This is a genomic window from Janthinobacterium sp. Ant5-2-1 (genome assembly GCF_001445815.1).
GTDB classification, from domain to species: domain Bacteria; phylum Pseudomonadota; class Gammaproteobacteria; order Burkholderiales; family Burkholderiaceae_D; genus Janthinobacterium; species Janthinobacterium lividum_E.
This window is the reverse complement of the sequence record NZ_LNCE01000075.1, coordinates 1-41,072: the sequence shown is the minus strand read 5'-3', so window position 1 is coordinate 41,072 and position 41,072 is coordinate 1. Positions and strand designations below refer to the sequence as shown.

Sequence of the window (41,072 nt, the reverse complement as noted above, 5' to 3'; positions counted from 1 at the left end):
CCACCCGCCGCTTTGGCGCCGTTGCCACCACGCGCGACGCCACCAGCGTGGAAGTGCTGGCGCCGGAAAACCCGACCCAGCGCGTGGCCTTCATGGCCAAGCTGGAAGCGCTCTCCGTCGATGTGGGCGTCGATACGCCGAAAGTGGTGTTCAATTCGCGCACCGGCACCGTGGTCATCGCCGAAGGCTTGCGCGTGAAGGCCGCCGCCGTCACGCACGGCTCGCTGAAAGTGGTCATTTCGGAAAGCTCGGCAGTGAGCCAGCCGGCGCCATTCGGACGCGGCCAGACCACCGTCACGCCGCAATCGAAGGTGTCCGTCGACCAGGGCAACGGCAATATGTTCAAATGGCCGGCCGGCGCCAAGCTGCAATCGATTATCGACGTCGTCAACAGCCTGGGCGCCTCGCCCGATGACATCATGGCAATTCTGCAAGCCCTCGACCAGGCCGGGGCCATCGAAGGCGAACTGGTGGTGATCTGATGCTTAATATCAACGACAGCAGCAGCGCCCTGCCTTCGGCGCTCGACAACCGCTCCCCGGCGGCAGCCGCGCCGGCCGATCCCCGCTATGCGGCCAAGGCCACCGAGGCGGCCGTCAAGTTCGAAGCCTTCTTCATCTCGCACATGCTGCGCCAGATGCGTTCGGGCACGCGCGAGATGGCGGGCGAAGACAGCGTCTTCAAGGACCCCGTCAACAGCGACATGCTGGAAATGGCCGACAACCTGGTGGCCGACAAGATGGCCGGCCAGCGCGCCTTCGGCATCGCCGACGCCATCCTGCGCCAGCTGCTGCCGGCGGCCGGCGCCCCCGTGGCGGCCAAAAGCGCTGTCAAGACCGACAATATTGCAGCGCCGCTTAATAAATCCGTCTGAAGCGTCGCCTGTACCAGGTAACAACGATTCAATGCCTGCCCACCCGCACGCGCCACACTCTTCACGAAAGAAACTTGCCCAATGAGCATCATCAGCAATGCATTGTCAGGCAGCATCGCCGCCCAGGCCGCACTCAATGCGGCCAGCCAGAACATCGCCAACCTGCAAACGGCGGGATACACGCGCCAGGGCGTGCTGTTGTCCTCGCTTGGCGCCGGCGTGGGTGTGCGCTCGGCCGGCAATGGCGTGGAAGTGTCCGCCCTGCTGCGTTTTGCCGATGCCTATAAAAGCCAGCAAATGTGGCGCGCCGCGTCCGACCAGGGCGCCCGTTCGCAGACCCAGCCTTACCTGACCCAGCTCGAGCGCGTGATGGGCGACGATGTCTCCAGCATCAGCAACGGCATCGACGGCTTTTTCGCCGCCCTGAATGCCTCGGCCGTCGACCCGACGTCGACGCCGCTGCGCCAGCAGATCGTCACCTCCGCCGACGCCATGGCGCAGCGCTTCAACAGCATCAGCACCGTCATGAGCAACCAGCTGCTGTCGCTGCAGCAGCAACGCTCAGCGATCGTGCCGCAAGCCAATACCACCCTGGCCAATATCGCCGCGCTGAACCAGCGCATCAGCACCTCCACGGCGTCGGGCACGAATGTGTCGTCGCTGATGGATGCGCGCGACCAGCTGATCGATGGCCTGGCCTCGCAAATGGGCATCGAGGTGCTCGACCAGCCGGACGGCTCGCGCAATGTCTCGCTGAAGTCGGGCCAGCCGCTGGTCATCGGCAGCATGGCCGGCACCCTGAGCAGCAACATGACGAACACCGGTGAACAAATCCTGAGCCTCGATTTCGCCAAGTCGTCGTACGTCCTCGATCCGGTGGCCATCGGCGGCCAGATGGGCGGCCTGGGCGAGTTCGAGCAAAATACCCTGAAACCGCTGCAGCAGTCGCTGCAAGACATGGCCACCCAGCTCACCAGCAAGATCAACGCGCAGCTGGCACTGGGTAAAACCATGACCGGCACGGCCGGCGGCCCTCTGCTGGCCTACGCGAATGGCAAGCTGAGCATTACCCCCGGCTTCAACGCCAAGGACCTGGCCCTGTCGCTGACGGGTGCGGCCGGCGACAGCGGCAACTTGCAGAAATTGATCGAGATCAAGAATCAACCGATCACCGTCAGCTGGGTGGGTTCTGTCCTGATGAGCGACGCGGACACGCAGCTGGTCGGCAAGCTGGGCATCTACAGCCAGCAAAACCAGTCCTTGCTGAAAACGGCCAACACGGTGCGCTCGCAAGCGATCGACGACTGGAAATCGACCAGCGGCGTGAACAAGGACGAAGAAGCGATGAGCCTGGTCGAGTTCCAGAATATGTATCAAGCAAACATGAAAGTCATTTCCGTGGCAAATACCTTGTTTGACGCCACTTTGCAAATGATGGGTTAAGGAGAAGATCATGCGTGTCGCCAGTAGCCAGTACCAATCGCTGATCAATATTTCGCTTCAGCAAAATCAGGAACGCATCAACTTCCTGACCCAGCAAATGTCGTCGGGCTTGCGCATCCAGCTGCCATCGGACGATCCGATCGGCAACGTGCGCATTTCGCGCCTGACGCGCGAGCAAGCCATGGTCAGCCAGTACAAGGACAATATCGCCACGGTGAAAGTGCGCCTGTTGAAAAACGAAAACTACCTGTCGAGCATGGTCACCGACATGGGCCAGGCGCGCGACCTGCTGGTATGGGCCGCCGACGGCAGCAACACGCCCGGCGACCTGAATGCGATGACGCAATCGCTGACGGCCATGCGCGACAGCGTGCTGTACACGGCGAACCTGAAGGACCAGGAAGGCCGCTACATGTTTTCCGGCACGGCCACCGACCAGCCCGCCATCAAATACGACCCGGCGGCAGCCATGGGCTCGCGCTACAGCTACGTCGGCAATACCGATACGCAGACCGTGGTGGTGGGCAATGGCGTGACGCAGGCGGCCAACGTCGACGTGAAGAACCTGGACGTGTGGCTCAACAAGATCGACCAGGTTATCAGCACCCTCAGCGCGCCGGGCGTCAACCCCAACGATCCGGCCGTGCGCGCCATCGTCAGCGACGGCCTCGGCGGCACAGATGACGGCATGGATTTGCTCTCCGGCAAGATCGCCATCTTCGGCGGCGCGCAAAACATCCTCACGACGCTCTCCGGCAACCTGGCCAATGTGTCGCTGTCGAACGACATGGCCCTGTCCGATTTGAAAAAGACCGACATGGGCGCGGCAGCCATTGAACTGACCGGCTACCAGACGGCCCTGCAGGCAACCTATAAAGCCTACGCCAAGGTTGGCACCATTTCCCTGTTTGATCTTCTCTGACCATCATGCAAATCGTTCAGACCTCCTCCTCTTCCGGCGTCAATGCCAAAGGCGCGGGCACCGCCCGCGTCGTCGATGACGCGTCCGCCGCCATCAACGGCAGCGCCAGCGCGCGCAGCGAGGCGCCAGCGGCGAAGAGGTCGACGGCGAGCCTGCAGCGTGGCCTGAGCAACTGGGATCACCAGTTGCAGGGGGAGATTTCCAACGCACAACAAACACTCGACTATCTGGAACGCAGCAGCAGCCAGCTGCAAGCGCTGAAAAGCGAACTGGCGGCCAAGCTGGCCGCGCGCCAGGGCCGCGAAGGGCAAGTCGAGGCCAGAGTACGCCAGTTCAGCAATACCTGGCGCCAGCGCGCCAGCGCCTCGGGCGGCACGCTCGACGCACAGCTCGCCTATACCAGCCCGCAGGCGGCACAGCAGAACTTCAGCATCCGCGGCCTGACCATGGCCAGCCTGCAGGAAGGCCCGCAGGAAGTGCTGGCCTTTTCCGTCGGCAGCGCGAACCAGGCTTTGCGCTCGGTCAATATCGAACCTGGCCTGAGCGCGAATGAAATCGTCTCGCGCTTCGACCGCGCCCTGATGCCATCGGGCATCGGCGTCAAACTGGGCGAGAATGGCGAGCTGGTGTTCAGCACGCCGGAAGCGGCCTGGGCCAACGTGCGCGACAGCCTGTCCGTACGCGGCAGCGGCATCCGCTACCCGACCGGCCAGATGAGCCGCGTGCGCACGGATGCGGAACCGGCCGCCATCGCCCCGGAAGAATGGAGTACCGGCGACGTGGAAGCCCTGCGCGCCACCTTGCAGCAAGTGGTGCAGGCGCTGGCGCAATTGCAGGCGGCGCGCAGTTCCGTCAGCCTGGCCCTGGCGCAAGCGACGGGACGGGTCGCCCGCGCGCAACCGGTGCAAGTGAACGTCAGCATGGATGCCCTGGCGGAAAACTTCACGCAAAAGGCCAGCGAGCCCGGCTATGAATCGCTGCTGGCGATCAGCTCGGCATTGGTCGGCATCAGCCGCGAGCGCGTCGTCGCCCTGCTGGGCCTGGAATAATCGCTTCCCGCGCGTGCGCCGCCCTGGCGCACGCGGTAATAAAAAGGGCGCGCGCCCTGGCTCAGGACGGTGAAAATCCGTAAGATGCTGCTGTCGCTTGCCTGTTCACCACTACGCCGGCGCCTCCCGTCATCCACTTCCGGAGCTCCCTTGATAAAAACCGCCGCCCGGCTGATCAGCTATGCCCTGCTAGGCAAATCCGGCAAGCAGCCCCTCGATATCGCCAAGGTGCGCAAGGTATTGATTTTGCGCAACGACAAGATCGGCGACATGATCGTCACCTCGGCCCTGCTGCGCGAACTGAAAAAAAACTATCCGCACTGGCAGATCGACGTGGCCGCCAGCAGCGCCAACCGCGACGTCATCGCCGATAACCCGCATGTGAACGAGATCCTCATCTGGGACAAGCAGCCGCTGCTGCGCGACTTGCGCACCACCATCGCCGACCTGCGCCGACGCCGCTACGACGTCATCGTCAACCCCTACAACCGCTTTTCGATTCCCTTGCTGCTGCGTATCAAATGGCTGGGGGCGCGCTACCTGACGGGCTTTGCCATTCCCAAGTACGGCACCTCGACGGCGAAGCTGGGCATGTTCGACCATACGGTGCCGTGCGACCGCAGCCGCCACATCCTGCACAGCTTTTTCGCCGCCTTCGGGCAATTTGGCCTGCGCGACATCGACATGCGCTATGAACTGTTTGGCGTGGACGCGCACGCGGCACGGGTCGACGCCGCCTGCGACACCCTGCTGCGTACCCATGAAGGCTTGTTCTGCCTCAATTTCCAGGGCAGCAATGCGCAACGCACGGTCAGCGTGGCCGACGCCCAGCGCTGCTGCGCCGCCCTGGCGGCACGCTATCCGCGCCATGCGCTGCTGGTGATCGCCGCGCCGGGCACCGAAGCCCGCGCCGCCGAGATCGTGCAGGGCTCCGGTCATGCCAACGTGATGAGCGCGCCGCCCACCGGCCACATCCTGGAATTGGCGGCCCTGATACGCCGTTGCGAACTGGTCCTGTCGCCCGACACGTCGGTGATTCACATCGCCTCGGCGTATGACAAGAAAATCATCGGCTACTACATCCGCACCGACAACTACCGCTGGTTTTATCCGGCCAGCCGCCACTACCGCGTCATCCTGGCGCCCGGCCTGACCCTGGCCACCGTCAGCGATGCGGAAACCCTGGACGCCGTGGAACAGTTGATGGACGGCGCCGGCCAGGCGCAGGAGACGCTTCAGGCCGCGGGCTGAGACGCCAGCAGGCGGTCCATCTGCCCCGCCGGCAGCGCGCGCGAAAAGAAATACCCTTGCGCATAGTCGCAGCCGGCGGCGCGCAGCAGGTCGCGCTGCGACGCCGTCTCCACGCCTTCGGCCACGACTTTCAGGCCGAGGCGCTGCGCCAGCGCAATGATCGCTTCGCACAAGCCCTGCCCCGCGCCATCGCCTCCCAGTTCGCCGACCAGCGAACGGTCGAGCTTGAGAAAGTCGATATCGGCCTTCTGGATGCACGCGAGCGACACCTGGCCGCTGCCGAAATCGTCGAGCGCCAGCGCCAGGCCCATGGCGCGGAACTGGCGCAGGCGTTCGACCACCTGGCGCGCCTCGTCGAGCAGCACGGCTTCCGTTGTTTCGATGATAATCGCGCCTGGCGCCAGCCCCTGGCGCGCCAGATGCCCGCCCCAGTCCTGGTACAGCGCGGCATCGCAGCGAAATTCCACGGCCGACTTGTTGATGCTGATCTGGAAGGCGGCGCCATGCTCGTCCTGCCACTGCCGCGCCTGCCGCACGACCTGGCGAAACACCCACTCGCCGATATCGATGATCAGGCCGTTCGCCTCGGCAAAGCCGATGAAATCGGCGGGCGCCAGCAAGCCGCGCAGCGGATGGCGCCAGCGCAACAGCGCCTCGGCCCGCTCGATGCTGCCGTCGCACAGGCGGATGATGGGCTGGTAATGCACTTCGAACTGGTCCTGCGCCAGCGCCAGGCGCATTTCGCGCACCGTGCTGCGGCGCAATTCGGCCGCCTGCTGCAAGGCCGGCGTGAAATAGCTGTAGCTGTTGCGCCCCGCACTCTTGGCCGCATACATGGCCTGGTCGGCATGGCGCAGCAAGGTGTCCGGCGACTCGGCGTCGGCCGGATACAGCGCCACGCCCACGCTGGCCGATACTTGCGCCGTGTCGCCGTCAAGCACGAAGGGCAGGGCCAGCGCGGCCGTCAGTTCCTGCAGCACGCGCTCGATGCCGCCCAGCTGCCCTACACCGGCGAGGATGACGGTAAATTCGTCGCCGCCCAGGCGCGCGACCGTATCGGTGCTGCGCACGCGCTCGCTGATGCGCCGCGCCGCCTGGCGCAGCAGCATGTCGCCCTTCTCGTGGCCGAGGCGGTCATTCACCTGCTTGAAATGGTCGAGGTCGATAAACAGCAGCGCCAGGCAAGCACCCTCGCGTTTGGCGTGGGCCGCCTCGTGCTGCAAGCGGTCGAGAAACATGTGGCGGTTCGGCAAGCCCGTCAATTGGTCGAAATTGGCTTGCCGCCAGATGCGCTCGGATGCCGCGCGCTGCGCCGTGATGTCGCTGACCAGCGCCAGCGCGCCCAGGTAGGTGCCGCCGGAGTCGAAGATGGGATTGGTGGCCAGGGTGGCCCACAAGGTGCTGCCGTCGCGCCGCAGGAACTTGAATTCGTGGCGCTCGACGATGCCGTCCTGGCGCCGCGCAATGTTGCGCTCGAGGATGGCGCGCCCCTCCTCATCCATGAAGGCCGCCAGCGGCTGGCCCAGCATATCCTCGATCTGGCAATCGAGCATGTGCGCCATCTTCGGATTGACAAAGCTGGTCAGCGCCTGCGCATCGATTTCCCAGATGCCCTCCTCGGCGCTGTGCACGATGCGCCGGAAGCGCTCTTCGCTGCGTTCGAGCGCGGCCAGCTTGCCCTCGGCCTGTTCCAGCACCAGCCGCAGCGCCTGGCCGTTCGGGTCGGCGCTGCCCAGCAGGCTGACGGGCAAGCCCGCCTCGCGCGCGCCGGGACGCGGCGGGGGCAGTTGCACCTGCAGCTGGATGCGCTCGGGCTCGCTGCTATTGAGCACGCGCTCCACGAACTGTTCGTAATCGCGGCGGAACGCCTCGTGGACATAGGAACGGAACAGCACGTGGCCGGGACGCCCCCGCGCCAGGCCGAACAGCTCGGCCGCCACCAGGTTGACCTGCAGGATCACGCCATCGAGGCCCAGCACGAAATAGGCGACGGGCGCCAGCAGGTATAAATCGTTGAAATAGGCTTGTTCGCGTTCAGCCTTCATCCGTTCAGGACTGAAGACGCCATCGTCAAGCAGGGGCGCGACATGCCGCGCCGCGCCGTCGTGGCCGGGCGGGAAGGAATCCGGAGCAGGTACCGCTTGCGGTGGTGTGTCCATGGCTGTCCTTTGCAGCGCCGCCCTGGCAAACAGGTGGGTGCAATAGCGAGACTAGCACGCACCACGCGCAGTGTCGAGCCATGCCTGTCACAGATAACGTTTCTGCAACAGGGGCGCTCAGCGGCCCATGCCCATACGGCGCCGGCGCAAGCCGAAATCATGGCCCACCACCAGCAAGGTGCTGGCCACCAGGCTCGACAACCCCACGATCAGCTGGATCAATTTATCGTCAGGCAAGACCCACAAGGACGAGTCCGGCGCCTCGCAGCCCGTGGCCGCGCTGATCAGCGGAGAGACCCAGGCCGCGTCCGGCGTCACGTCGAGCACGACGGCGCCGTCGGCGCTCGTCTGCATATAGATATTGCCCCCTTCGGCCAGGGTGAAGCAGATGCCCACGCCCGTTTCCGTGGCACGGATATTGTCCTGCATGCTGCGGTTATGTTCCTCGATCCACACTTCCACGTCATACGGCGTTTCCAGGTGTTCCCATGGACGGGGGCGGAAACGGGGACGTTCATCCCCGCTGGCGGGGGTGTCGGGAACGTCGGGGATGTTGCTGTCTGCTGCGCCTTGCATGCTCGTTGACCTTTTCTGCGGTGATGCGGCGGGACCGGTTGCCCGCCAGCCGCCATTATCCACCGTTCGCGGCGCGCATGGTATTACCCTGCTCAATCCATCAGAAAAACTGACGGCTGTTGACTTTAAAGATCAACATACCTGACTTAAAATGGCCGCCATCTCTTCTTTACAGGCTTTACATGCAAGGCATCAAACGCAAAATCGTCTACGTCACCGCCTTTGAAATCATCGGCATGGCCATTTCCACAGCCTGGCTGACCCTGCTTTCGGGCGAGTCGCCCACCAGCACGGGGCCGCTGGCGATCATGATCACCACCATCGCCGTGATCTGGAATTTGCTCTACAACACGGCATTCGAATACTGGGAAATCCGCCAGGTGTCGCGCACGCGCACCGTGTGGCGCCGCATCCTGCATGCGATCGGCTTCCAGATCACCCTGGTCATTTACCTGATCCCGCTGATCGCCTGGTGGCTTGACATCAGCCTGTGGCAAGCGTTCGTGCTCGATTTCGCGCTGATGCTGATCATCCCGTGCTACAGCTTCATCTTCAACTACTTCTTCGATGGCCTGTTCGGCGTGCCCCTGTCGGCGCAGCAGCCGAAGGAAGAGCCAGCGAATGTTCAGGCCGCTTCGCTGAGCAACTGAAGAAAGGACCGCGCCGCCATCCCCAGCGGCCGGTCCTTCATCCACACCAGGTGGATCGGCACGACGAGGCCATTGCCCGTATTCTTGAACGCCACGCAGCGCACCCGCCCCGCCGCCAGCGAATCCTGGATGGCCGAGGCGGCAAAGTTGCCCCAGCCCAGTCCCGCCTCCACCATCGCCAGCGCCATCGGCAAACTGTCCGTGCGCCAATAGGACAGCCCCACCACAGGGCGCGCATCAGCCAGGTCGAGTTCGCGGCTGGCCACGATGATCTGGCGCAAATTCACCAATTCCTCGATATACAGGGGCCGGCCCGCCGCGTCGGGCGGATGCTGGGTGGAGATAATCGCCAGCAAGGCATCGCTGCCCACCAGCTGGAACTGTTCCTCGTGATTGATGCGCCCGCCAGCGAAGGCCATGCAGGCGCTGATGCGGCCACGGTGCAGCATGTCGAGCACGTCGTCCTGCGGCGCCGTCAGCACTTCGATGTCGAGCAGCGGATGGCGCTGCGACAGCGCGCGCACGGCGGCCAGAAAAGGCGTATGGTCGAGCTCGGCTGCGATGCCCAGCGAAATGCGGCTTTCCAGTCCCTGCGACAATTCCTGCACGTGCAGGTGCAATTGCTTCAACTGCTCGGCGATCAGGCGCGCGTGGGGAAGCAGTGCCATGGCGGCCGGCGTGGGCACGGCTTCGCGCGCGCCCCGGTCGAACAGGGCGATGCCCAGTTCCGCCTCGATGTTGGCCATCGCCATGCTGACAGCCGATGGCGCCCGGCGCAAGGCGCGCGCAGCGGCCGAGAACGAGCCGCCATCGACGACGGCCAGGAACAGTTCGATGTTATGGCTGGAGAGTTTCATGGAGAATATGGAAAGTGCGGCACTTTTGCGCGCCAGGGCGGTCAAAAGGGAACATCATGGGAGGAAGCGCATGCGCCATCGACTACCCTACCGCCGCAGCGGTTATGTCTCGGACTTTACCCGCTTTATCGACGGCTATCTGCAAACGCACCCGGAAGTACGGGAAAACCAGCGCCGCGGCTGGCGCATCTGGTGGGAGCGCCCGGCCAAGCTGCATGAACTGGAACTGATCCACGCCGACAGCGTGCCGGAGCCGCCCTACCACTACGACTAAAAACGCCTGACCAAACCTACTGCGCGGTGCGCCTTGCGGCCTGCGATGCTCGCCGTACCTTCGTACGGCTGCGCGTCTCGGCCACAAATCACTACCGCTCGCGACGGTTTTGTCAGGTGTTTAATCTTTCGTTTAACCTTTCCAGACGCGCTGGAGGCCCGTATCCGCATGAATCCAGCCGCCGCGCGGGCCGTTGCGGTAATAGAAGCCCACGCCGCCCTGCTTGAAGCTGCGCACGAGCGAACCGAGCACTTCCGCGTTCAGATTCGCCACGCGGATGTCGGCGGCGCGGCCCGAGATGTGCAGCGACTGGCGCGCGGCCGGCACGCCCGCTTCGCGCAGGCGGCTGTTCGACTCGGCCGTGCGGTAGCCCGACAAAATTTCCAGCGGCTGCTCGATGCCGTAGCGGGCCACGAACGCTTGCGTGCCCCACAGAGTTTCCAGCAGTTTCGGGTCGATAGGCGCCGTCTTCTTACCGTTCACGTCGCGCAGCAAGTGGCACAGTTCCTGGTAGGCCGAATCGATGACTTCGCCATCTTTCCAGTACAGCAATTTCGCCTTTTCATTGCTGGCCGGGCGCACCACTTCCAGGGTGCGGGGCTTGAGCCAGAATTCCAGGTCCAGCGCCTGCGCGTCGAAGATGTCGGGAGGCGGCTCCATCTCGGTGATGGCCTGGCGCGACTGCGACGTGATCGAGCGGTCGACGCTGGCCAGTTGCGTCGGCTGGGGCGGTACGCCCGTACGCGGCGCGCGCGGCTTGGCGCTGGCCGAAGCCGCGGCGGGAGCGGCCGTGCGCGAGGCGCAGCCGATGAGTGGGGTGGCTACCAGGCCCAGCGCGGCCAGGCCCATACCATGATGTAGAAAATTTCTGCGCGATGCCATAGTCAGTCCAATTTAACGATGGGAATACTATAGCGTATTGTGCTGCGAAGAAAAACCCTCAATGCCTATCGTGTCGCCCTCATTTCAGCATCCGGCGTCCTATGCGGCGGCCGCGCTGGCCGCCACGTCTCGGTTTGCCTGCGCCAGCGCCGTCAAGGGCTTGTCCAATAAATATCCCTGGGCCACGATGGGCAAGCCCGTGATGGCGGCGACGCGCTGCAGCGCGGCCAGCGCCGCCGGCGTGTCGAGGCGCTTGAAGATGACGCGAATTTTCGCCGCATGGCACACGGTGACGAAGCTGGCGACGGCCTGCTCGTCGCTGAGGTTGCCCGCGTCAAGCTTGAACGCATGCGGGTGCAAGCGCTCCAGCATGCCCGTTGCCTCCTGCACGCTGGCCACGTTGATGGCCAGGCGGAAACCGTTGCGGCGGTAATTGTCGGCCACGTAATTGAGCAGCCAGCCCTGGTTCGGCGTGACCGTCGGCAATTGCAGCACGATGCGCTCGATGGGCAAGCCCAGCGCGTCGAGGATGCGCTGGAAGGCGTGGCCGTGATTGCTGCTGACGGCGCTCAGCAGCCGATCATGCACGTTCAGGTACAGGTCCGACTGCTCCGCTTCGCTCTGGCGGAAGAAATTGATGGCGTGCAGCATGCGGCACAGCCGGTCCAGCTCCACGGATTCGTCGTCGCTGGCCGCGTGATCGAGCAAACGCCACAGCGACAAGCCCTCGTCCGCCTTCGACACGCTGCGCGCCAGTCCTTCGAACGCCACCAGCTTGCCGCTTTCCAGTTCGCGCAGCGGCTGGAAGGCGCTCGTCATGGTGCAATTGAAAAAGCGTCCCAGCGCCCTGCCCTCCCCGTCGAGCCAGACGCTGGTGCCGGCCTGGGTTTGGTGCGACAGGCGGGCCAGGTAATTTTTCAGGACGGGAAATGGCATACGTGCTCCTTCATCGGGCTGCGCCAGCTGCCCTCATGGGGAAGACGGCGCCAAAGTGTGCAGAGTAAGGCAGCGCCAACCAAAGGAGAACGAATGGTTTCACCATTTGATATGCGCCCAGCACATAAGGGATGCGACGGCCAGCGCATAACCATAGTCGGAAACATTCGTTCCAGCCACCTGCCCCGGCCTTTACTGTGGTCATGTACCGATACCATCAGGAAGGGCCGCCATGTGCCAGTTACTCGCAATGAACAGCAGCAAGCCCGCGGCGCTGGGATTTTCCTTTGCCGGCTTTGCCGAACGGGGCGGGCGCACGGACGAGCACCGCGACGGCTGGGGCATCGCTTATCATTCCAGTAGCGGCTGCACCTTGCTGACGGATCATCTGGCGGCCATCGATTCGCCGCTGGCGGCCCAGGTGCAGCAGCATCCCGTGAAGGCAAAAAACATCGTCGCGCACATCCGCAAGGCGACGCAGGGCCGCATCGCCCCGGAAAACACCCATCCGTTCGCCCGCGAACTGTGGGGCAAGACCTGGTCGTTTGCCCACAATGGCGACTTGAAAACGTGGCGCGCACCGGCCAATGCGCACTACCGCGCCAGTGGCGACACGGACAGCGAACAGGCGTTTTGCCACCTGCTGGCCCGCTTGCGCACGCAGTTTCCCCTCGGTGAACCCGCGCGCGCCGACTTGCGCGCCGCCATCGCCGAGGTCGCCAAGGACATCGCCGCCCACGGCACCTTCAATTTCATCCTGTCGGACGGCGAGCTGCTGTTTGCCCACTGTTCCACGCATCTGCACTATGTGATACGCGAATACCCGTTTTCCGTGGCGCAGCTGATCGACTGCGAGCGCAGCATCGACTTTCGCCAGCACAACCATCTGGACGACCGCATCGCCGTCATCGCCACGCATCCGCTGACGCAAAACGAAAACTGGCTGGCGTTCGCACCCGGCGAACTGAAATTGTTTGCCGGCGGCACCTTGCTACCGGCAAACGATGCTACGCAGCAAGGCGTGTATATCCAGATCAGTTACTGAAGGGATGATGCAAAGGGAGGCAATGGCCCGCCGCCGGATGGGCGGGCTGAGGTGTTGACGGGGCGTCAGGCCGAATTGCAGTTGCAAAAGCGTTTGCGCTTGGGGTCGCCACTGGCAATGCCGGCGGCGTCAATCTGCTTCCAGCAAAAAATCGTTTCCACACCGTATGGCGAACGCACATTGCCCGCCTCGATATAGCCCTGCTTGACGAAAAAGGCCTGGCTGCTGGCCGTGCTGTGCAGCTGCAGGGCCTTGATGCCCCACTCGCGCGCCTGCGCTTCCAGCCGCTCCACCAGCGCCTTGCCGGCGCCGCGGCCTTGCGCCTCGGGCAGAAGGTAGCACAGGGCCAGCTTGCCGGCGCGCGTCAGCAAGCCGACGCCGACCACGGCGCCCGCCTCGACTGCGACCAGCGAAAAATTGGTGGGCGACGCGAACCAGCACGCCACCATCTGCGGTGTTTTATTGCCCAGCCAGGCTTCCAGGATGGCCGGATCGTCCCGATGATCGAGGCTGCAGCATTCGACGATGGAGCGTCGTAATACGTTGCACGCCTCGAAAGCGTCGGTCGATGTTGCAATACGAATTTCAAGACTCATGTACGCTCACAAAATATTCCAGTTGCCGATGCAGACGGTTTTACCCCTGTATCGTGCGATTCGACTATACACCAAGCGGCGCATTCGGGTTTTTTGCCGCGCGCCACAGGCCGGTTTTGCCTATGGCGCCATGCTTGCAGACTAAGTGCTGATGCGCATCTTGCCCACGAATGTTTCCAGAAATCGATATCTGTTTTTTAGCGCAAACGGGAATCGAATCTAAGCATATTACGAAAAATTCGTTTCTTTTCCGGCCGGAATTTTAGACTATGTCTATCTATTCTCACAACAAGAGTTCAACATGACCCATTCCAACGCCGTAACGACTGCCGCAGCAACGCTCACCCAACGCTCGCGCCGCTGGTTCCTGGCCAGCGCCCTGGCCGCTTCCGCTGCCGCCATGAGCCTGCCGATGGCCGCCAGTGCCGCCGAACCCGTGGTCTTGCTGAACGCTTCGTACGACGTGATGCGCGAATTGTTCAAGGATGTGAATCCCGCATTTATTGCTGATTGGAAAGCCAAAACGGGCGAAACGATTACCATCAAGCAATCGCACGGCGGCTCGAGCAAGCAGGCGCGCTCCGTGGCCGATGGCCTGGAAGCGTCCGTCGTCACCATGAACCAGGCCAATGACATCGACATCCTCGTCGACCGTGGCCTCGTGGTGGCCGACTGGGCCAAGAAATTCCCGAACAATGCGGCGCCGTTCTATTCGACCATGGTGTACCTGGTACGCAAAGGCAACCCGAAACACATCAAGGACTGGGACGACTTGGCCAAGCCCGGCATCAAGGTCATCGTGCCGAACCCGAAAACCTCGGGCAACGGCCGCTACACCTACCTGGCGGCCTGGGGCTATGCCGTGAAAAAAGGCGGCAGCGAAGCGCAGGCGCGCGACCTCGTTACCAAGCTGTTCAAGAACGTACCCGTGCTGGACGGCGGCGGCCGCGGCGCCACCACCACCTTCACGCAACGTGAAATCGGCGACGTGCTGGTGACGTTTGAAAATGAAGTGCAACTGGTGCGCGCTGAATTCGGCGACAACTTTGAAGTCGTGTATCCAAGCATCTCCATCCTGGCCGAGTCGCCGGTGGCCGTCGTCGACAAGGTCGTCGACCGCCGCGGCATCCGCAAGGAAGCCACGGCCTACCTGCAATACCTGTACTCGGAACCGGGCCAGGAACTGGTCGCCAAGCACTACCTGCGCCCCCGTTCGGCCGCAGTCGCCAAGAAATACGCGGCCAGCTTCAAGCCGATCACGCTGTTTACCATCGATGACGTGTTTGGCGGCTGGAAACAAGCGCAAAAGAAACACTTTGACGACGGCGGCGAGTTCGACAAGATTTATCAGAAATAATCTTCGCCGTATCCATAAAAAAACCGGGACATGTCCCGGTTTTTTTATGGCGGTGCGCCTGCCTGCCACTCGAACGCGCTGAACAGGCTGGCAATCTCGCTGCTGCGGTGCGTGCCTGTCTTGGCCAATATGGCCTGGATCTGGCTGCGCACGGTACTGATGCGCACACCCTGGCGCTGGGCGTACGCGGCTGGCTCCATGCCGTCGGCCAGGGCCAGCGCCAGCGACCACTCCGCGCCCGTCAAGCCGCATGGCCGCTCGGCCGCGCCGGGCCAATGCCGCCGCCCGCTCCTGAACAGCGGCCGCAAGGACAGCATGGCCAGACTGGCGCCATCGCCATCTGCCGGGCCGATACGCACGGGCAGCGGCAGGATGCCAATTTCCAGCGCCGGCCGGCCGTCTGCATCGCTCGCATACAAGGGCGCTGGACGGTGGCACGCCATTCCGAGGCAAGCTTGCCGCACGCGCGGCGCCAGTTGCTGTTGCAGCTGGCTCACACACACAGCGACCTTACCGCCGTGCAAGGTGATCACGGCGGCGAGCGGCGACGTGGCGGCCAGCAAGCGCTGCGCCGCCAGGTTCATGAAAACCAGGTGCAGGCAGGCATCGACCAGCAAGATGGCGCGCGGCAAGGCATCGAGCGCCTCCCAGGCCAGCGCGCCATGCGCCTGGGCTTGCTGCGCCGTATCGCGCAGGCGAAACACATTTGGCAGATGCTCGAGCACGCGCTGCAGCTGGCTGTGCGTGTTCGCGTCATACGGGCCCTGGCCGGCGGCGCGGTGCGCGGACAGGATGGTGAGCGCGCCGTTGTCGCGCACGACGCCGCTGCACGAATAGCGCACGCCCGCGCGCAAATAGAAATCCTGAAAATATTCGCTGCGCGCCACCGTCTGCTCGCTGAAATAATCCTGCATCAGATGCATGCGCCCGGGCGGCCCGCGCGTGAGGACCGCATAGCCGGGATCGAGCGCATGGTAGTAGCGCCGGTAGCCATCCTCCCAGGCACTTTGGTCCAGCCCGGTCACATAGCCGCGCGAGGGTACCGCGCCCGTTTCCGCCTTCAGGAAACAGCAAGCGACTTCGCCACCGGCCAGCCGGGCGAACGCGCGCATGGCCACGCTCCACTGCAACGGTTCCAATGCCGCCCGGTAAAAGGCGGCGATGACCGGATCGGCGCCGTCTGTATTCACGCCCCCTCCCAATAGCGCAACATCCTTCATATGAAGGATGTGCACGCGCACCAAGGCAGGCACCATGTTGTCAATGGCGGCGGCCTGCAGCGGCGTCGCCAGCCGATCAATGCAAGCATCAACGTTCAAGGAGCCACATCATGCCTACCATGCCTACCATGCCTACCATACCTACCAGCGTTTCCGACAGGACCGCGCCGGCTCGCCTCACCCCTACCTCCTGGCGCCTGGCCGTGAGCAGCGCCGTAATGCTGTCGCTCTCGGCGTGCGCTAATTTCAACACCATTGATCGTACTACGGCACTACCCAAGCAGGCCACTGCGATACATCTGGATGCGCCGCAACGCCTGGCATATGCCGATGCCAAAGGTGTCATTTGTGCCGAGCCCACCCCTGACGCATTGCAAGCCTATATTTCATCGCTGGGCGCATCCGTCAGCTCCGCCAACAACGCAGCTTCGGTATCGAATGCGTTGCAGGCCAATTCGCAAAGTGTCGGCCTGCATTCGCAATCGATCACCTTGATGCGCGAGCATCTGTTCCGTATCTGTGCGTTTGCACAAAACAATTGGCTGTCCGACGGCGATGTCATGATGCTGATGGCACGCTCGCAAGATCTCACACTGGGTGTATTGGCCATCGAACAATTAACCGGTGCGATGATTCCGCGCAAGACAAGCAATATGCCAATGACAGATACGGAGGCCAGCAAACAATTGCAAAGCAAACTCGAACAGGCAAAACTTGACCTCAGCGACAAAAAGGCAACACTCACGCACTTGAGCGACACCGCAGCTGAACCAGGCAAAAGTACCGGCGATCAGCATGACAAGGGGGCGCTCCAGGAAGATCAGACAAAGGACGGCAAGAACAGTTCCGCGCCGGCTGATGTCGTTGCCGCGCGAGCGGCTGTGGTATCCGCCCAGGACAAGGTAGCGTCATTGGAGCGGCAAGTCGAAGCGAGCAAGGTGGGGGCCAGGTTTGTGACCGTGGCAGACGAGAACGGCAATCAACTTTCTCCAGAAGCAGCCGAGCATATCTCCAGGGCCACGCAACATATCGTCGACCAGATCTTGCAGAAAAATCATTTGACTGACATGTGCATCAATATGCTCAACCGTTTCAGTCGCAACAAGGATGTACCCGAAAAATATGAAGACATGATGGGGCGATGCGACCTGGTCCTCAAGAACGCGATAGCGCAGCTACCAGCTGCCTTCTGATGCACGCCTTTCCGCATATCGATATGCGCATCGATTCGTGGTCAAAAGCGCGCGCGGGCCGTACTCTGGCCTTGTCGCGCCACATGGCGTATTACGGGCACAAAGGAAATATCATGGCTATCTCGGAAGTGAATGTACGCAACCAGTTTCGCGGCAAGATCAAGGAAATCATCTTTGGCCCCGTGGTCTCGGAAGTGGACGTGGAAACGCCGCACGGCATCGTCACGTCGGTGATCACCTCGCGCTCGATCAAGGACCTGGACCTGAAAGTAGGCAGCGAAGTCATCGCGCTGGTCAAGTCGACGGAAGTGTCTATCGCCAAGATCCAGTAAGCGCGCGTTTTTCCATGCACGCTAATCGCGAAACAGATACGTAAACGTGCGGCTGACGGGCAGCTTTTCCGTGCTGCCGCGCACCAGCACCTGCATGCGCTCGGCGTCGATGCGTTCGGCCGCCTCGATGGCTTTGACGTTGACCATGGTGCCGCGGTGGATTTGCCAGAACTGTTCCGGATCGAGGCCGCCCAGCAAATCCTTCAATGGCGTACGCACCAGCGCTTCCGAACCGGCCAGCACCACGCGCGTGTATTTGGTGTCGGCCTGGAAGAACAGCACGTCGTCGATGTCGATCAAACGGATCTGCTTGCCCACGCTGGCCTTGATCCATTTCAACTTGTCGCGCGATGCGGCCGGCAAGGCAGCGCGCAGCGACTGCAGTAAATTGGCCATGTCGGCCGGCTGGGCGCCGAGCTTGTCGCGCAGGCGGGCCAGCGCCCGCTGCAGGCGCTCGGCCTGCACGGGTTTGAGCAGGTAGTCGACGGCGCCCGCGTCGAACGCATCGACGGCGTACTGGTCGTAGGCCGTGACGAACACCACATGGGCGCGCTTGCCGATCCGCTCGGCCACTTCCAGACCCGACAAGCCCGGCATGCGGATATCGAGGAAGACCACGTCCGGCTCATGCTCGAGGAAACCGTCCCAGGCATCGTTGCCGTTTTCCGCCACCAGCACGACGTGCGCCTCGGGCCAGGCTTGCGCCAGCAGCATGAGCAGGCGCTCGCGCATCAGGGGTTCGTCTTCGGCGATCAGGATAGTGGGGTTCATTCGGCGGGTGCTTTCAGGCTCGTTTCAATTTTAATGGGTAGCAATATTTCAGCGATCACGCCGCCCTCTTCGCCGTCGCGCAGGCTCAGGCTGGCGGACGGATCGGACAGCAACAGCCGGCTACGCACGTTTTCCAGGCCCAGTCCGCCTCCCAGTGCGCTGCCCGCGCCGCTTTCCGGCAAACCCATGCCCGTGTCCTGCACGCGCAGGCGCAGCATGCCGCCCACCCCCAGCGCCGACAGGCGGATCTCGCCGCCGCGCAGCGCTGGTTCAATACCATGCTTGATGGCGTTTTCCGCCAAGGTAAGCAAGATCATGCTGGGTATCGTCGCGTGCGCAAACTCGGCCGGCAAGTCCAGCGCATAGCGCAGGCGCGAGCCCATGCGCGCCTGCATCACGCGCAAATACGCGGCCACCATGTCGAATTCGCTTTGCAAGGGCACTTGCTCGCTGCGCATCTCCGCCAGGCTGGCGCGCAGGAAGGCGATCAGGTCGGCCGTCAATGCGGCGGCCCGGCTGGCGCCTTGCGCTCCCTGCTCGGCCAGCTGCTGCACGGCGCCCAGGGTATTGAACAGGAAATGCGGCTCGATCTGCGCGCGCAGCAGGCGCAGCTGCGATTCGCTCAGTTCGCGCGCCAGGCGGTCGCGCTCGGCATCCTGCTGCAGCTGCAGGGTCAGCGCTTCGTACTGGCGGTTGCGCCAGGTGGTGACGATTGCCAGCGGCACCATGTAAAACAGGCAAGCGACGAGCAAGGCCGTGCCGCCCACGCGCAGCAAACGCTCGAAGGCCATGTCCATGGAACCGGTATCGCTCAAGCCGGCCAGCAGCACGCCAACCGCCACCCCGGCCACGCAGGTCGACACGATCAGCAAGAGTTTCTTGAGCCTGTTGCGCACGGAACTGCGGTAATTGAACCACACGCCCACCAGGCCCCACGCCAGTGCAAAACCCAGGCCGTTGCTGAAGATGAGGGCCTTGAGCAATTCGAACCTGGCCGGCAGCAGCAGGTGCAGTGCGACACCGATGACGCTGAACAACAGCATCAGCTTGCCCGCGGCGATGTAAAAACCGGCGCCACGGTACTTGAGCAGGAAATCGTGCAGCTGCTGGCGCTCGATCGGCGTCAGCTTGACCAGCTTCATGGCGACGTAGCGACGCACCCGTCCTTGGACCTGCTCCGCCATCTCCGGGTGTTTCAACACCAGCAGCGATTCCTCATCGACGCTGCGGTACCAATCCGTATATTTTTTTAACACGATGCGTTCTCCGTGGTCTGTGATTCAGGCATGAACGCAGTCTACGGCGCCCCTGTTGCGGGGCATAGCGCGGGGCGACGAAGCACGAAGCGGCAGGGATCAACGACGAAGCGCGCGGCGTCCGCCAGGCCTTCGCTGCCAACATTGCTCAAATCATACGAAGTTTCCAAGATGAAATCAATAAATGCGCAACAATTTTCACTACGGCAAGAATAGCCGTTTTTATTTGCCAAATTGGCCGCAACGCCGCCTGTTGCGGGCCTGTACCGTAGACATCGCTTGATCTTTAATGGTATTGTTTAAGCTTGGCAAATATTGCCTCCGAGATACACGTCGCGTCCCCGCGCGGCCCCGTCCCGGATTTGCGCGCAGCGCCCACGATGGCGCCCCAAAACTGCTTTCCCACATACAATCCCATGCTCAAAAAAATGTTCGCCGCGGTGCTGATGACGCTTTCGACAGCGGCCATCGCCGTGCCCTTCGGTTCCCAGTCGATACTGGTGGTCGAAGACGGTACAGGCAAAGTCTTGCTTGAAAAAAATTCCAACGTCGTGGTGCCCATCGCCTCGCTGACCAAACTCATGACAGCCATGGTCGTGCTCGACTCCAAGGCGAACATGCAGGAAGAAATCAGCATCGACCGCGAGGATGTCGACACCTTGAAGCACAGCACCTCGCGCGTGCCCGTGGGCGCCACCCTGAGCCGCCACGACGTGCTGCAATTGGCGCTGATGTCGTCCGACAACCGCGCCGCCGCCTCGCTGGCGCGCACCTTCCCCGGCGGCCCGACGGCGTTTGCCGTGGCCGTCAACGCCAAGATCAAGGCCCTGGGCATGCGCCAGACCGTGATCGAAGAGCCGACGGGCTTGTCGCCGAACAACCAGTCGACGGCGGCCGACCTCGTCAAGATGGCCGTGGCCGCCTCGCGCTACCCGGAAATCAGCCGCATCACGACGGATTCGAAGGACATCATTCAGATCAAGGGCCGCGACGTGGAATACCACAACACGAACCGCCTGGTGGGCGCCAAGGGTTGGGACATCGGCCTGTCGAAGACGGGCTACACGAATGAAGCGGGCCGCTGCCTGATCATGCGCATCAAGTCGGCCGGCAAGTTCGCCACCATGATTTTGCTCAACGCGCGCGCCAATTCCGTGCGCGCCATGGACGCCGTCAACATCCGCCGCATGCTGGCGGCCGAGAACGGCATCGAAGAGCCGAAGGTGATGCGCGCCTCGGTCAGCCGGCACAAGAAGGCGCCGGCGAAGCCAAGTAAGCGCCGCCGCGCCCGCTGAGCGCAACTGACCCCGGAACTATTTCGCTTGCCGGTTGGTCATGATGACGCCGGCAATCGTCACCGCCCCGCCCACCAGCATCGAGGCGAGCACCGGCTCGCCCAGCAGCGCCGCCGCCAGCACGATGCCGAACACGGGCACGAGGTTGTTGAACACGGCCGTGCGCGACGGGCCCAGCGCTTTGACGCCCTCGTAATACCAGACAAAGCCGATCACCGTGCCGAACACGCCCAGGTAGCCGATGGCGGCCCACACTTGCCAGCCGAAACTGCGCCATGGCACGGTGGGAAATTCCACTGCCGCCCCCACCAGCAAAAAGGCCAGGCCCCACATCGCCGCATACGTGGTGGCGGCAATCGGGCTCAAGCCCTTCAGCGCGACTCTGCCGATCAGGGTGTAGGCGGCCCAGCTGGAAATGCCGCAAAACATGAAGATCTCGCCGGCGCCGATGCCGCCGCCGTTACCATGCAGCACGCCGGCGAGGTCGCCGCGCGTGATGACGATGGCCGTGCCGCAGAACGCCAGCATGATCCCCAGCCACTTGAAGGAGCCGAGCCGTTCACGAAACAGCATGGCCGAGGCCAGCGCCGTGACGATGGGGTTCAAGGCCACGAACAGGGCCGTGCGCCCGGCCGGCATGCGCGACAGGGCCGCCAGGAAGCACAGGTTGTACAGAAAGATGCCCGTCAGGCCCAGCGCGGCCGTCGTCATCAGCTGCTTGCGGTCCAGGCGCGGCAAGCCCCCTTCCAGTTTCCACGCGAGCACGACGAGCAGCAGCACGGCCACGCCGAAGCGTCCGCTGGCGGCCGTCATGGGCGGCATCTGCTGCGCCAGCACGCGTCCCGCGATAAAGGTACCGCCCCAGAACAGGGCGACGAAAATGAGTTTGAGATAGACGAGCGGCGATTGCACGGAAGGCAAGGCGGCTGAAGGGATGGCGGTAGTGCGCATGGAAAGTCCTATGATGTCGCTTGTGCAGCGGACGCTGCAGATATATATTAATACTAATATCAACTCATGAAATAATGAGTAAATACTCATACATCAAAGAAACCACACCATGACCTTCACGCAACTGGAAATTTTTACCCTGGTGGCCGAACTGCACGGCTTTTCTGCCGCCGCCGCGCAGCTGGGCATCAGCCAGTCGGCCGTCTCGCACGCCTTGAAGGCGCTGGAAAAGGAGATGGGCGTGGACCTGATCGCGCGCCACCAGGCCTCGGCCGAGCTGACCGACGTGGGCCGCCAACTGCTGGTGCGCGCGCGCGAAATCCTCGGCTTGTCCGAAGCCATGCGCCAGGAAGCGGCCGACGTGCTGGGCCAGCGCCAGGGCAGCCTGCGCATCGGCTCGTTCGGTCCCACATCATCGTTGAACCTGCTACCCGCCATCACGGCGCAATTCCGCCTGCGCTATCCGGGCATCGACCTGCGCATCGACGAAGGCGCCGACCATGAGGTGGTGCAGTGGATACGCGAACGCAGGGTCGACGTGGGCTTCGTCGTGCTGCCCGACGAGCGTTTCGATACGGCGCCGCTGGTGGAAGACCAGATGATGGCGCTGGTGCCGCGCAGCCATGCGCTGGCCAGCGAAACATCCATCACCCTGGCGCAGCTGTGCGAGGGGCCGTTCATCATGTCCGAGGCGGGCTGCGCCTGCCTGATCGAGCCGCTGTTCGCCAACGCGGGGCTGCAGCCGCAGGTGCCCTACCGCATCAGCCAGGTGATCACCATCCTCGACATGGTCAGCCGCGGCGACGGCCTGTCCATCGTCGCCGAACTGGCCCTGCCGCAGCGCCTGCGCGAACAGTATCCTGAGCTGGTCGCCCTGCCCCTGAATCCGCCAGTCAGCCGCAAGGTGGGCCTGGCCGTGCGCGATCGGCGCCAGAACACGCCGGCCACCAACGCTTTTTTCGAGGTGGCGAAACAGATGGCACCGACCCTGGCGCCACGCCGCGCCTGGAAACCGGCTTAAAACGTCTCCCACTCCTCGCTGCGCTCCGCCTTGACGGCGGGCGTCCTTGCCGCACTGCTGGCAAGGCGCGGCGCGGCAGGTGCGCGCACCACCTGTTTGACAGAGGCCGGTGCCTGCCCCTCATCGAGCTTGAACACGCCCACCACCTGCGCCAGGGTATTGGCCTGGTCTTGCAGGCTTTCGGCAGCGGCCGCCGCCTCTTCCACCAGGGCCGCGTTCTGCTGCGTCACCTGGTCCATCTGCGCAATCGCCTGGTTCACCTGTTCGATGCCCGAGCTTTGCTCGACGCTGGCGGCCGTGATCTCGCCCATGATGTCGGTGACGCGGCGCACGCTGTCGACGATTTCCTGCATCGTCGCGCCGGCCTCGTCGACGAGGCGCGCGCCCGAATCGACCTTGCTCACCGAATCGTCGATCAGCAGCTTGATTTCCTTGGCCGCGCCCGCGGAACGCTGCGCCAGACTGCGCACCTCTGTTGCCACCACGGCAAAGCCCCGTCCCTGCTCACCCGCGCGCGCCGCTTCCACGGCCGCGTTGAGCGCAAGGATATTCGTCTGGAAGGCGATGCCGTCGATGACGCTGATGATGTCGACGATCTTCTTCGACGAATCGTTGATCGAGGCCATGGTATCGACCACCTGCGCCACTACTTGCCCGCCCTTGCTGGCCACGCCGGACGCCGATTGCGCCATCTGGTTGGCCTGGCGCGCATTGTCGGCATTTTGCTTGACGGTGCTGGTCAGCTCCTCCATCGAGGCGGCCGTCTCTTCCAGCGAACTGGCTTGCTGCTCCGTGCGCGACGACAGGTCCTGGTTGCCGGCGGCGATTTCCGATGACGATACCTTGACCGACTCGCTGGCCGTGCGAATTTTCACGAGAACGGCGGCGATCTTGTCGATGAAGCGATTGAAGGCGCCGGCGATCTGCGCCAGTTCATCCACGCCGGAAGCGTCGAGGCGGCGCGTCAAATCGCCCTCGCCCGAGGCGATGTCGTCGAGCGCGTCACGCACCAGTTCCAGGCGCTTGAGCATCTTGAACACCAGCAGCGACAGCAACAACGCGGCCAGCCCCGTCAGCAGCGCGGCCGTGACGGTGGCCGTCGTCAGCATCGTCTGCAAGGCTTGCATGGCTTCCTGCTGGTCGAGCACCACGGCCAGCAGCCAGTCGGTGCCCGCCACGCGCGTGACGTACAGCATGCCGTCGCGGTCGTTCAGGCGCACGGCGTCGCTGGTGCGCGTGCTTTCCAGGCGGTTGACCTGCGCGGCCGACAGCGCCGCATCGAGTTTCGCCACCGGCTGCAGGCTCAGGTCCTTGTTCGCATGGGCGATGATGGTGCCGCTCTGGTCGACGAGGAAGGCAAAACTGTGCGGCGTCGGCTTGATCGCCACCACGTTGGCAATCACCGTATCGAGCAGCACATCCGCGCCCGCCACGCCGACCAATGCCTCTTTCGGCCCGACGGGCGCCGTGAACGACACCACGAGTTTGTGGCTGGCAGCATCCACGTACGGCGGCGTGAGCATCGGCACGCCCGCCTTGACGGTATCCGTGTACCAGGCGCGCGCCGTGGGATCGAAATCGGCCGGACGGCCAGGATGGGTAAATACGGAACGCTTGTCCGCGTAACCGATGAACACTTCCGCGAAATCGCCAGCCTTTTCCGCGATCTGGAAGGCGCGCAGCGGATCGGGCGTCTCAGCCGACATGACGACGGACGCCATGACCTTTTTCTTGCCATCGACCCACTGCGCCAGCACGGCCGACTGGCTTTGCAGCAGCTGCTGCATCTGCTGGTCCGACGACGCCAGCATGCTGCCGCGCGTGGTGACGTAATTGGCGGCCGACAAGGCCAGCATGGACAGGACGACGATGGCCACGCAAATGAGCACCAGCCGCGTGCGAAGGGAAGACAACATGATGGACTCCTCGTTTCGATTTTATTGGCGTGAAACAGTGCTGTTGCACCGCTTTCTCTACGAAAGCATTTTCACACAAAAATCGGAACAAATTTCATCAATATTCGGAATACAACACATATATTTCCGCATGGAAACCTATCGAGCCCCATCAGCCGATCAGCCCTCTCAAGCCGCTGGCCCGCTGCGTGCGGCGCAGAATTGCGTCGAACAGCACGGCCTGCGTGGGCGAGACGAGGGTAAAGAAGTCGCGCGCGCGCGTGATGCCCGTGTAGACCAGTTCGCGCGCCAGCATGGCACCGCCCTCCTGCGGCAGCACCAGCACCGTGTGCCGGAATTCCGAACCCTGCGATTTATGCACGGTCATGGCGAACGCCGTCTCCACGTGGCGCAAGCGCGTGGCCAGCACGCTGCGCACGTTCTCCCCTTCCAGGAAGTACACGCGCAGGGATCCCGGCCGCGCAGGGTCGCGCAAGGTCAGTCCGATGTCGCCATTGAACACGCCCGTGCCGTAATCGTTGCGCGTGACCATCACAGGACGGCCCACATACCATTCGCTGCGGCGTATCAAGCCTTCCTTTTCCAGCCGCAGTTCGATGGCCGTGTTCAGGCCAGCCACGCCCCACTCGCCTTCGCGCACGGCGCACAGGATGCGGAACGATTCAAAACTGTGCAGCACGGCGCGTACCCAGTCGTCATGCTGCGCGTACGCGGCCTCGCCGGCATTCACCAGTTGCAGATACGGCTGATACCCGCCCGGCGCGTCGGCGCGCCCGCGCAAGGCCAGGCGCAGCACCTCGTCCGGCTGCGCGCTCACGCTCCACGCCAGCTGGCCGCCGCTGTCGCCTGCGAAGCAGGCTTTGGCCAGATCGGGCCTGCCGGCATTCACGGCCAAGGCCAGTTCGCCGATCGGGCCGCTGAAGCGGTGGCTGTGGCGCAGCATTACCGTCTGCTGCGCCAACGCGCCTGCCGCCCCCGCAAAGGCGGGCGGAATGGCCACGCCGCTGGCCGCCTGCGCATACGCGATGGTGGCGTCCGTGTAGCCGCCCGCCTGCGCGTCGTGGCACAAATCGCCCAGCACGGCGCCCGCTTCCACGGACGCCAATTGATCCTTGTCGCCGAGCAGGATCAAGATCGCCGTGGGCGGCAAGGCGTCGAGCACGGACGCCATCATTTCCAGGTGCACCATCGACGCTTCATCGACGATCAGCACGTCGACGTCGAGCGGATTGCCCGCGTGGTGGGCAAAGGCGCGCGTATCGGGTCGCGCGCCCAGCAAACTATGCAGGGTGCGCGCCGCGCCCATGCGCCGCGCCAGTTCCAGCAGGGGCAACGCATCGCCCGCCTTGGCCGCCAAACCTTCCAAGGCCTTGTCAATCGACTGTTTTAAACGCGCGGCCGCCTTGCCCGTGGGCGCGGCCAGCGCGATGCGCAGCTGCTCCGGCTGCGGCGACACGGCAAACAGCAAGGTCAGCAAACTGGCCACCGTGTAGGTCTTGCCAGTCCCCGGGCCGCCAGTGATGATGGCCACCTTGCCGCGCAAGGCGATGGCGCATGCCACTTTTTGCCAGTCCGGGCCACCGTCCGTGGCCGGCTGGTCGAACAGGATGTCGAGCCATAGCCGCACCTGCGCCAGCGGCGGATTCGTCAAATCCTGCGCGCGCGCGGCGATTTTTTCGCCCACCAGGGTCTCGTCGCGCCAGTAGCGGCGCAGGTACAGGCGGTCGCCATCGAGCACCAGCGGCTGTTTCACGTCGGGGGCACCAACCTGCCACACCTGCGGCGCGCCGGCCAGCAGCGCGCGCCACCCCTCGACGCTGTCAGGCAACGGACCGGAAACGGCCAGCACGCCATGCCACAGCTCTTCGCTCCAGCCCAACAGCTGCGACGGTTCGCTGGCCAGCTCAAACAGCATCAGACAGCTGTGCCCCCGCCCTTCCAGCTCGGACAGCACCACGCACGCCACGGCCACGGCGGACGCATGCGGCGTCTGTTCGTCCAGGCTGGCGATAAAGCGGGCAAAGGCGGCGCTCAGGCGGCGCAGGTGCCCTGCCTCGGCGACGCCGTCGACATGGCTGAACAAGGCATCCATCTGCAGGGTATCCAACTGCACGTTATGCTGCATGGTGTTCCGTTTCTTCTAACAGTTGATCGAGGCCGTCCAGCAGTTCCAGCTGCGGCGCCAGCCAGTAGCAGCCATGCGTGTCCGCATTCGCGATGCCGCGCAGGAACAGGAAAATGGCGCCGCCCAGATGTTCGGCCGGATCATACGCATCACCGAGCCGGCTTTTCAGCAGCCGATGCAGGGCCAGCATGTAGATGGCGCCCTGGATATCGTAACGGTGCTGCGCCATGCCGGCCGCCAGCGCCTGCGTGTGGTAGGCCGCGTCGTTGGCGCCCAGCGCATTCGACTTGTAGTCGAGCACCCAGTAGCGGCCATCCCGTTCGATGACCAGGTCGGCAAAGCCTTTCAGCATGCCGTGCAGCTGGCGCCGCGGCAGCACGGGACGGGGTGCGCCGTCGAGCAGCAAGCGCGTGCACACCTGGTCGAGCGCCGCCGTGGACAAATGCTCGCTGGGGAACCAGAACTCCATCTCGGACAGGGTGCTGTCCAGCTGCGACAGCGAGGCATCGAGCAGCGGCAGCGGCGTAATGGCGATTTCCCGCAGCCAGGCGATGGCGTCGTCCTGGCGGTGGCCCCAGCCGGCCCGCTCGCAGCGCGCGGCCAGGCGCGTATTGAAATTATCGTCGTGGACGCAGTCAAACCCTTCGCCACCCATCCACTCGAGCTGCTCGTGCAGGAAATTGCCGGGCACGGAACCGCGCGGGAAACGGTGCCACGGCGCGTCGCCCATGTGCGTCGGCGTGGCCACGGCGAAAGCCGTGCCATCTTCCAGCAAGGTTTCTTCCAGCGCCCGCTGCGGCACATGCGCGGCCGCCACGGCGCCGATCTGGCGCGTCAGCGAAGTAAAGCTGCCCACCGACCAGTCGCGTTCGAACTCGCCCGCGAATACGGGCGCGGGACGCAACTCGGGCCGCCGCTCCACCCGGTCCAGCACCGTGCAGGCGTCGGGCTGCCCCAAGGTGCTGACATAGATGGCGTCGCAGCTGCCCGCCACCTGCTGCCAGCGCAGCAGCAGCTGGTCGAACGGCAGCTTGTCGCCGCCCGTCAGCAGGTAGCCAAGCGCCGATTCGTGCAAGGTGTTCTCGCCCGCCTTGCGCGCGGCCTGGGCGGCCACGCCGAGCCACAGAAAGTGGCGCGCCCGCGTCAGCGCCACGTACAGCAGGCGCAAGTCTTCCTCGATGCGCGCCTCTTCCACCGCCGCCATCGCCTCGTCGGACAAGGACAGGTCGAGACGGCGTTCGCCATCGTCGCCCGCATACTCGAAGAAGCTGCGGTTGCGTTTATCCACCTTGCGCGCCGTGACGGCGAACGGCAGATACACGAGCGGATATTCGAGTCCCTTGGACTTGTGCACGGTGATGACCTTCACCAGCTCCGCATCGCTTTCCAGGCGCAGCACGCGCTCGTCGCCGTTTTCGCCTTCGCCTGCGATCTGCTCGGCCAGCCAGCGTATCAGCGCCTGCTCGCCATCGAGCTGGCGGCTGGCCGATTGCAGCAGCTCGGCCAGGTGCAGCAGATTCGTCAAACGCCGCTCGCCTCCCGTCTGCTGCAGCAGCATGGCGGGCAATTGCAATTCGTGGATGAAACGGCGCAGCATGGCCAGCACGCCCTGGCGCTGCCAGATCAGGTGCAGGGCCTTCAGTTGCTCGACCCGGCGCTCCCATTCCAGTTCATCACTCGACAGGCGCGCCAGTTCGCCCAGCGACAGGCCGATGGTGCGCGTGGCAAAAGCGGCGCGCGCCAGCCCCCCGTCGAGGGGATTGGCCAGCGCCGCCAGCCAGCGCAGCACGTCTTGCGCTTCCTCGCTGTCGATGACGGAATCCTTGTCGGACAGGTAGACGCTGGCGACCCGGCGGCGCGCCAGCGCGCGGCGGATGGCCGCCGCTTCCTTGCGGTCGCGCACGAGGATGGCGATATCGGCCGGCTGCAAGCGCGCAAACCCGTCGGGACCGGTAAAACCGGCTTGCGCATCGCCCAGCATGGCGACGATATGTTCGGCGCAATGCTGCGCGAAATACTCGCGGTAGCTGTCCCCGCGCAGCCCTTCATCGCTGGCGCAGGCGGCCAGCAGGGCCGGCAATGGGCCGCCGGCGTTCACCAGGTGCTCGGCGCGGCCCTTGGCGTCGACGGCCTCGAACGGCAGCGGATTCTCGCCGTTTTGCCGGTAGCGGAAGGCCCCAAGCGGCACCTCGTCGCGCTCCGCGTGCAGGAACAGCTGGTTGACGGCCGCCACCAGGGGCGCCGTCGAGCGGTAGTTGGTGCCCAGCTGATAGTGGCGCCCGGTGGTGGCGCGCCGCGCCGCCAGGTAGCTCTGGATGTCGGCGCCGCGAAAGCCGTAGATCGACTGTTTCGGGTCGCCGATCAGGAACAGGCCCAGCGCCGGGTCGTTGTCGGCGATGCGGTACAGCAGGTTGAAAATCTGGTACTGGGCCGGCGCCGTATCCTGGAATTCATCGACCATGGCCAGCGGATACTGGTCGATGATGCGCTGGCGCAGGGCCGCGCCATTCTCGCCGGCCAGCGCGTCGTGCAGGCGCTGCAGCATGTCGGCAAAGCCGAACTGGCGCGACTGGCGCTTCAACTGGTCCATGCGCCGCGCGATGGCCGCCGCCGCATGCAGATGCAGCTTGTGCGCCAGCGGCGTGATACCCGCCAGGGCGATCCCCAGCGCCTCCGTATGCTCGAAGCACTCGGGCACCTGGGCCGTGAAACTCTTGGCAAACGCATCCTCGATGCCGAACGGCGTCAAGCGCTCCCACGCCTTGGCCGTGACGGCCGGCAGCAGCAACAGCGGATCCTGCGCCCAGCGGCGCAAGCCGTCGAACCACTTCGCCAGGTTTTCCGGCTTCATCTTGACGCCGTTAAAACACTTGGGATTGGCGGCGCGGTGGTCGTTGATCCACACTGCCATCTGGTCGACGCGCTCGACCCAGCCCGCCTTCAGGGTGGCCAGCTGCGCGGCCAGCGCCCGCTGTTCGCGCGCGATCAGCGTGGATAACGGTTCCTCGTCCGCCATGCGCATGATGTCCGCGCGGCGCGCCAGCTCGCGCGCGCCTTTCTTCAACGCGCCGACGTCGGGCCAGCAGGCCAGCAGCACGTCAAGCGCCTGCGGCGGCAAGGGATAGACTTGCTGGCGCCAGTAATCGTGGGCCGCATCCTCGAACAAGGCTTGCTCGTCGCTGACCAGTTCCTCGTCGAACAGGCTGCCGCTGTCGAACGCATGCTCGCGCAGCATGCGCTGGCACCAGGCGTCGATGGTGAAAATGGCCGCTTCATCCATCGTCTCGGCGGCCAGCATCAGCCGGTGCGCGGCCTTTTGCCGTTCGCTCTCGTCGGGATAGGATTCGAGCAAGGCGTCGAGGAATGGATCGCTGCCCCCGGACTCATGGCGGAAATAGGCGGCCGCCTCGATCAGGCGCTCGCGCACGCGGTTCGACAATTCGCGCGTGGCGGCGCGGGTAAATGTCATCACGAGGATGTCGGCCGGCAGCAGCGGACGCGTAAAGCGGCTGTCGTCGTCGCCATGCCCCAGCACGAGCCGCACGTACAGCGCGGCGATGGTCCAGGTTTTACCCGTACCGGCCGACGCTTCGATCAGGCGCGAGCCATGCAGCGGGAACGCCAGCGGGTTGAGCAAATGGCTCGTCATTGTTCTTCTCCCGCGCCATCATCGGGCGCGCTGATCGGGTCGATCGTGATGTGTTCCTGCAGCCAGTCGGCCAGCGGACCATACAGCTCGCGCGTGCAGTCTTCCCACGCTTCCTCCGCAGCCAAAGCAGAAAACTCGGGCCACAGGCGGGCCAAACACAGTTCCGCGCGCTCGCCAGTCATGTCGAAGCCACCGTCATACACGGTGCGCGGGTCGCCCTGCTGCACCAGCGCCAGGCCCGTCTTGCAGGCCGTGGGCAGCGGATGGTTCATGCCTTCGCGCCACAGCGCCAGCAAGGTGGCAAGCGCGTCGCGCGACGTGGCCGGATCGAGCGGCGCCATGCTGACGATGGCGTCGCGCGCCACCAGGTAGCCGGTGACGGGGAAACCGAGGGCGGCGGCGGCCAGCTGGCGCAGCCACATCAGCATCAGCTTGTCGCCGCGCGCCAGGCCACCCTTGTCCGTCACCTTCGAGGATATCTGCATCAGCCAGGCCGTGTCCTGCCCGTTGCTGCACAATTTGTCGAGCCAGTCGTCGATCTGCACTTCGCCAAACGGCAAGTTGATGGCGCGCTTGTCGGCCGCGTACGGGAACGAGGCGCGCAGCGACAACCACGCGCTGCGCACGGGCACGAGCGCCTCGACCAGCTGCGCCTGCACTTGCCGGCCGATCAGGCCGATGGGCAGCACGCCTTCGCGCGCCAGCTTTTCCGCACGTGCTTCCAGGCTGGCGCGCACGTCGTCCAAGGCTTCCACCGCGCCGCCATCGTCCAGCATGGTGTCTTCCAGCAGATAGCGCTCGAGCGCATTCAGGCCGAACGGCTCTTCATCCTCGCCCAGCATGGCCGCGTCGGCGAAATGCACGCTCAGGCGGCGGCGGAAAAAGTATTTGACGGGCTGGCGCAAGAAGCTGGCCAGCTCGCCCAGTTTCAAGCGCGTACCGGGATCGAGTTCGTAGGGCCCCAGCGCCAGTTCCTCGGCCTGTGCATCCGCATCCGCATGCGCGACGCGCCATTCGCGCGCATAGGTCAGCAAGCCATCGGCCTCGAAATAGCGGCGGCTGAATGGCTGCAGCGCGTGCTCGGTCGTCAGGGAGACCAGGTGGCGGTCCAGCGACCAGCCGGCCGCCAGGTAGTCGCGCAGCTGCGACACGAGCACGGACGGCGGCTGCTCGGAATTGTCGCGCACATTGCGCCCTACCCAGCTTACGTACAATTTGTCGCGCGCGGCCAGCAAGGCTTCGAGCATCAGGTAGCGGTCATCGTCGCGGCGCGAGCGGTCGCCCGGGCGCGCCATGCCGGGCAGCGCCAGCAAGTCGAAATCTGCCTTCTGCGCGCGGCGCGGGAAATCGCCATCGTTCATGCCCAGCAGGCATACGACGCGGAACGGCACGGCGCGCATCGGCATCAGGGTGCAGAACGTGACGCCGCCGGAGACGAATTGATGGTTCAGAGTCGGTTCGTCCAGCGCGCCCAGCCACGCCACGCGCAGCACGGACAACGGCACCGACTCGACAAAGCCAGCATGCTCGCAGGTTTCCAGCCAGCCCTGCAAGGCGCCTTCCAGCTGCGCCAGGGTCAGGCGATCGCCCTCGTCGTCGGCATCAAAGAAGGCGGCCAGCAGCGCGCGCGCCTGCACGCCCCACTCGGCAGGCGTACGCGTGCCGGCCAGCACGGTGCGCCAGTGCAGCAGCGCCTCGACCAGCTGCGCCAGCGAGCCCGCCAGCGCCGCATCGAGGCCGCCCACTTCCGCATACGGCTCGATGCCGCCAAAGCTGGCGCCACTGCCGCTGGCATAGCCGAGCAGCATGCGCCGCACGCCAAAGATCCACGCATTCTGTTCGCCGGCCGCGCCCAGCCCCAGGCCGCTGCGGTGATGCTGGTCCAGGCCCCAGCGCACGCCCGCCCCTTCGATCCAGGCGCCCAAGGTGACCAGGTCGTCCGGCTGCAGGCCGAAGCGGGCGGCCAGCGCCGGCACGTCGAGCAGGTCGCGCACTTCGCTCTGGCGGCAGCGCTGCTGCGGCAGTTGCAGCAGCCACTCGAGCGCGACGAGCAGCGGGTTCACGCTGCGGTCCTTCACGTCGCCGATCTCGAACGGGATGAAACGCTCGTCGTTGCGCCGGTACTGGCCGAAGACGGCGTGGATGGCGGCCGTGAAGGTATCGATGTCGGGCACCATCACCACCACGTCGCGCGGACGCAAGAGCGTCTCGGCGCTGTGCGCGAACATGGCCAGCAGCTGGTCGTGCAGCACTTCCACTTCGCGCTGCACGCTGTGCGCCACGTGAAATTCGATCGAGCGGTCGGCCGCGTCGGGCGGCACCTGTTCATGCTCGGCCAGCGGACGCAGTTCGCGGATGGCCACCTGCACCTGCTGCAGCAGGGTCTCGCCCACCTCCTCGCCAAACAGGTCGATGCGCAGGCTGTCGTCGCGCCCTTCCGCTTGCGCGTGTTCGTCGAATTCGTCGAGCATGCGGATGAAGTCGCGCCCTTGCCTGCCCCAGCTGGCCAGCAGCGGGTGGCTGTGCGCATGCAGTTCTTCCAACGGAATTTGCGCCAGGTCGGTGCCGTTGCGCTGGCGCTGGCGCTTGTTTTCCGCGCGCAGCAAGTCGCGCCCGTCGATAATGTCGCCCCAGTAGAACTGGCACGGATTGGGAACGGCCAGCACCACCTGCGTGTGGCGCGCCAGCGCGGCCAGCGCCTGCAAGGTCTGGTACGGCAAGGCCGACACGCCAAACAGCACCACCCTGCGCGGCAGCTTGCCAGCCGGCGCATCGCCGGCGGCAATCGCCGCCAGGAAGGCATCGTGGATGTCGGCGCGGCCCGTGTCGCGCTCGACATCCTCGACGTCGGCCGCCACGGCGCGCCACAACTGCGCCTGCCAGCGCTGGTCTTCCTTCAAAACGATGGATTCACCACGCGCCGTGCGCAACTGGTCGCGCCCCGCCGCCCAGTCGGCCAGCCAGTCGGCGCGGTAGACCTGGTACTGGTCGAACAGGTCGGCCAGGCGCTCGGCCAGCTGCAGCCGGCGTTCGCAATCGCCATCGGCCAGGAAGTAGCGCAGCGGCGCGAACACGGGGTCGGTCAGCAGCGACGGTAAAAGACGCATCAAACGCCACGTCAGCGGGGACTTGTCGAACGGCGACACGCGCGGGACTCTGTCGCGCCCCAGCATGCCCCGGTAGCTTTCCCACAGCAGGCGCGCTGGCAGCGCGATGCGCGTGGCGGCGCATACGCCCATCTCCTCGGCCAGGGCAATCTTCAGCCATTCGGCCACGCCGTTCGACTGCACCAGGAAGATATCCGTTTCCAGCGGCGCCAGCGGATGCTGGCGCAGCCACTGGAAGACGGCGGCGCGCAGCTGTTCCAGCTGGTTGCCGTGCAGGATAAGGAGGCCGGGCGTGACGGGTGTATGCATGCTGATCCGATGGGTTGCCGCGTCTCCGGCCGGGTGGCCAGAGACGTCAAACGCCTATTATCGCCGCTGCGTGCGTCAGGGGGCGTCGCTGGCGGCAAATTCCATGGAAATTTGTTCCGCCACCTGCGCCAGCGCCGGCCTCAGGGCCGCCAGCAAGGCGCGCGCCTGCTGCAGATCGCCGCCCAGGCGCAAGCCTTCGATCGACGTGCACAGACCCGCAAAGGCATGGGCGCCCACGGCCAGCGCCGACGATTTGCTGCGGTGCCCCAGGTCGGCCAGGCGCCCCAGGTCTTCCAGCGCCATGGCCTGCTCCATTTCGGCGATGCCGTCGCGCGCCGTGTCGAGGAACAACTGGGTGTATTTGCGCATCTTCACGGCGTCATTGCTGAACGTGAGGGCCAGGGTGGCCAGGTCGAGGATGGCCGTGTCGCGCAACTCCGGCGCGGCGCCCGGTGGCGTCGCTTTCGGCGCCGCCAGCCTGTCGCTTGCGCGCGCTTGGCCCATGCTGCCGACGCCGCCAATACCCCCACGTAAGCGGAACCATTTCGCCAGCAGGTGAAACAGCAGATTCGGGGCGATCGGCTTGGTCACGAATTCATCCATGCCAGCCTCCAGGCAACGCGCGCGGTCTTCGCTGCCCGCATTGGCCGTCATGGCGATCACCAGCAAGCCAGTGAGTTTCGGGTCGGCGCGGATGCGGCGCGTCGTCTCGAAGCCGTCCATCTCCGGCATCTGCACGTCCATCAGCACGCAGTCATAGCGCTGGCGGGCCAGCAATTCCAGCGCCTCGCGGCCATTGCCGGCGACGCAGACGGTGGCGCCGGCGTCTTCCAGCAATTCGCAGCCCACCTGCTGGCTGAAAACGTTATCTTCGACCAGCAGGATGGACGCGCCGCGTATCACGCCCAATACTTCCGGCTCGACTTCGGCGATGCGCTCGTCGGCCGCCTGCGCGCTTTTCTCCAGGCGCGCCGTAAACCAGAAGGTGCTGCCCAGGCCCGGCTGGCTGTACACGCCCACCTTGCCGCCCATGAGCTCCACCAGCTGCTTGCTGATCACCAGTCCCAGGCCGCTGCCGCCATACTTGCGCGTGGTCGACGGGTCGGCCTGGTGGAAGGAGCGGAACAGCTGCGCCACCTCTTCCTGATTCATGCCGATGCCCCGGTCCTGCACCTCGAAGCGCAGCATGGCGTAGCTGCCGCGCTCCTCGGACTGGCGCACGCGCACGAAGATGCTGCCATTGTCGGAAAACTTGATGGCGTTGCTGGTCAGGTTCAGCAAGACCTGCTCCAGGCGCAGCGGGTCGCCGCGCCAGCGCTGCGGCAGCTCCGGCGCGATATCGAACTGCAGCGCCAGGCCCTTGACGGCGGCCGCGTCGCCCAGTTGGCTGGCAACGTTCGCAAGCAGGGTGTCGAGGCGGAAGTCCAGCACTTCCAGTTCCAGCTTGCCCGCCTCGATCTTGGAAAAATCGAGGATATCGTTGATCAGGCCCAGCAAGTGCTGGCCCGAATGGTAGATTTTTTGCAGGTAGTCGCGCTGGCGCGCGTCGGCCACGGATTTGAGCGCCAGGTGCGCCATGCCGATGATGCTGTTCATCGGCGTGCGGATTTCATGGCTCATGTTCGACAGGAAGTCGCTCTTGGCCTGGCTGGCCGCGTCGGCCTGCTCTTTCAGGCGGTGCAATTCCGTCACGTCGGTGGACAGGCCGATCAGGCCCGTGACGGGACCGGGCAAGCCCAGCGGCACCTTCACGCTCCACAGGTGATGCACCTGGCCCTGTGCATCGACGAAGCGCTCCTCGCCGACGAACTTGGCGCCGCTGTCGAAGACCTGGCGCTCCGTCAGCTGCGCGGCGGCGGCCGCATCGCCCAACATCAACTCGCCATCCTGGCGGCCGATCAGTTGCTCCGCCGGACGGCCCAGGATGGTGGCCGTGCGCGCATTCACGTAGCGGTAGCGCAGGTCGGCATCCTTCATGTAGACGTAGGCGTCGACGCTGTCGAGCACCGTATCGAGCAAGGTGCGCTGCGCCACCGCGTTGCGGCGCGAGCGGTACAAGGTAAAGATGTAGCCATAAATGAGCAGGGTGCCGGCCACGCCGACGGCCAGCGCCAGCCATGGGAAATAACGGTCGAAGGGGCTGTACAGCTCCGCCTTGCGCACGCGGAAATGGGCCTTCCACAGGCCGCCCTGGTACGCGACGGGCAGCACCTGGTCGAAATAGTCGGCATCGCTGCCCGGTTGCGGCGGCGCCGCCGCCAGGTCGCCGTCATCATTGAACAGCAGCCGGTCCTGCGGCGTGATGGACAGGGTCCCGCTGGCCGTCAACTGGTCGGCCGCGCTGTACAGGGTCAGGTGCAGCGGCTCCAGGGCGCTGCGTTCGAGCGCGCTGTGCACCAGCTGCGCCACGCCAAAGCCGATGCCGACGGACCCCTGGTAGGCGGCGCGACGCTCGGCCACGCTGCCTTGCGGCATGCCATTGCGGTACACGGGCAGGCGCATGCCCAGGCCCACGTGCGCGGGCGGCCCCTTGATCATGATCACCTGCCCCGACGCGCTGACCTGGCCGCTGTCGCGCGCCTGCGCCAGCGATTGCGCCACCAGCGGGTTGGCGCCGATATCGACACCCATGCGTTCGGCCAGCAGGGAATCGGGTTCCAGGTAAGTGAGCACCGTGTATTCAGGCCGCTCCCCCGAGGGCCGGATGGTAAAGGCGGGATAGCCGCGCGGCGCCAGGCTGGTATCACGGCGCACGGCCTCGATGAAAGCGGCGCGCTGCGTGGACGGCATGGCCGCCGCATAGTTGACCGATTCGATGGCCGGGAACTGTCGCACGATATCGAGGCCGGTCACGTAATCGTGGAACTGGCGCCGCGTCAGGTGCTCGCTGGTGCGAAACAGGGCTTCGAGTCCCCGCAGCAGGTCGGAATAGCTTTTTACGCGCGTGATCAGGCTGTGCTGGGCACTATGCGTGAGATTGTCGAAACGCTGTTCGGCGTCGTCATTGACCGTGCGCGCCGCGCCCGCATACAAGGCGCCGCCCACCGCCAGGGCCAGCAGCAGGCCACCCGCCCATATCCTGATACCTGATCCCGCCCCGCCCTTGCTCAAAGTGTGCATTGTCGATCGCTTATTCCGGTTTCCTCGAATGGACGGCGCTGCGGCCGCCCAGCAAGTACGAGGATACTATCAAAGCTCATGCCCGACGCGCTTGTGCAAGAAAAAAAGCGCGCAGGGTGGTTGCTGTGGAAAACACCTGGCGCTCAAGCCTCCCGCAACGCTCCAGCCTGCAATGTGCTTGCGCCATGGTCATCCCACGCATCGGCGCAGCGCACCACGTCGCCCACGACGATAATACTGGGACTGCCCAGGCCGCTGGCCTGCAGATCGTCCGCCAAGCGCTGCAAAGTGCTCAGCAACTGGCGCTGGTCGGCCAGGCTGGCCGATTGCACCACGGCCACGGGCGTGCCGGGCGCCATGCCGCCGGCCAGCAAGCCGGCCTGGATGGCGGCCACCCTGGCCACGCCCATGTAGATGACGAGCGTCAAGCCGCTTTGCGCCAGGGCCGACCAGTTCGGCTCGGACGCGGCATCCTTGCCGTGGCCCGTGACGAAGATGGCGCCCTGGCTCCAGCCGCGGTGCGTGAGCGGCACGCCAATGGACGATGGCGCGGCCAGGCCGCTGCTGATGCCCGGGATCACTTCGACGGCCACGCCATGGCTGCGCAGGTAGGCGCGCTCTTCGCCGCCCCGTCCGAACAGATACGGGTCGCCCCCCTTCAGGCGCACCACGTGCAGGCCCGCGCGCGCCTCGGCCAGCATCAGGCGCTCGATGAACGCTTGCGGCGTGGAAGCGCAGCCGCCCCGCTTGCCCACTTCGACCAAGCGCACGCCGTGAGCCGCATGCGCGAGGATGGCCGGGTTGACGAGATCGTCGATCAGCACCACGTCGGCCCGTGCGATGGCCTTCACGGCTTTCAAGGTCAGCAGGTCCGGGTCGCCGGGACCGGCGCCGACCAGGGTCACGCTACCACATTGCGCCATGATGAACTCTCCAATCAGAAAAAGTGGCCGATGGCAAACGATGCCGCGTACGCTTCCGGCGCGCTGCCGTCCCACACGACGCCGTCGCACAGGGTCGAGCTGCGCATCGGGGATTTTGGTACGGGTGTAGCCGTCATTTCCGCCGCTTGGCGGTACAGGTCGATGCGGTTGACCTGGCGCGCCACCGCCAGATAATCGGGTTCGTCGCGCAGCAAGCCCCAGCGCCGGTGCTGGGTCATGAACCACATGCCGTCCGACAAATACGGGAAATTGACGGCGCCATCGCCGTAAAATTTCAAACCGTGCGCCTCGTCCCAGGTCTTGCCCAGGCCATCCTGGTAATGGCCGAGGATGCGCGGCGCCAGGGTTTCCTGCGGCGTATGCAGATAAGCGGGCTCGGCCAGGGCGGCCGCCATGGCCAGCCGGTTGCTGTCGCTGGCGTCGATCCAGCGCCCCGCCTCGAGCACGGCGGCAATCAGGGCGCGGCAGCTGTTCGGATGCTGCTGCGCAAACGCGGCGCTGGTGCCCAGCACCTTGCCCGGATGGTCGGGCCAGATGGCGCCGCTGGTGGTGGCCGTCACGCCCACGCCATCGACGATAGCCTTGTAGCCCCACGGTTCGCCGGCGCAAAAGCCATCCATCTGGCCCGCGCGCAAGGCGGCCACCATTTGCGACGGCGGCACCGTCATCACGCGCGCGTCGCGCAGCGGATCGATACCGTGCGCGGCCAGCCAGTATTGCAGCAGCATCGCGTGGTTGCCGGTCGGGAAAGTATGCGCAAACGCAAATGGCCGCGCCGCGCCGCGCATGTGCCGCGCCAAGGTGGTGCCATCGTGGGCACCTTCGCGCGCCAGCGCCGCCGACAAGGTCACGGCCTGGCCGCTGTGATTGAGGTTCATCAGCACGGCCATGTCGTGCTGTTGCCCGCCGATGCCCATCTGCACGCCATACACGAGACCGTACAACACGTGGGCAGCGTCGAGTTCGCCGCTATTCAATTTGTCGCGCACGCCTGCCCACGACATCTCCCGGCTCAGTTCGATCTTGATGCCGTATTTTTCATCGAGACCCAGTTTCGAGGCCATCACCAGCGAGGCGCAATCGGTCAGCGGCAGATAGCCGATGCGTATCGTCTGTTTTTCCGGATGCAGGGACCGCATCGCGTGGGCGCTGCTTGCCGCCGGGCTACCCGTTTGCTCTGTCATACTTGATTCCTTTGCCTGACCTTGCTGGCAACATTGCACCAATACAGTGCACTGCACCACAATATGTCATAAAAACACGTCATAAAATTGGCATACCGGCTCATCCCAGCAAATCTTCCACGTCGAGGATGCGCTGGGCGATGTCCGCCAGTTTGAGTTTCTTGTTCATGGCCATGCTGCGCAAGCGCTGGTAAGCCTGCTCTTCCGTCAAGCCGTGATGCGTCATCAACAGGCCCTTGGCCCGCTCGATCACCTTGCGTTCCTGCAGCTTGTGCCGCGTGTCGAGCAATTCGGCGCGCAACTTTTCTTCTTGGCGAAAGCGCGCGAGGGCCACGTTCAGCACGGGCTGGATGCGCTCGGCATGCAGGCCGGCCACGATATAGGCGGAGACGCCGGCCGCCATGGCCGCGTCGATGCTGGCCGTGGCGCCGTCTTCGGTAAACAATACGATGGGGCGGCGCTCGTCGCGCGTGGCGATGACGATGTGCTCGAGCACGTCGCGCGCGTCCGATTCGGCATCGATGATGATGAGGTCAGGCTGCAGTTGCGCGATGCGCTCGGGAAGGTAGAGGTCGGCTGGCAGCGAGGCAACGATGTCGAAGCCCGATTCCAGCAAGCCGATGCGCAAAGCATTGCCGCGCTGCACCTGGGCGGCCAAGGCCGCATTCTCGTGCACGCCGTGCTCGACAATGGTGTTGACGACAACGATGCGCAAAGGCTGGGTACGGCTGGACGTCATGGGAGCGATCTGCAATGGCTAAACACAACCATTGCAGTAAGCAAGAAGCGAACCAGCCGGGTTTACACGGTACTTTACTTCAGAGTCGGCATGGCAAACTCGGCGCCTGCCGCCGTCGAGGCCGGCCAGCGCTGGGTCACGGCCTTCTGTTTCGTGTAGAAACGCACGGATTCCGGACCGTGCGCATGGTGGTCGCCAAACAGGCTGCGCTTCCAGCCGCCGAAGCTGTGGAAGGCCATCGGCACGGGGATCGGCACGTTGACACCCACCATGCCGACCTGCACCCTGTGCGTGTATTCGCGCGCCGTGTTGCCGTCGCGCGTATAGATCGCCGTGCCGTTGCCATATTCGTGGGCGTTGACGAGGTCCAGCGCCGTCGTAAAGTCCGGCACGCGCACGATGCACAGTACGGGCCCGAAGATTTCCTCCTTGTAGATCGTCATCTCCGGCGTCACATGATCGAACAGGCTGCCGCCAAGGAAGAAGCCTTGTTCATGACCAGGCAGCACGAAACCGCGCCCGTCGGCCACCAGCTTGGCGCCCTCTTCCACGCCCTTGGCGATGTAGCCGGCGATCTTCTCCTTGTGCACTTGCGTGACGACCGGCCCCATCTCGGCCGACAGATCCATGCCCTGCGTGATTTTCAAGGCGGCAATGCGCGGCACCAAGGCTTCCACCAGCTGGTCCGCCACATTGCCCACCGCCACGACGACAGAAATAGCCATGCAGCGCTCGCCGGCCGAACCGAACGCCGCGCCCATCAGGGCATCGACCGTCTGGGGAATATCCGCGTCCGGCATGACGACCATGTGGTTTTTCGCGCCACCGAGCGCCTGCACGCGCTTGCCTTGCGCGCAGCCGGTGGCATAGATATATTCGGCAATCGGCGTGGAGCCGACGAAACTGACGGCGCGCACGTCCGGGTGGTGCAGCAAGCCATCGACGGCCTCTTTATCTCCCTGCAGCACATTGAAGACGCCATCGGGCAAGCCCGCCTCCGTCAGCAATTGCGCCAGCAGCAGGCTGGCCGACGGATCGCGCTCGGACGGTTTCAAGACAAAGGTATTGC

Annotated in this window: 34 protein-coding genes; 15 read left to right on the top strand and 19 right to left on the bottom strand. The window is 64.5% G+C overall.

Annotation, left to right across the window (positions count from 1 at the left end; translation table 11 throughout):
* The 6 genes from ASN89_RS22795 to ASN89_RS22770 form a co-directional block, all read left to right on the top strand.
* The coding region (locus ASN89_RS22795; RefSeq protein WP_200969107.1) for a flagellar basal body P-ring protein FlgI at window positions 1-482 on the top strand (482 nt) is incomplete at its 5' end.
* Window positions 482-874 carry a rod-binding protein gene (locus tag ASN89_RS22790; protein WP_058050871.1) on the top strand — a complete coding sequence of 131 codons (393 nt, stop codon included), beginning with the start codon at window positions 482-484 and terminating at the stop codon, window positions 872-874. The genes ASN89_RS22795 and ASN89_RS22790, both read left to right, overlap by 1 nt.
* 81 nt (window positions 875-955) lie before the next feature.
* Complete coding sequence (flgK, locus tag ASN89_RS22785) at window positions 956-2,317, top strand: flagellar hook-associated protein FlgK (protein ID WP_046684894.1); 1,362 nt, start codon at window positions 956-958, stop codon at window positions 2,315-2,317.
* 10 nt (window positions 2,318-2,327) lie between these two features.
* Window positions 2,328-3,239: a flagellar hook-associated protein FlgL gene (flgL, locus tag ASN89_RS22780; RefSeq protein ID WP_058050870.1), complete on the top strand. Its 912-nt coding sequence runs from the start codon at window positions 2,328-2,330 to the stop codon at window positions 3,237-3,239.
* 5 nt (window positions 3,240-3,244) lie between these two features.
* Complete coding sequence (locus ASN89_RS22775; protein ID WP_058050869.1) at window positions 3,245-4,288, top strand: hypothetical protein; 1,044 nt, start codon at window positions 3,245-3,247, stop codon at window positions 4,286-4,288.
* A gap of 150 nt (window positions 4,289-4,438) precedes the next feature.
* Window positions 4,439-5,539: a glycosyltransferase family 9 protein gene (locus ASN89_RS22770; RefSeq protein ID WP_058050868.1), complete on the top strand. Its 1,101-nt coding sequence runs from the start codon at window positions 4,439-4,441 to the stop codon at window positions 5,537-5,539.
* On the opposite strand, the gene ASN89_RS22765 is transcribed toward ASN89_RS22770, so the two are convergent.
* Window positions 5,524-7,698: a putative bifunctional diguanylate cyclase/phosphodiesterase gene (locus ASN89_RS22765; protein ID WP_321166430.1), complete on the bottom strand. Its 2,175-nt coding sequence runs from the start codon at window positions 7,696-7,698 to the stop codon at window positions 5,524-5,526. The two genes, ASN89_RS22770 and ASN89_RS22765, sit on opposite strands and share 16 nt — an antisense overlap.
* Window positions 7,699-7,815: 117 nt before the next feature.
* Window positions 7,816-8,274, bottom strand: a complete 459-nt coding sequence (locus ASN89_RS22760; protein ID WP_058050866.1) for a hypothetical protein — start codon at window positions 8,272-8,274, stop codon at window positions 7,816-7,818.
* On the opposite strand from ASN89_RS22760, the gene ASN89_RS29085 reads away from it, so the two are divergent.
* Window positions 8,273-8,419, top strand: coding sequence for a hypothetical protein (locus ASN89_RS29085; RefSeq protein ID WP_160309303.1), 147 nt, complete (start codon window positions 8,273-8,275; stop codon window positions 8,417-8,419). The two genes, ASN89_RS22760 and ASN89_RS29085, sit on opposite strands and share 2 nt — an antisense overlap.
* 37 nt (window positions 8,420-8,456) lie before the next feature.
* Window positions 8,457-8,924: a PACE efflux transporter gene (locus ASN89_RS22755; RefSeq protein ID WP_034757742.1), complete on the top strand. Its 468-nt coding sequence runs from the start codon at window positions 8,457-8,459 to the stop codon at window positions 8,922-8,924.
* On the opposite strand, the gene ASN89_RS22750 is transcribed toward ASN89_RS22755, so the two are convergent.
* On the bottom strand, window positions 8,900-9,781 hold the full coding sequence (locus ASN89_RS22750) for a LysR family transcriptional regulator (protein ID WP_034757741.1): 882 nt from the start codon (window positions 9,779-9,781) through the stop codon (window positions 8,900-8,902). The genes ASN89_RS22755 and ASN89_RS22750 overlap by 25 nt on opposite strands.
* 70 nt (window positions 9,782-9,851) lie before the next feature.
* On the opposite strand from ASN89_RS22750, the gene ASN89_RS22745 reads away from it, so the two are divergent.
* Window positions 9,852-10,055 (top strand): DUF3460 family protein, encoded by a 204-nt coding sequence (locus ASN89_RS22745; RefSeq protein ID WP_046684888.1) that lies wholly within the window; start codon window positions 9,852-9,854, stop codon window positions 10,053-10,055.
* Between the two features lie 132 nt (window positions 10,056-10,187).
* Here the strand turns inward: ASN89_RS22745 and ASN89_RS22740 are convergent, their stop codons facing one another.
* Both ASN89_RS22740 and ASN89_RS22735 read right to left on the bottom strand, forming a co-directional pair.
* Window positions 10,188-10,937 (bottom strand): YcbK family protein, encoded by a 750-nt coding sequence (locus tag ASN89_RS22740; protein WP_414842524.1) that lies wholly within the window; start codon window positions 10,935-10,937, stop codon window positions 10,188-10,190.
* Window positions 10,938-11,036: 99 nt separating this feature from the next.
* Complete coding sequence (locus ASN89_RS22735; protein WP_058050864.1) at window positions 11,037-11,873, bottom strand: EAL domain-containing protein; 837 nt, start codon at window positions 11,871-11,873, stop codon at window positions 11,037-11,039.
* A 232-nt stretch (window positions 11,874-12,105) separates the two neighbouring features.
* Between ASN89_RS22735 and ASN89_RS22730 the strand changes: the two genes are divergently transcribed.
* A complete protein-coding gene (locus ASN89_RS22730; RefSeq protein ID WP_082654705.1) occupies window positions 12,106-12,918 on the top strand; it encodes a class II glutamine amidotransferase in 813 nt (270 codons plus the stop codon).
* Window positions 12,919-12,983: 65 nt separating this feature from the next.
* Here the strand turns inward: ASN89_RS22730 and ASN89_RS22725 are convergent, their stop codons facing one another.
* Window positions 12,984-13,514, bottom strand: a complete 531-nt coding sequence (locus ASN89_RS22725; protein WP_046684884.1) for a GNAT family N-acetyltransferase — start codon at window positions 13,512-13,514, stop codon at window positions 12,984-12,986.
* 400 nt (window positions 13,515-13,914) lie between these two features.
* Between ASN89_RS22725 and ASN89_RS22720 the strand changes: the two genes are divergently transcribed.
* Window positions 13,915-14,871, top strand: coding sequence for a sulfate ABC transporter substrate-binding protein (locus ASN89_RS22720; protein ID WP_046685513.1), 957 nt, complete (start codon window positions 13,915-13,917; stop codon window positions 14,869-14,871).
* 44 nt (window positions 14,872-14,915) lie between these two features.
* On the opposite strand, the gene ASN89_RS22715 is transcribed toward ASN89_RS22720, so the two are convergent.
* Window positions 14,916-16,061 (bottom strand): helix-turn-helix transcriptional regulator, encoded by a 1,146-nt coding sequence (locus tag ASN89_RS22715; protein WP_138828845.1) that lies wholly within the window; start codon window positions 16,059-16,061, stop codon window positions 14,916-14,918.
* A gap of 140 nt (window positions 16,062-16,201) precedes the next feature.
* Between ASN89_RS22715 and ASN89_RS22710 the strand changes: the two genes are divergently transcribed.
* Together ASN89_RS22710 and ASN89_RS22705 are read left to right on the top strand one after the other, a co-directional pair.
* The gene (locus tag ASN89_RS22710) at window positions 16,202-17,284 is read left to right on the top strand and encodes a hypothetical protein (protein WP_058050861.1); all 1,083 of its coding nucleotides are present in this window, start codon (window positions 16,202-16,204) and stop codon (window positions 17,282-17,284) included.
* 113 nt (window positions 17,285-17,397) lie between these two features.
* Window positions 17,398-17,616: a TOBE domain-containing protein gene (locus ASN89_RS22705; protein WP_034757699.1), complete on the top strand. Its 219-nt coding sequence runs from the start codon at window positions 17,398-17,400 to the stop codon at window positions 17,614-17,616.
* Between the two features lie 21 nt (window positions 17,617-17,637).
* On the opposite strand, the gene ASN89_RS22700 is transcribed toward ASN89_RS22705, so the two are convergent.
* The gene (locus tag ASN89_RS22700) at window positions 17,638-18,387 is read right to left on the bottom strand and encodes a LytR/AlgR family response regulator transcription factor (RefSeq protein WP_058050860.1); all 750 of its coding nucleotides are present in this window, start codon (window positions 18,385-18,387) and stop codon (window positions 17,638-17,640) included.
* Complete coding sequence (locus ASN89_RS22695; RefSeq protein ID WP_058050859.1) at window positions 18,384-19,643, bottom strand: sensor histidine kinase; 1,260 nt, start codon at window positions 19,641-19,643, stop codon at window positions 18,384-18,386. Before ASN89_RS22695 ends, ASN89_RS22700 begins: the two co-directional genes overlap by 4 nt.
* A 416-nt stretch (window positions 19,644-20,059) precedes the next feature.
* Between ASN89_RS22695 and ASN89_RS22690 the strand changes: the two genes are divergently transcribed.
* The gene (locus ASN89_RS22690) at window positions 20,060-20,938 is read left to right on the top strand and encodes a serine hydrolase (protein ID WP_046684881.1); all 879 of its coding nucleotides are present in this window, start codon (window positions 20,060-20,062) and stop codon (window positions 20,936-20,938) included.
* A gap of 18 nt (window positions 20,939-20,956) precedes the next feature.
* Here ASN89_RS22690 and ASN89_RS22685 read toward each other — a convergent pair whose 3' ends face one another.
* Window positions 20,957-21,889 carry a DMT family transporter gene (locus tag ASN89_RS22685; RefSeq protein WP_058050858.1) on the bottom strand — a complete coding sequence of 311 codons (933 nt, stop codon included), beginning with the start codon at window positions 21,887-21,889 and terminating at the stop codon, window positions 20,957-20,959.
* A gap of 109 nt (window positions 21,890-21,998) precedes the next feature.
* On the opposite strand from ASN89_RS22685, the gene ASN89_RS22680 reads away from it, so the two are divergent.
* Window positions 21,999-22,910, top strand: coding sequence for a LysR family transcriptional regulator (locus tag ASN89_RS22680; protein WP_058050857.1), 912 nt, complete (start codon window positions 21,999-22,001; stop codon window positions 22,908-22,910).
* Here ASN89_RS22680 and ASN89_RS22675 read toward each other — a convergent pair.
* From ASN89_RS22675 to mmsA, 9 genes are all read right to left on the bottom strand, one after another.
* Window positions 22,907-24,826, bottom strand: coding sequence for a methyl-accepting chemotaxis protein (locus ASN89_RS22675; protein ID WP_058050856.1), 1,920 nt, complete (start codon window positions 24,824-24,826; stop codon window positions 22,907-22,909). The genes ASN89_RS22680 and ASN89_RS22675 overlap by 4 nt on opposite strands.
* Window positions 24,827-24,977: 151 nt before the next feature.
* On the bottom strand, window positions 24,978-26,951 hold the full coding sequence (recD, locus tag ASN89_RS22670) for an exodeoxyribonuclease V subunit alpha (protein WP_058050855.1): 1,974 nt from the start codon (window positions 26,949-26,951) through the stop codon (window positions 24,978-24,980).
* The gene (gene recB, locus ASN89_RS22665) at window positions 26,941-30,600 is read right to left on the bottom strand and encodes an exodeoxyribonuclease V subunit beta (RefSeq protein ID WP_058050854.1); all 3,660 of its coding nucleotides are present in this window, start codon (window positions 30,598-30,600) and stop codon (window positions 26,941-26,943) included. The genes recD and recB overlap by 11 nt, the downstream gene beginning before the upstream one ends.
* Complete coding sequence (recC, locus tag ASN89_RS22660) at window positions 30,597-34,016, bottom strand: exodeoxyribonuclease V subunit gamma (protein WP_058050853.1); 3,420 nt, start codon at window positions 34,014-34,016, stop codon at window positions 30,597-30,599. Before recC ends, recB begins: the two co-directional genes overlap by 4 nt.
* Window positions 34,017-34,091: 75 nt before the next feature.
* Window positions 34,092-37,136, bottom strand: coding sequence for a CHASE domain-containing protein (locus tag ASN89_RS22655; protein WP_058050852.1), 3,045 nt, complete (start codon window positions 37,134-37,136; stop codon window positions 34,092-34,094).
* Between the two features lie 143 nt (window positions 37,137-37,279).
* Entirely contained in the window at window positions 37,280-38,059 is a 780-nt protein-coding gene (cobA, locus tag ASN89_RS22650; RefSeq protein WP_058050851.1) for a uroporphyrinogen-III C-methyltransferase, read from the bottom strand.
* A 14-nt stretch (window positions 38,060-38,073) separates the two neighbouring features.
* Window positions 38,074-39,264: a CmpA/NrtA family ABC transporter substrate-binding protein gene (locus tag ASN89_RS22645; protein WP_058050850.1), complete on the bottom strand. Its 1,191-nt coding sequence runs from the start codon at window positions 39,262-39,264 to the stop codon at window positions 38,074-38,076.
* A 100-nt stretch (window positions 39,265-39,364) separates the two neighbouring features.
* Window positions 39,365-40,003, bottom strand: a complete 639-nt coding sequence (locus ASN89_RS22640; RefSeq protein ID WP_046684871.1) for an ANTAR domain-containing response regulator — start codon at window positions 40,001-40,003, stop codon at window positions 39,365-39,367.
* A 74-nt stretch (window positions 40,004-40,077) separates the two neighbouring features.
* Window positions 40,078-41,072, bottom strand: a 995-nt coding sequence (mmsA, locus tag ASN89_RS22635; protein ID WP_058050849.1) for a CoA-acylating methylmalonate-semialdehyde dehydrogenase, incomplete at its 5' end; no start/stop codon positions are given.

What these genes read in the sequence shown, in the direction of transcription:
- ASN89_RS22700 (WP_058050860.1), bottom strand. Translation starts at nt 18,387, where the DNA reads ATGAACCCCACTATCCTGATCGCCGAAGACGAACCCCTGATGCGCGAG.
- ASN89_RS22710 (WP_058050861.1), top strand. Translation starts at nt 16,202, where the DNA reads ATGCCTACCATGCCTACCATGCCTACCATACCTACCAGCGTTTCCGAC.
- cobA (WP_058050851.1), bottom strand. Translation starts at nt 38,059, where the DNA reads ATGGCGCAATGTGGTAGCGTGACCCTGGTCGGCGCCGGTCCCGGCGAC.
- flgL (WP_058050870.1), top strand. Translation starts at nt 2,328, where the DNA reads ATGCGTGTCGCCAGTAGCCAGTACCAATCGCTGATCAATATTTCGCTT.
- recB (WP_058050854.1), bottom strand. Translation starts at nt 30,600, where the DNA reads ATGACGAGCCATTTGCTCAACCCGCTGGCGTTCCCGCTGCATGGCTCG.
- ASN89_RS22675 (WP_058050856.1), bottom strand. Translation starts at nt 24,826, where the DNA reads ATGTTGTCTTCCCTTCGCACGCGGCTGGTGCTCATTTGCGTGGCCATC.
- recC (WP_058050853.1), bottom strand. Translation starts at nt 34,016, where the DNA reads ATGCATACACCCGTCACGCCCGGCCTCCTTATCCTGCACGGCAACCAG.
- ASN89_RS22690 (WP_046684881.1), top strand. Translation starts at nt 20,060, where the DNA reads ATGCTCAAAAAAATGTTCGCCGCGGTGCTGATGACGCTTTCGACAGCG.
- ASN89_RS22760 (WP_058050866.1), bottom strand. Translation starts at nt 8,274, where the DNA reads ATGCAAGGCGCAGCAGACAGCAACATCCCCGACGTTCCCGACACCCCC.
- ASN89_RS22725 (WP_046684884.1), bottom strand. Translation starts at nt 13,514, where the DNA reads ATGAGTCTTGAAATTCGTATTGCAACATCGACCGACGCTTTCGAGGCG.
- ASN89_RS22705 (WP_034757699.1), top strand. Translation starts at nt 17,398, where the DNA reads ATGGCTATCTCGGAAGTGAATGTACGCAACCAGTTTCGCGGCAAGATC.
- ASN89_RS22720 (WP_046685513.1), top strand. Translation starts at nt 13,915, where the DNA reads ATGAGCCTGCCGATGGCCGCCAGTGCCGCCGAACCCGTGGTCTTGCTG.
- ASN89_RS22685 (WP_058050858.1), bottom strand. Translation starts at nt 21,889, where the DNA reads ATGCGCACTACCGCCATCCCTTCAGCCGCCTTGCCTTCCGTGCAATCG.
- flgK (WP_046684894.1), top strand. Translation starts at nt 956, where the DNA reads ATGAGCATCATCAGCAATGCATTGTCAGGCAGCATCGCCGCCCAGGCC.
- ASN89_RS22645 (WP_058050850.1), bottom strand. Translation starts at nt 39,264, where the DNA reads ATGACAGAGCAAACGGGTAGCCCGGCGGCAAGCAGCGCCCACGCGATG.
- ASN89_RS29085 (WP_160309303.1), top strand. Translation starts at nt 8,273, where the DNA reads ATGCTCGTTGACCTTTTCTGCGGTGATGCGGCGGGACCGGTTGCCCGC.
- recD (WP_058050855.1), bottom strand. Translation starts at nt 26,951, where the DNA reads ATGCAGCATAACGTGCAGTTGGATACCCTGCAGATGGATGCCTTGTTC.
- ASN89_RS22730 (WP_082654705.1), top strand. Translation starts at nt 12,106, where the DNA reads ATGTGCCAGTTACTCGCAATGAACAGCAGCAAGCCCGCGGCGCTGGGA.
- ASN89_RS22775 (WP_058050869.1), top strand. Translation starts at nt 3,245, where the DNA reads ATGCAAATCGTTCAGACCTCCTCCTCTTCCGGCGTCAATGCCAAAGGC.
- ASN89_RS22750 (WP_034757741.1), bottom strand. Translation starts at nt 9,781, where the DNA reads ATGAAACTCTCCAGCCATAACATCGAACTGTTCCTGGCCGTCGTCGAT.
- ASN89_RS22745 (WP_046684888.1), top strand. Translation starts at nt 9,852, where the DNA reads ATGCGCCATCGACTACCCTACCGCCGCAGCGGTTATGTCTCGGACTTT.
- ASN89_RS22655 (WP_058050852.1), bottom strand. Translation starts at nt 37,136, where the DNA reads ATGCACACTTTGAGCAAGGGCGGGGCGGGATCAGGTATCAGGATATGG.
- ASN89_RS22740 (WP_414842524.1), bottom strand. Translation starts at nt 10,937, where the DNA reads ATGGCATCGCGCAGAAATTTTCTACATCATGGTATGGGCCTGGCCGCG.
- ASN89_RS22680 (WP_058050857.1), top strand. Translation starts at nt 21,999, where the DNA reads ATGACCTTCACGCAACTGGAAATTTTTACCCTGGTGGCCGAACTGCAC.
- ASN89_RS22765 (WP_321166430.1), bottom strand. Translation starts at nt 7,698, where the DNA reads ATGGACACACCACCGCAAGCGGTACCTGCTCCGGATTCCTTCCCGCCC.
- ASN89_RS22640 (WP_046684871.1), bottom strand. Translation starts at nt 40,003, where the DNA reads ATGACGTCCAGCCGTACCCAGCCTTTGCGCATCGTTGTCGTCAACACC.
- ASN89_RS22755 (WP_034757742.1), top strand. Translation starts at nt 8,457, where the DNA reads ATGCAAGGCATCAAACGCAAAATCGTCTACGTCACCGCCTTTGAAATC.
- ASN89_RS22790 (WP_058050871.1), top strand. Translation starts at nt 482, where the DNA reads ATGCTTAATATCAACGACAGCAGCAGCGCCCTGCCTTCGGCGCTCGAC.
- ASN89_RS22735 (WP_058050864.1), bottom strand. Translation starts at nt 11,873, where the DNA reads ATGCCATTTCCCGTCCTGAAAAATTACCTGGCCCGCCTGTCGCACCAA.